This window comes from Roseivivax isoporae LMG 25204, from assembly GCF_000521865.1.
Lineage (GTDB): Bacteria > Pseudomonadota > Alphaproteobacteria > Rhodobacterales > Rhodobacteraceae > Roseivivax > Roseivivax isoporae.
The window spans coordinates 56,274-105,112 of record NZ_JAME01000015.1 but is presented as its reverse complement, the minus strand read 5'-3'; the positions used below and the strand labels follow the sequence as shown (position 1 = coordinate 105,112).

Sequence of the window (48,839 nt, the reverse complement as noted above, 5' to 3'; positions counted from 1 at the left end):
TCGGTGCCGTCCGTCGGGTCGGTCGGAAGGGGGGCTCCGTCGTCATCGTCTCCCCCGTCGTCACCGCCGCTCAGCGCGAGGCCGAGGCCCGCCGCGCCGAGACCGGCGAGGGCAATCTGTTCTTCTTGGCCGAAGGTGGAGTCCGCGTCGTCGAGCGTGCCGACGACGCCGGCTTCGGTCGAGTCACCGAGAATCAGGCTGTGCAGGGAATTGTTCTCGGCAGGCGTGTAGAAATCCCGCACGAGGATGCGATCGCCGTTCCTGAGATCGACGATCAGATCCTCCCCCGTGCGCGAGAACCGCGAGATGTCTTCCCGCATCGCATCGATGCGGATGCCGATCTCTGGCCCTGCCTGGATAACTTGTTCAGCCATTTACCGTCCCTCTCAAGTCTTTGGCCGGGACAACCGTCCGGACGGCCGCACGAATATCTTTCGTATGTATGCTTATCACTAAAGTATGTTTCGTCAATCTCAAGATGAACTGTTGCCGCAATTTTCGGACGGCAGCGTGCAGCAGCCCCTGCCCGCGGCAGCGCAGGATGCGTTCCACCCGTCCGAAACCGGAAAAGACGAGGCCCCGCCGAAGCGGGGCCCACAGGGAGAACACGTCCCGGAATGCCGACGCGCTACGCCTCAGACGGCGTCGAGCGGCTCGGATACCCCCGAAAGGAGGTCCGATCCACCAAGGAGCGTGTCCGCAAGGCCGTCGCCCCCGATCACCCCGCCGAGGAGGCCGTCGGCTTCGCCGTCCAGAAGTCCTCCCACGAGCCCCCCGTCCAGGACGCCCGAGAGCAGGCCGTCGTCAGATGCGGGCCCCTCGCCCAGAACACCGGCTCCAAGCACATCACCCACGAGTCCGTCGGAGCCGGTCACGTCGCCGAGGAGACCATCGTTGCCCACGAGATCGCCCAGCAGGCCGTCCGAGCCCGAGACCTCTCCGATCACGCCCTCGTTGCCAGTCACGTCGCCGAGGACTCCACCGTCAGCCAAGACCGCGTCAAGAAGGCCGTCATCCCCGGGGGCAACGAGACCGACGACCGGATCGGCCGCATCCATCACCGGCGTCAGGAGGTCGGACACGAGGCCGTCGTTCCCCTGCCCGTCGCCCAGAAGCCCGCTGCCGAGCAGGTCTCCCGTCAGCCCCTCGGCCCCCGTCACGTCGGCCAGCACGCCGTCGTCACCCACGACATCGCCAAGCAGACCCTCGGAACCGGTGACGTCGCCCAAAAGCCCCTCGTTGCCCGTCAGCTCGCCGAGGAGCCCTTCATCGGCGACCACCCCGTCGAGCAGGCCGTCGTCCTGACCGGCAAGATCGCCGAGGGGACCTTCGGAGCCGAGCAGCGGATCGAGGAGATCGGAAGCGAGACCGTCGTCGCCGGTACCGTCGCCGAGCAAGCCCGCCCCGACAAGGTCGCCCAGAACCCCGTCGGAGCCGGTGACCGGCCCCAGCAGACCGTCGTTTCCGACGAGGTCGCCGAGCAGCCCGTCCGATCCGGTGACGTCTCCCAGGAGGCCGTCATTGCCGGTGACGTCCCCGAGCAGGCCCTCGTCCGAAAGCGCGAAATCGAGGAGACCGGCATCCTCGCCGACAACTTCGGCGACGAGCCCGTCATCACCCAGGACCGGGTCGAGAAGCCCGTCGAGAAGCGGTTCCGAGCCATCGCTGTCGCCGAGCAGACCGTCACCGAGCAGGTCGCCCAGCAAACCGTCCGACCCCGTGACGGGCGCGAGGACGCCGTCCTCGCCCACGAGATCCCCAAGCAGCCCCTCGGAGCCGGTCACGGGCCCGAGGACGCCGTCATTGCCGGTGAGGTCACCGAGAAGGCCCTCGTCGGCGATCACGGGATCGAGCAGCCCGGCCTCAGGCTCCGTGGCGTCCGTCGGGTCGGTGCCGTCCGTAGGTTCGGTGCCGTCCGTGGGCTCCGTTCCGTCCGTGGGCTCCGTTCCGTCCGTGGGCTCCGTCCCGTCCGTGGGCTCCGTCCCGTCCGTGGGCTCCGTCCCGTCCGTGGGCTCCGTCCCGTCCGTGGGCTCCGTGCCGTCCGTGGGTTCGGTGCCATCTGTCGGATCCGTCCCGTCGGTCGGATCCGTTCCATTGGTCGGGTCGGTGCCGTCGGTCGGGTCCGTTCCGTCCGTCATGTCCGTCGGCGCGTTCGCATCATCGTCGGAGTCGTCCGAATCGTCTGCGCTGAGCGCAAGTCCGATGCCGGCCAGCGACGCACCGATGCCGGCGGCGACGTCTTGAGGAATGGCCAGACCGAGCCCGGCGATCTCTTCTTCCGAAAGCGTGCCGTCGACACCGGAATAGGTGCCATCCTGGAACAGGAGACGGTTCACGGGGGTATCCGTCGACGTGCTGTAGAAGTCGTTGATGCGGATCGTGTCGCCCGAGTTCAGCGCCACGATCAGGTCGGTGCCGGCGCGCGAGTATCCCTGGATGTCGGCTTGTGTCGCCGCGATCGTCACGGTGCCGGAGGTGCCGGCGTTCAATTCGGTCGTTGCCATGTTCGTGTCCTGTCTATGCGGGCGCCAGAAGCGGATTCCCAAGTTCGCAATAGCCACACTTTCGTATGTTTTATTTATAAACTAAAGTATGTTTTTGAGCGGGACGCAAATTCTGATGCGCATATCCCTCACCGGCGGATCGCCTTTTGTGTGTAAATGCGCTGCCCGTCTCGCTAAGGTCGCGGAACCTGACGGGCCGGATGAAGCGGCCGTGATCTCTCGAGGAGCGCCGGGCATCGATGGCGGACCATCCTTCCAGCACGCCCCCTGCGAAAGCCGACGAGGACCATCAATCCTTTCGGCTTGCCCTGCAGATCATCGCGCGGCTGATCGCGACCGACCGCCGGGCAGTCCTGTTCGCAAGCGAGAGCGGCGAGATCCTCCTGATCAACGCCCCGGCCAAGCGCCTCGGTCTGGACACGGCCACCCTGCACGACCAGCTGCGCTGGCCCCAGCTCTGTGCCCGGACGCGGCGTGCCGGCAGCGCGCCGGTATCGACGTCGATCGGCGACATGGCGGTCGAGGGCGAGCTCGTGCATCTGGCGCTGGGTCGCGCCTCGGGATATTTCCTCCGGCTTTCCGAGACGGACGCGGAATCTACCTGGCTGCGAAACCGCGCCCGCGCCGCGACGCTGCTGCGCGTTGCCCATGACCTGCGCACCCCGATCCAGTCCCTCGTCGCCACCGCCGAGGTTCTGGTCCGGGACAACGGAGACGGCAGCCAGGAAACGGCGGCACTCGCCCGGTTCCGCCGCGCGGCGGATCTGTCCCTCGAACACGTGAGCAACGTGCTCGCCGTGATCAAGGGAGAGCAGGCAGCGGGCGGGCTTCAGCCCGACGAGGCCTTCGCGCCTGCCGGAGAACTGGCATCGCTCATCGAGATCCTGCGCCCGCTCGCGGAGGCACGGGACGCGACGCTGCGGGTCAGTGCGCCCGACGGGCTTGAGCGGCTTGTGGGACCGGTACGCTTCGTGCGCGCGCTCTTTCAGAACATGATCGACAACTCGGTGAAGCACGGCGGCAGCGAGATCGACGTGACGCTGACACTCGCGCCGCTCAAGGACACGCTGGACGCCGACGGTGCGGAGGCACGCATGGGCGTCACGCTCGAAGTGGCCGATCTCGGCGGCGGCCTGCCCGACGCGCAGAAACGCCGGCTGAAAGTCGCACTGGGAGAGGCGCAGGCCCAGGCCGTGCCTTCGAGCACCGATACGAGCGCACGCCAGCGCCCCTCGGGCGGCCTCAATGTCCTGGCGCATGCGCTCCGGCAGCTCGGCGGGCGCCTCGAGATCGAGGACCGGCACGGGGGCCCCGGCGGCGACGGGACGGTGATCGGCACGAGGTTGCGGGCCACCTTCAGCCTGCCCCGCGCCGCCGAGGACGCCGTGACCCCCGATGTACCGGAGGCCGCGGTCCGGCACGCGCCCCCGCTCCTCGATGCGAACATGCTGGTGGTCGAAGACAGCGCGGCGAGCCAGGAATGGGTCGCGCACGTGCTGCGTCGGGCAGGGGCCACGGTGCATGTGGCGGGCAGCGGAGCGGAAGCCCTCGATTTTCTCGGCTCGGAGGACGCGCGCGCGGTCTCTCTCGTTCTGTCGGACGTGACGCTGCCGCGCATGACCGGGGTCGAACTCGCGCATCGGATCCGCGACGGCGTGCGCAGCGGCCGCTTCGCGGCGGGGCTCCGGGTGGTCGGGCTCACCGCCCACGTGGACGACCGCATCCGGGACGCCTGCCACAGGGCCGGAATGGTCAAGGTGCTCGAGAAACCGATCCGACCGCTGCAGCTCTGCGACGCCTTGCACCAGATCCTGAAACAGGCGCCCCTGCCCGCCCCGCAGCAACTGGAATCGCCGCCTGCGCTGCAGGACGCCGGTGACTCCTTCGATCCGCAAGTGGTGTCGGAACTCGGCTCGGAGCTCGGGCGGGAGGGCGCCGTTCGCTTCATGACACGAGCCCTGAACGAAGCGGAAGCCGCGCTGGACAGGCTGCGCGCCGAGGGCGTGACGGACCGGTCCGGCTGCATGCTGCACGCCGCCACGGGAGCCTGCGGACTTACCGGCCTGACGCGGGTGGAGCGACATCTGCGCGCGCTTGAGGACAGGGTGAAGGCGGGGGGCGATCCCGGGGCCGCCACACTTACCGACCTCGCTGCCGTCATCGAGGATACCCGTGCCGCCGTCGTGGCATGGGCGGGTTAGGTCCCGCCGCAAAACGACATCTGGCTCTCGGCGGCGCGCTTTGCCATACTGCCCGCCGGACAGCGGCAGGAAGATGCAGGGACTTCGGAACGACGGCTGCCCGCGGCACCAAGGCGCGCGGCGGCGGGATCCTGAGGACAAGAACAGGCGAAAGACCATGACAGCTCAGGACCAGGGACCGGTTCGGCTTCTCATTGCAGACGACCACGCGATGGTGCTCGAGATGTTCGCGCAGTTCATCTCGAACCTGCCGGACGTCACCGCGACGACCGCACCCGATCTCGACGCGGCGCTCGCCCTTATCGACAGCGAGGGACCGTTCGACCTCGTGCTGGTCGACCTCAACATGCCGGGAATGAACGGTCTCGAGGGACTCGGAAAGGCGATCGCGCGCAATGGCAGCAAGCCGGTTGCCCTGCTCACCAGCAATCCGCCCGCCCACCTGGTGCCGGAGGTGCTCGCCATGGGCGGAGCCGGCTTCGTCCTCAAGACCACGTCTCTCAGCGCGTTCTACAACGAGATCCGCTTCATGGCGAACGGCGGACGCTACATTCCTGTCGAGCTCATCGAGCATCGCCGGGTGCCCCCACGCGAGCAACGCGACGTGCCGCTCTCGGAGCGCGAGATGCAGGTCCTGGCGGAGCTCGCCGTGGGCAAGTCCAACAGTGCCATCGGCGCTGCCCTCGGGCTCAAGGAGGCGACGATCAAGATGCACGTCAAGTCGATCTGCACGAAGCTGGAGGCCAGCAACCGAACGCAGGCGGTCATCGTCGCCCGCGACCTCGAGCTGATCTGACTCTCCGCAGGGACAGGTCGGAAACCGCCGAAAGCATATATACCCTCCCCCTTCAGCTATCTATGGTATGGCCGAGTGCGCAGCCGGATGCTGCGCCTGCCAGAAGAACGGAGGGTACATTGGCCAAACCCGTCATCGTCTTTGTGGGTGCCGTCTATCCCGGCCAGTTCGGGGATCTCTGCGATTACCTGCGGCACACCGGCCAGGCCGAGACGTATTTCCTGACCACGCCCGGCCACCGCAGCCGCAACACCCACCGCGGCGCGCACATCCTGGGGTTCAAGCCCGACGGCGCGGTGACGGGACCGCAGAGCTACTATTATTCCGCAAAGGTCGAGCGGTCGGCACGCATCGGACGCGGGCTTCTGAAGGCGCTGCAGGCCTTCGAGGCGAAGAAGAAGATCGACGTCGTGGTGGCCCATTCTCTGTGGGGCGCTCCGCATTTCCTCTACGACGAGATCGACGCGGCGATCGTGAGCTACATCGAGTTTCCGAGCTACCGCGCTCATGGATGGGACCCGGCATATCCGCCCGACCAGGCGCAGCGCATGGCGGACAAGAACACCGAGATGCTGAACCTGCATCAGGCAGTGCGCAGCGACCTGGTGATCTGCCCAAGCCATCACGCCAAGCGCATGTTTCCCAAGACATTGCAGGGCAACATCGAGGTGCAGCTCGAAGGTTTCCGCTTCGAGGCCACGCCCCCGCCCGAGCAGGCGTCCGGCCCGGTCACCATCGGCTTCTCGGCCCGCGACCTGTCGAGCTCCAAGGGGTTCGAAACCTACGTCCGGCTCGTCGATCGGCTGGTCGAGCGTGGTCTCGAGGCGCGGTTCGTGGCGCTCGGCGGCGCCACCGGCGCGACCTACGGCTACGAGGACCAATGGGTGGAGCGGACTTATGGAGGCGAGGTCGAAAGTTTCCGGGACCACCTGCTCAGGATGTATCCGCGGGCGGCGGATGTCATCGAGTTTCCGGGCAAGCTTCCCTACGAGGATTTCGCGGCGCGGCTCTCCGCGATCGACCTTTTCCTCTATCCCCTGAAGTTCGGCGTGGCGAACTGGGGACTGGTCGAGATCCTCGGGCGCGGCGGCTGCGTTCTGGCGCCGGATCGCGGCTATGCCTCGGAACTCATCCAGGACGGCGTGTCGGGTGTGCTGCTGCCGGACGACGATGACGCCTGGCTTGCCGAAATCGAGGCCCTCGCGGGAGACCCTGCCCGGCGCCACCGGCTCGGGGCCGCGGCCCGCGCGCTCACGCGCGTCCAGTTCGGCCTCCAGGCGGTGGCGCCGCGCTACATGCGGCTCTTCCGGCAGGCCATGGACAACAGGGCGGCGCGGGCCGGCGTTTCCTAGAAGCGTGCCGCGAAGGAGATGCCGAACGCCTGCGTCTCGTCGCCCGGCCGTTGTGACACGGGCCCCGCGACATACAGCGACACCGGGGTCTCGGACACCTCGAAGGTGAGCGAGAGGCCCACGCTGCTGCGGTTCGACCAGCCGTCATCGATGCGTCCGCCCAGATCGTCGTCGAGATCCCAGCTCGCCCCGGTGTCGAGGAAGATCCCCGCGCGCATCGGCAGCCGCAGCACACGCCCGAGATCCCGCTGCGCCTCGAGCGACCCAACGACGTAGGTGTTGCCGCCGAGCGCGGTGCCCTCGTCGCGCGGACCGACCCCGCGCGGCGCAAATCCGCGGAACGTGTCCGCCCCTGGGAAGTACCGGTCGATTGCGCGCGTGTCGTTCCCATCGAGGCCGCGCACGGCACCGCCGCGCAGACCGGTCAGCAGCCGGATACGTTCGCCCAACGGCAGCTGCGTGGTCAGGTCGAACCGCGTATCCGACAGCGCCTCGCCGCTGCCGATGTTCCAGATGAACTGGTCCAGCCGCAGCATGTATCCGGCCTTCGCCCAGCCCGACGGGTTGTCCCCGAGGTCGACGTTTCGCCCGAAGCTCAATCCGAACCGCAGGTAGGGTGCCGAGATGCTGCCCGTCTCCTCGGCGATCAGGAGGGCGCTCGCCTCGCTGTCGACATCCGCCAGACGGTAGTCGCGCCAGCCGAGCCCCGCTTCGAGGCGCAGGTCTTCCGATGGCGTCCAGGCCACGAACGGCTCGATCCGCAGACCGCGTTCGGAATAGCCGGCATCCTCCGGCTTCGCCTCGCGCGCGATCACGTCCAGCCCGAGATCCCAGTCCTCGCCCCACTGATCGGCGCGATAGAGGTTGGCTTCGAGCGCGCGGACATCCGCGTTGGCGCTCAGTCGCAAGGCACCGTAGGTATCGGGGAAAAGGTTGTACTTCTCGGCCGATAGCTCGGCCAAGAAGCCGTCGTCCGAGACGTAGTTGACCGCGGCCTCGATCCGGCCCGGGCTGTCGTCGATCTCGGACACCGCGATCACCAGCGTCTCGCCCTCGCCGCTCACCGAAACGGCCTCGAAGACGCCCGTGCTCATCAGGCAGTCCTCGATGGCCTCGATCTCGTATACCGAATAATCCACGCCCGCCTGCGCTCCGCATGTCATCTGGATGTCGGCTTCGGGAATGAATTCGGCGCCGCGCACCTCCACCTGCCGGAACACGTCGGCCGCGGCGCTCGCGCCGCAGGTCGTCCCGGCGATCGCAACAAGTGCACCGGCGAAATGGCGGGACGCGCACCGGCGCACCCTGCGCAGAGTGGGGTCAGGCACGTGACCTCCTTGCTTCGTCATGGTCTGGAAAAGGGCGGCTCACCAGAGGCGGGCATTGAGCAGCGGGCGGGTCAGGTAGCTCAGCACGGAGCGCTTGCCGCTCTCGATGTCCACCTGGGCGACCATGCCCGGGCGAATGGAGTATTTCTGCCCAAAACGTTCAAGGAAATTGCGCTCGGTCCCCACCATCACGCGGTAGAAGTCCTGGGGTCCCTGCCGCGTCTCTTCCTCGACCGTGTCCTCGGAGATCTGCAGCACGGTGCCGCGCAGGTCGCCGTACGTGGAGAAGTCGTAGGCCGTGATCTTTACGCTCGCGGGCATGCCCGGGGCGATGAAGGCCACGTCGCGCGGCAGGACCTTCGTCTCGATCACGAGCTGGTCGTCGATCGGGGTGATCTCCATGATCGGCTCGCCCGGCTGGACGACGCCGCCGAGTGTCGTGATGGCGATGTTGTTGACCCGCCCCTCGACCGGGGAGCGCACGTCGGTCCGCTGCAGTTCGTCCTGCTTTTGCACGACCTCTTCCTGAAGCGTCGCGAGCTTGGCGCGCCGCTGCGCGAGATCCTTGTAGGCGTCCTGGACGTAGGCGTTGCGGGCATCGCCGATCTTGCCGTCAAGCTCGGCCTTCTTCTGCTGAAGCTGCAGCAGGTTGATGCGGCTGACCGACCCCGCTTCGGCCAGGGGAGCGGTGATCGCGATCTGCTCGGCCACCGTGGCGCGCTCGCTCTCGAGCGCCTGCAGCGAGGCTTCGAGCTTTGTCCGGCGCGCGTTGAAGAGCCGGAGTTCCGTGCGTTCGGCCTCGTTGGGCGTGGGACCGAAGTCGAGGTCAGGGTGTTCCAGCACCTCGGCCTCGAGCCGCGCCACTTCCGCGGTGAGCGCGACGATCTGCGACTGCGCGGCGAGGAAGGCCGATTGGGACCGCGTGGGATCGAGCCGTGCGACCACCTGGCCGGGGTCGACGATATCCCCCTCGCGCACCAGGAGCTCGGACAGGATGCCGCCTTCGAGGCTCTGGATGCTCTGCATCCGCCGGGCGGGGATCACCGTCCCGTCGCCGCGCGTCACCTCGTTCACCTGCGCCACTGCCGCCCAGCCGATGGCCGCGGCGACGGACAGCACGACGATCTGAATCACGAGGCGCGAACGGGCGAGCGTCTGCCGGCGATAGCTTCCGTCGACGTGGGTGGGGTCGAAGATGTCAGGACTGCTGCTCATGTCACCGCCTTCACCTGCGAGGTCTTGGCACGCGCCGCGTTGAGGATCTGCATGAGATCCCCGTCGCGCGCGATCTTGCCGTCCTTCAGCACCAGCGTCCTCTGCGTCAGCGCCAGCAGTTCGCGCCGATGGGTGGAGATGATCGTGGTCCGCCCCTCGAGCCACGTCTTGAGATGCGCGATGACGTTCGCCTCGGTGATGTGGTCGAACGCCGCCGTCGGCTCGTCGAGCAGCACGATCCTCGGATCCTGCAGCAGGATGCGCGCCAGGCCGATGGCCTGCCGCTGACCGCCCGACACGTTGCCGTTGCCATGGATCTGCAGGTCGAGCCCGCGCACGTGACGGCGCACGAAACTGCCGAGTCCCACCGCGTCGAGCGCCTGCAGAAGGTCCTCGTCGGAATGCAGACCATGGTCGCGCAGAAGGTTGTCGCGCAGCGTACCCTGGAACAGCGCCACGGATTGCGGCAGGTACCCGATCTGGCGACGCCGATCGAGCGGGTCGATCTGGCTGAGGGCGAGGTCATCGAGCAGGACCGACCCCTGCTGCGGATCCGTGAGCCCTGCCATCAGCCGCATGAAGCTCGACTTGCCCGCCCCGTTGCCCCCCAGCAGCGCGATCCGTTCGCCAGGCGCGATGCTCAGCTCGCGGATGTTGACCACCGGAGGCGCCGCCGGGTCATGTCGAAAGACGACGTCCTCGAGCCGGTATTCCCCCTGAAGGGAAGCCGCACGCACGAAGTGCCGGTCGGCGGGACGTTCGACCGGCAGCTCCATGATCCGGTCGAGGCCTTCCATCGCGGCGCGCACCTGCTGCCAGCGGGCCAGCAGGCCCGCCACCTGCCCCATGGGCGTCATGGTGCGGCTCGAGAGCATGGTGCAGGCAATGAGGCTGCCGACGGTGAGCTCGCCGGCGCTGATCAGGTAGACGCCCGTGATGATGACCCCCGCATAGGCGATCTTCTGGATGCCGCTCACAAGCTGGGTCATCACGTTCGTGAGGTTGCGCGTGGTCACCGCGGTCCCCGCCATGGTGGCGGACAGCTGGGCATAGGTGTGCTGCAGACGGGTCTCGGCCCGTGCCGCCTTGACCGTCTCGAGATTCGTGATGGTCTCGAGAAGCAGCCCGTTCAACGCCGCCGCCTCGCGGGCGTTCTCTCTGGAGGCGCGCGCGAGGCGCTTCTGCATCAGCAGACCCGGCACGACCGTCAGGACCACGCCCGCGAGCGTGACGAGCGCGATGGGCCCGCCGATGAACCAGATCACCGCGACGAACACCAGGACGAAAGGGATGTCGCACAGCGCGGTCACGGTGCCGGACGTGAAGAACTCGCGCACGGTGGCGAAGTCGCGTACCTGGTTTGCGAAGACGCCGGTCGACGCGGGCTGGTGCGCGAGCCGCATGTTCGCGACCCGGTCGAAGAGCTGCGACGAGAGCTTCAGGTCGAGATCGCGCCCCGATACGTCGATCAGCGAGGCGCGGCTCACCCGCAGCACCAGTTCGAGCAGGATGGCGAGGGCCACACCGCTCGCGAGAATCCAGAGCGTGTCGAAGGCGTTGCTCGGCACCACGCGGTCGTAGACCTGCATCGAGAAGAGCGCGGTCGCGACGGCCAGGACGTTGGCCGCGAGCGACGCGATGATGACATCCCGGTAGATCGACCAGTTGCGCAGCACCGGTCCGAGGATCCAATGCTGGCGGTTGGGGCTCGGCTCGTCGAGCCTGTCCGTCACGATGTCGATGGGTTTCGAGACAAGGACGCGGCCGTCGTGCTTTTCCGCCAGTTCCTGCTGGGTCCAGCGCACCCGCCCGCCCTCGGTCTCGGGCAGGATCACCGTCGCGCCGAGCTTGCTCTGCCGCTCCAGCACGGCGGTGCCGCCGTCCTTCAGGAACAGCAGCACGGGCAGGCTGTGGGAGGGGAAGCTGGAAAGCGGGTCGCGGCAGACCCGGCAGCTCATGTTGATGCGGCGCAGGGCCGCGGGGGCGAGTTCGACCTGCATCCCGGTCTCTCGCGACACCGGGAGCCCGTCCGTCAGCCGCACGGCCGAGGTGGACACGCCCTGCGCCCGGCAGAGCTCCACGAGGCCGAGAACCAAGGGATCTGAATGAGCTAAGGTGGACATTTGAAGACACTCCAACTCATTACAAGCTCCTCGCTTCGTCAGGTCGGCGACGACGAGAGGATCAGCGTGCCCAGAACGCCGAGATCTCGTGCGGCCTCGTATTCCGTGCGTTTTCGTTCGTCGTACGTATCCACCTGATCGATCTGCGCGTCGTAGAGATCGCGCCCCGTCGTCAGCACGTCGATCAGCTCGCGTTGACCCGCGATGAACTGCTGTTCGTAGTTCTCCAGCACCCTTTCGGCCTGGTCGAGTTGCACGCCGCGCGCGGCCTCGGTGGCGCGCAGCGCCGAAATGTGCTGCAGCGCGGTGCGGGCGGTATTGGACATCTGGCGTTCGACGGCGCGCAGCGAAGACTTCGCCGCCTCGAAATCCGCCTGTGCCACCTGGATGGCGCGTCCACCTATGCTCGACGCGTTGAGGTCCACGCCCGCCGAAACCCCGACCGCCGTGCGCGTGCGCCCGCCATTCAGATCGGTGCGTCCTTGCGCCTGCAACTTGATCGTGGGCAGCCGCGACGCGCGGGCCCGCGCGACCCCGGCCTCGGCCTCGGCGGCGCGCGCCCGTGCGGCGATGTAGTCGGGGGCGATGCGCACGGCAGATAGGATCGCGGCATCGGTGCCATACTGTTCCGGGAAATCGAGATTGGGCGGCGGCAGCACGCCCCCGGGCGCGCGCCCCGTGAGGAAAGAGATCTGTGTCAGCGCCATGTCGCGATCGGAACGCAGGCTGTTCAGCTGGTCCTGCGCACGGGCGATCTCGAGCCGGGCCCGCGCCACCTCGCCGTTGTCTCCGAGCCCTGCGCGGGCGCGGTCCTCTGCCTGCCGGGCGAGCCGTCCGGCATAGTCCATGTATTCTCGCGTGAGGGCGATCTTGCGCTCGAAGACCTCGACGTCGAGAAAGGCCTCCGAGACGCGCAGCGACAGGTCCTCCACGGCCATCTTGAGGTCCGACACCGCCTGCACCCGCACCTGCGAGGCAGCCCTGATCTTGCTGCGGATGAGCCCCCAATCGTACAGGACCTGCGACACCGTGAGCGTGAGGCCGGGGCCATTCGCGTCCGTGGTGTTGCTGTCCGCGGAAACGCTGACACTTGGGTAATACTCGTCCCGCGCCGCCTGAACGTCGAGAGAACGGCTGGCAACCTGCTGGCGCAGCGAGGTCACGTTCGGATCAAGCTCGGTGGCAAGCCGCGCCGCTTGCGGCAGGGCCATCTGGGCCAGCGCGGCGGAGCCAAGCATCATCCAGGCGCACGCGGCCATGACGAGAATGCTTCGGAACGCTGCTCTCATCCTTCACCCTCCGTGACAGTGGCGGGATCGATGTCGAAGACCGTGGGCGGCGCGTCGGAGTGCGCGAGGGCTGCATCCGCCGAACTGCGAAACGTCACGCCGGCCTCGTCCTGCGCGTGCGGCGCCCCGCCCGTAAGCGCGGCGATGTCCGCGGCGAACTGGGCGTCGCCCGCGCCATCCTCGATCAGGGTCAGCAGCGCATCGACGTCGTCGCCCAGGTCCGGAGCCGCCCCCGCGGCAACCGCGGTCGCGGCATCAGGCGCAGGTGTCGGTGCCCCGGTTTCGCCGCCATCCCCCCCGCCGCCGTCGGATGTCAGCAGGCTCGTCGATCCGAACCCCGACACGAGGCCCAGGCCGGCAAGCGTCGCAGTGCTCGACCAGCCTTGGGCGTCCCCGCCTCCCCCGGCGTCCTCCGCAACAAGGCCTCCGGCGTCGCCATCAGAAGCTGCAGCAGCCGCGGTCGGCACGGCGTCCCCGGACAGGTCCGCCGCCCCGGAGAGATCCGAAGCCGCAGGTTCCGGAGCGCTCAGTCCCGATACGGCCGTGCGGCCATCGGCGGTCTGGAGCGTGCTGAAATTGCCCTGCTCATCGATCGAGAAGAAGTTTTCGACATAGAGTTGCCGGCCATCCTCGAAGGACATCCTGAGATCGGCGCCCACCTTCAGCGTCTCGGAGATCGGCGGGGTCGTTTCGGGCAGCGTGAGAGTCGTCGCGGCATTGAGCATCAGGCGCGACCCGGACAGGCGGGACGGGACTTCGTCTCCCCCCGCGGGTTGCACGACGACCTCAATGCTCATTCGCCCGGCTCCTCATTACTTTCGGTGACGACGGCCTCTGCCGAACTCCGGGCAAACCACGCCCACACTCACCACCCCATTCGCCGGCGGGGCAACACGTGGACAGGCGCGAAAGGTGCGTGATGCCCACATCATTTCGGTCTATCGGCAAAGTCCTATCGGATCAATTGCAATCTTGACACGATCATCCGGTGATAAAATTTTGCTCAGAACCCTCCCGAAATGCATGTCGAACCATACTTTCTCCCTAGATTCTCCTCATTCTCTTCAGGCGTCCCGCATTCCGGATCCGCAAGTCTCGAAAGGCCGTCCCGAGCGCCGCGCAGCGGTCCTCCGCTCTTCGGCATTTCTGGCTGCATTTGAAAACATGTTTGCACATAAACTAAAAAATTTAACATTTTCAGATACATGTAGGTAATGTTTGAAGAGTATCCGAAATATGAATATGCACGGAACGCCTGTCAACCTGGATTTAGGTCGATACACGAATCCATAACCACAGAATTATCCGCTCGAATCCCGATCCATCACGCCTCGCCTCGACGTCTCGCACCAGGGCATGGGAATTCCGCGCCGCGGCGAATCGCTTCCCGCACATCGACGAAAGCGCGAGGTCACGCGCCCGAAAGTCGATCCCGCACCCGGCTGCCCTGCACCTTCACCGTCGCGTCTGGGATGTTTCCAAGCACATGGCCCGCATCGTGAATTGGCCGGACGCGCCATACGGAAAGTCCATACTGCCAACGGGTTGCTCCATTCCACGCATCAGCCGCCCTCTTCCTCTGTCGCCCCGCCGAAGAGGCCGCCGATCAGTCCGCCGCCGTCGCCGCTGTCGCCCCAGAGCGCATCCACGGCGTCGTCGATGGCCGCCTCGCCCAGCAGGCTGTCGTCGCCCTCGGCGACCAGCGTGTCATCGCCCCCGAGCAGCGCGTCGAGCGCGGTCTGGCCGCCAGCAAAGAGATCGCCGTCAACGGTGCTGCCAAGGATCCGCGACAGCAGCATGTCCACCTCGTCAGCGCCTGCATCGCCGTCACCGCCGATGATGCCGTCATCCACCAACGTGCCGGAAAGTTGCCCATCGATCCCGAGCGCGCCGAGCAGGTCGTCGGCGCTGTCGCCCACCGAGTGCACGACGTCGAGGCCGAAGGTGTCGGTCTCGCCGAGCAGTCCGTCGAGCAGGCCATCGCCGTCTCCCGAGGCGAACAGGCTTTCGAGGAACCCGTCGTCCTCGTCATCCGGCGCCTCTCCGGCGTCTGCAGCCAGTGGTTCGCCGGAACCCGCGTCGGGAGCAACGCCATCGGTGGCGGCAGGGTCGGTGGCGTCGGCGTCCGACGGCTCCGGCTCGGGACCCGCGGACGGTGCAGTCGCCTCCGGCATGTCGCCGGCGACCGGTTCGCCGGCGGGTTCGCCCGCATCGTCCGGGTCGCCTTCCGAAGTCGCGCCCGCGTCGACGGCGGTCTCCTCGACCAGGGCCGCGCTCGCGTCTCGGCCCGCCAGAGCCTCTCCCTCCGCCTCCTCGGCAGAACTTGCGGCCGTCGTTTCCGCGGACGCTTCCTCGCTCTCGACCTCGTCGCTGACGGCCTGCGCCGGGTCGCGTGCCCCGCGCGACAGCAATCCGCCGACCAGCCCCCCGATCAGCCCATCCCCGTCCGACACGGCGTCCACGGCACCATGAAGAACACCGTCTTCACCGACGACGGTATCGAGGGTGTTCTCGATGACGCCCGCGTCGCCTGTGACCGCATCCAGCGTATCGTCAAGCACACCGTCGTCGCCCGTGACCGCGTCCAACAGGCCGTCATCGCCGGCCACGGCTTCGACGACATCATCGGTGACCGAGCCCTCTCCGAGGAGCGGATCCCCCACGCCGTCCCCAGCACCAACCGCGTCGAGTGCGCTTTCGACCACACCGCCGTCGCCGAGGACGGCGTCGACCGCACCTTCATCGCCAAGGACGGTTCCGAGGGTGCGATCATTGGCGACGCCCTCGTCCACCATGTCTGCGATGACGTCGGCCGTATCCCCGACCTCCCCCGACACGTCGGCCGCGTCACCGGCATCGACAGCGGACCCGGCCTCTTCCGATCCGCCGCCAAGCAGGCCACCGAGAAGACCGCCAACCAAGCCGTCCTCGCCCAGCACGCCGTCGACCAGGCCATCCTCTCCGACGACCGTGTCGAGCGTGCTGTCGAGCAGGCCGTCCTCGCCGACCACGCCGTCGAGAAGCCCGTCCTCGCCCACGACCGTGTCGAGGACGTCGTCCACCACGCCGTCCTCGCCCAGCGCGCCATCGACGAGGCCTTCCTCTCCGACGACCGTGTCGAGCGTGCTGTCGAGCAGGCCGTCCTCGCCGACCACGCCGTCGAGAAGCCCGTCCTCGCCCACAACCGTGTCGAGGACGTCGTCCACCACGCCGTCCTCGCCCAGAACGCCGTCGACCAGGCCATCCTCGCCCACGACCGTGTCGAGAGTGCTGTCGAGCAAGCCGTCCTCGCCGACCACGCCGTCGAGAAGCCCGTCCTCGCCCACAACCGTGTCGAGGACGTCGTCCACCACGCCGTCCTCGCCCAGCACGCCATCGAGCAGGCCCTCTTCGCCCACGACCGTGTCGAGAGTGCTGTCGAGCAAGCCGTCCTCGCCGACCACGCCGTCGAGAAGCCCGTCCTCGCCCACAACCGTGTCGAGGACGTCGTCCACCACGCCGTCCTCGCCCAGCACGCCATCGAGCAGGCCCTCTTCGCCGGCAACGCCGTCCAGGAGGCCGCCTTCACCCAAAACGGTATCGAGGACCTCGTCGACGACACCGCCATCCCCGAGCACGCCATCGACCAAGCCGTCCCCCCCCACGACCGTGTCGAGCGTGCTGTCGAGCAGGCCTTCGTCGGCGACGACAGGATCGAGGACGTCGCCCAGCACGCCGTCCTCGCTGGCCGTGTCGTCGACCGGGCGATCCGCCACACCCGTGTCGAGCGCGTCCTCCGGGGCGGTTTCCTCGAAGCCCGGATCGGACGCGAGCGGCGGGGCACCGGCGTCCTGCGCGGACACGTTCACGGAGGGTGAGGGCGCGGCCTGGATTGCGGCAGTCGTTCCCGCGCGGGCGACCTCGACAGGATCGGGGGCCTCCTCGGCCGCGCGGGAGGGAAACGGGAAGGTGCCGTCAGCGACGTCGATCTCGACGGGAGGCGGGCCGGCATCGCCCCCCGCCGCTGCGGGATCGGCCACGGGCACGGGACCCACGGCAGCCGCTGCATCGGCCTCCGGCGGCGCCGCATCGGCCGCCTCGCCGGTTCGCGCAGGTCCCGCAACCAGCGTTTCGCCCGGACCTGCAGCCTCGGTCGCCTCGCGCTCGCCGGCGTTCGCCTTTGCCGCGTCGGCGACGTCCCGCAGCGCCTGCTGTCCGTCCGCGGTCGCGCTCTGCGCGGCGAGGCCCATGCCGATGGCACTTGCCGCGGCCGTGGCGATGCCGGACGGCGCGGCGTCAGCGCGCCCATTCGGGCCGTCCCGCAGCCTGAGGTCGAGGTCCGGGGCGCGCACCGTCTCCTGCGCGGCATGGCGCGTAGAGGTTTCCCTTTTTTCCCCGCTGGACACCACCTTGGCGCGCTCCTTGCCCGCGCCAGAGGGACCGCATTCAGCAGACGTGGCGCGAGTCGTGATACATTCTCGTCGCCATTACATACCATCCTTCTCGCAGAGGTCTACATTCTTAAGTATGTAACTCGGGAAAAGTCGCATCTTTAGATGATACCAGGGCACTCCCTCCACAAGGCTTGACCGCCGTCCGGCCGGGCACTGCGGGACGATCGCGCGCCCGCATCACGCCATGACGACACGGGTGCCGGCGACGTCGTGAACCGCGATGTCGGTCTCGTAGAGCGCGCTCAGGGTATCGGCCGTCAGCACGTCTTCGGGCGGCCCGGACGCGAAGAGGCGGCCGGCCTTGAGGGCCACGAGGTCGTCGGCGAAGCGCGCGGCGACCGTCAGGTCGTGCAGGACGACGACCACGGCGGTGCCGGCCCGGGCGCGGGCGGCGAGCACGTCCATCGTCCGGCGCACGTGCCCGAGGTCGAGATTGTTGAGCGGCTCGTCGAGCAGCAGGACCCCGGGCGTCTGCGCCAGCGTCATCGCGATCAGCGCCCGCTGGCGCTGGCCGCCCGACACGGAGTCGAGATGGCGGTCGGCGAAGGGGGCGAGATCGAGCTCGGCGAGGCAGGTCTCGACGATGGCACGGTCGGCGTCGCCGAGCCGCCCGCCGGAATGCGGATAGCGGCCGAAGCCCACGAGGTCGCGCAGCGTGAGCCGCGGCGCGATCTGTGTCGCCTGCCTCAGGATCGCCAGACGCCGGGCCAGATCCGGCGAGGGGATCGCCGAGATCTCGCGGCCGTCGAGGCGCACGGTGCCGCTCGAGGGCTTCAGCAGGCGCCCAATAACCGCCAGGAGCGTCGACTTGCCGGCGCCGTTCGGCCCGACAAGCGCCGTGACGCGCCCCGGCGCGATGCGGGCGCTCACCCGGTCGAGCACCCGCGTGCCGCCCAGCGTGGCGCTGACCTCGTCGATCTCGATCATCGCGCGGACCTCCGGAAGATCAGGAACAGGAAGACGAGCCCGCCCAGCCCCTCGATCACCACCGAGACCGAGGTCTCGAAGGCCAGCACGCGCTCGAACAGCGTCTGTCCGCCCACGAGGATGGTCGCCGACACGAGGCCCGAGAGCGGCAGCACCGTCGCATGCCGCCAGGTACCGGCGATGCCGTGGGTGATCGCCGAGACGAGCAGGCCGAAGAACACGACCGGCCCCACCAGCGCGGTGGAGACCGACACCAGCACCGCGACCAGTGCTAGGAGGCGCCGCGCCTCGCGGTCATGGTCGATCCCGAGCCCGATCGCGGTCTCGCGCCCGAGCGCCACCACGTCGAGCCTGTCGCGCCGGCGCCAGAGCAGCGCGGCCGCAAGCGCCGTCGCCGCCGTGCCGATCCACAGCAGGCGGTCGTCCACCGTGGTGAACCGGGCGAAGGCCGCGCCCTGCACGATCGCGAATTCGGACGGGTCGATCAGGCGGTTCACGAGCCCCGCGAGCGAGCGGAACAGGATGCCGAAGACGATGCCGGTCAGCACGAGAAGGGTGAGGTCGGCGCCGCGGCGCAGCAGGACGGCGAAGAGCACGAGCGCCGCGCCGATCATCAGGCCGGTCTCGATCCCGAAGCGTGGCAGGGCGCCGAGCGTCGCGGCCCCGAGCCCGCCCAGCGCGGCGACAAGCATGGTCTGGATCAGCAGGTAGAGCGCGTCGAACCCCATGATCGACGGCGTCAGGATGCGGTTGCCGGTCACCGTCTGGAACGCGATCGTCGACCAGGCGACGGCGGTGCCGACGACCGCGAGCGCGAGGAGCCGCTCGGCACGGAACATGAGCGCGAAGCTCCAGTTGCCGCGCGCGCCGAGCGTCAGGAACAGCACCGACGCCAGCGTGAAGGCCGCCGCCGCGAGGACGAGGCGCCTATGTTCCACGGGCGGGCCGCGTGTGCAGGAGCCACAGGAAGATGCCGGCGCCCACGACGCCCAGGACGGTGCCGACGGGGATCTCGAACGGGTAGCGGAGGAGCCGTCCGAGGATGTCGCAGGCCAGCACGAGCGCCCCGCCCGAGAGCGCCACGAGCGGCAGCGTGGCGCGCAGGTTGTCGCCGCGCAGGCGGCTGACGATGTTCGGCACGACAAGGCCGACGAAGGGCACGAGCCCGACGGTCACCACCGTCACCGCGGTGATGCCCGCGACGGCGGCAAGCCCCAGGGCCATCACCTGCCCGTAGCCGAGCCCGAGCGCGGTGCTCATGTCCGCGCCGAGCCCCGCGATGGTGAACTGGTTGGCATAGGCGAAAGCGAGGACGGTCAGCGCCCCGGCGATCCAGAGGAACTCGTAGCGGCCCAGCATGACGCCCGAGAACTCGCCGCTCATCCAGATGTCGACGAGCTGCAGCAGGTCGCGCTCGTAGGCGAGAAAGGTCGCGGCCGCGCCGAGGATTCCGCCGTAGACGATGCCGGTCAGCGGGACGAGAAGCGGCTCGCGCGGCGGCAGCCGGCGCACCAGCACGAGGAACCCGGCGGTCCCGATCAGCGCCGCGGCGAGGGCGGCCAGCATCTTGACCCAGAGCGCGGCGCCGGGCGCGGCGAGGGTGACCGCGACGAGCCCCAACGCCGCCGCCTGCCCCGTGCCGGCGGTCGAGGGATCGACGAAGCGGTTGCGCGCCAGCATCTGCATGATCACGCCGGCGACCGCCAGACCCGCGCCGGCCAGAAGCGCGGCGGCGGTGCGAGGCGCACGGCTGACGGCGACGAGCCAGAGCCCCTCTGCATCCGCACGCAGCGTGCCGACCCCGATCGCGAGGCTCGCCGCGACAAGCAGCAGCAACAGCGCGCCGAGCGGTACCGTGCCACGCCTCAAGGCCGCCCCGCGTCCTCGAGGGCGCGGGTCACGGTCTCGAGCGTGTTCAGCGTGGCGCGCGCGCCGCCGCTCGCGATGTAGGTCTCGGCGGCGTCGAGATAGATCACCTGCCCCTCGCGCCACGCTTTCGTCTCGCGCACGAGCGGGTTGTCGAGCGTGGCGCGCGCGCTCTGCCCTTCCGCGCCGATGGCCGCACCGCGGTCGATGACGAGGAGCCAGTCGGGATCGGCGTCACGCACGAACTCGAACGACACGGCCTCGCCATGGGTCGCGCCGTCGATGCCGTCCGCCGCCTCGGGCAGGCCGGTCGCCGCGTGGATCCAGCCGAACCGGGACGCGGCACCGTAGGCCGAAACCTTCGGTCCGTTCGTGAGCAGGATCAGCGCGTCGCCGCGCGCCTCGGCCGCGGCGCGGGCGCGGTCCACTGCCGCATCGATCTCGGCCACGAGCGCACGCGCGGCGTCGGACCTGTCATAGAGCGCGCCGTAGGCCGCGATCCGCGCCCTGGCCTGCCCCAGGACGTCGTCGCCCCAGATCGTCATGTCGATGGCCGGGGCGATCTCCGCCACCGCATCCCGCTGTTCGGACGACCGGCCCCCGACGACCACGAGGTCCGGCTGCATCGCATAGAGCGCCTCGATGTCGGGTTCGAAGAGTGTTCCGGCATCCCCCGCATAGGGCGCAAGCCGCTCGAGGTAGACGGTGCCGATCGTGTGCAGTCCCGCGACGCCCAGCGCGTCGAGCGTGTCGAGCGCCGCCATGTCGTAGACCACGGTCGTGGCCGGCGCCGCCGGCACGTCGACGCGGCCCAGGGCGGTTTCGATCTCCACGGTATCGGCGCGGAGCGGCGCTGCCGCGAGGATCGCCGCGACAAGGGCGGGAAGCAGGTGACGCATGGGGCGATCTCTCCTTTTCGGGGCGGCAGGTCTATTCCTGACCATTCCGATAAGATATCAGCATGGCGAGGTCCAGTGGCGGGTGCGCCACCCCGGCTTGACGCGGGTCAAGTATCCGATAAAAACACTCGGATATGCGTCCGGCGGCCTTTTCCGTCGGGCTCCGATGCCTCGGGAGACCGCCATGCCACAGTCCACCGCCCGCTTCGCCACCGAGGCCGCAGACCGATATCTCGTCCAGTTGACGAGGCATTTCGCGCACAGGATCCCGACGGCGCAGCAGGGCCGCAGCGGGACCTGCACCTTCGACATGGGAACGGCGACGCTCCGGGCCGACGATACCGGTCTCGACATCCGCATCGACAGCGACGCGGCCGAGGGCCTGGCGCAGGTCCGGCAGACGGTCGAGAGCCACCTCCTGCGCTTCGCCTTCCGCGAGGACCCGCAGCCGCTCCACTGGTCGTGACGGCGGGCCGCGCATCATTAGATGCGCTTGCATGATAAACGGCATCCGCCTAGAAGCAGGGCCCAGCAGCCAGGGCGATCCCCAGCCAGACCTCAAGCCGACAGGGATCGTCCATGCCGCACAACCGTGCCCTCCGCCTCTCGTCCGTCAGCCTGGCCGCGCTTGTCGCCGCAGGCTCCGCCCAGGCCCAGGACCTCGTCTACGAACTCGACCCGATCATCGTCGAATCCCGCGACGATTTCTTCGGAGCCGCCGACCGCGCGACGTCGATGTATGTCTCGGATTTCGAACTGGAGCGCGCCCGGACCGGCGACCTCAAGGACGTCTTCGCCGGCATCGCGTCGGTGTCGGTGGGCGGGGGCATCCCGCTGGCGCAGAAGATCTTCGTCAACGGCGTCGACATGCTGAACCTCGGGGTGACCATCGATGGCGCCGCGCAGAACAACCGCGCCTTCCACCACGTGTCTGCCAACGCCATCGACCCCGGGCTGCTCAAGGAGGTGCGCGCCGATGCCACGGTGTCCCCGGCCGATGCAGGCCCCTACGCGCTTGCAGGATCGGTGGTGTTCGAGACGCTCGATGCCGAGGACCTGCTTGCCGACGGCGACCGCTTCGGCGGCAACGTCCGGCTGAGCTACGGCGACAACGGCGAGACGTTCCAGCGCGCGCTGACCGCGGCGGGGCGGACCGGCGGCTTTTCCTGGCTCGGTTACGCCAAGCGCGCCACCGGCGAGGATTACGAGACGGGCGACGGCGACGTGATCGGCGGCACCGCGGCCGATCTCGATTCCCTCCTCGGCAAGGTCGCCTACGAAACGGACGCCGGCCACCGGGTCGAATTCTCGGGCCTCAGGCTCCGGGACGACGCGCTGCGCCAGTATCGCGCGAATTTCGGCGGGCCGGTCGGGCCGACCGACGAGCTGCGCGTCTACGACACGACCCGCACGAGCTACGCGCTGAGCTACGAGACCACGCAGGCCACGGGTCTGTGGGACCCGCTGGTGAAGCTCGGCTACTCCGAAAGCGACATCGTCGTCTCCGAGCCCTTCGACAGCAACGGCCTGTCCTGGACCAAGTCCGCGACGTTCCAGAACACCTTCAATCTCGGCGGGGACGACACCGTCGTCGCGGGGATCGATTTCCAGAACCGTTTCGGCGAATACGACAGCCCGCTCTTCTCTGACTACTTCACCGAGGAAAGCCGCAACACCGGCATCTTCGTGCAGGCCCGCCTGTCGCCCACCGAACGGCTCAAGCTGTCCTTCGGCGCCCGCTACGACTGGCAGGAGTTCGAGGGCGTCTCGGGGCAGGACGTGTCCCATTCCGGCGCCTCGGGCAACCTGTCGGCAAGCTACGCGCTGACCGATACCTTCACCCTGCGCGGCGGCATCTCGTCGGTCTTCGGCGGCATCGATATCGAGGACAATTTCCTCTATGACCGCTTCGCGTTCGACTACGACGACCTCGATCCGAGCCGCGCCCGCAATGCCACGCTCGGCTTCGACTACCGGCTCGGCGGCCTGACGCTCGGCGGCGAACTCTTCGCCACGCGGATCGACGATGCCCGCGATTCCGGCGACAATTTCGACTTCGAGAGCCGCGGCTTCAACATCGGCGCCACCTATGGCTGGGCCTCGGGCTTCTTGCGCGCCACCCTGTCGAAAAGCGACGTGACCATCGACGGCGACCGCACGACCGGCTTCGAGACCCAGGATTTCGGCGCGCCCCTCGGCACCGTCCTCGCCTTCGAGGTGGAGCAGGACACGGGGCTCGGGGGCCTGCGCGTGGGCGGAGGCATCGACGCGGCGCTCGACTACGACATTCCCGACGACGACCCGGCCGAACCGACGACGGATCTCGACGGCTACGGCGTGGTGAACGTGTTCGCGGAATACGCGCCGCCACGGTTCGGCAACCTGACGCTGCGCGCGGAGGTCAGCAACCTCTTCGACGCGGACTATGCCGATCGCGCGACCTATGGCGGCGAGTTTCCGAGCCTGACCACGCTCGGCGAACCCGGGCGGACGATCTCGCTGACCGCCGTCGCGCGGTTCTGACCGGCCAGGCATGGCGCGGTCAGGGATAGAGCCGGATCAGGAAGCGGGCCATGGCGTAGGCCTCGTCGGTGCCGAGCCTCCGGCCGAGGCTCTCGCGGATCGCCGCCTCGTATGTGGGCCAGATCCGCGCCTCTACCCCCTGCCCGTCCGCCGTCAGCCGCAGGAGCAGGCCGCGCCCGCGGCCCGCCCGCGGCGTCCGCTCGATCCAGCCCTTCTCGGCCAGACGCTTCACATGCCGCGACAGCGCGTATTGCGGCGTGAAGAGCCGCTCCTCGAGGTCCTGCATGGCGATCCCCTGGGGCCCGGCACGCTCGACCTCGAGCAGGATCTCGTACCACACCGGGTCCTCAAGGCCCTCCGCCCGCAACACCCGCGCGATCCTCGGGCCGAGGCTCCGTTGAACCCGCAGAAGGTTGAACCACACCCGGTTGTAGCCGAGCTCGGGATCGTCGTCTCCGGCGAAGGGATCGTCGTGAAAGTCGGCCTCGGTCACTCTGCGCCCCCGTCCCCGTCGCACCCGCACGCACGGCCGCGCGCGGACGGCGACGCGCGTCGCGGGGGCCTCGGGTGCGGATGCCGCCCTAGCACGACGCCCGCCCCGGCGCCATCGCCGAGACCTTGGCGGCGGCCCCGGACCTGTCGGCCCGCCCGGTCGACCGCGAGCTCCCGTGACGAGCGCTGGTCGCTTGACGGGTACGACGCAGGTCCCGACATCCTCCGGCGGGACCAGAGCACGGGACACGACGCATGACGGAGGCCTCTTTCCTCGAAACGGCACCGGTCTTCCGCATCTTCGACGAGGCGAAGGCGCGCGCCTTCTACATCGACTGGCTGCGCTTCGAGGTCACCTTCGAGCACCGGTTCTCGCCGGACGCGCCGCTCTACATGGGCCTCGCGCGCACAGGTCTCGCGCTCCACCTCACCGAACATCACGGGGACGCCACGCCCGGCAGTACCGCATTCATCAGAATGACGGGCATCCGGGCATTCCACCGGGAAATCCTCGCCCGCCCCTACGCCGCCAACCGCCCCGCGCTCGAACGCCTGCCGTGGGGCCTTCAGGTCGAGGTCGTCGATCCCTTCGGCAACCGGATCAGGTTCTGCGAGACGGCATGAGCGAGCGTTTCCCGGCGCCGCGACGACCGCCCGAAGACGATCGACGCGCACCCCTGCCGGCTCATTCCGGGGCGTGTTTCAGTGCGATCAGCAGAGCGGGAATGCCAATGAGCGCCGAGATCGGCATGACCGACCAGGGTCCGGAATGATCGACGATCACGCCCCCAATCAGGGCTCCGGCCGCGATTGCGCCGTTATAGGCGGAGACGAAGGGCTAAACAACTTCTGGCCTAAGAGCCTATAAATAGACAAACTTTTCTTCTTACTTCAATATTCAGCCAACATTTTGCCCCACATTTCTTCCGTGCCCTCGGTCGGTCAAGTTCAAGCAACAAGACGGACGTTTCGGACGGACGGACACCCCGCCCCTTAAGGGGCGGTGGGGGTGTCCGTCCGTCCGAAACTTTTCTGTTGATTTTGTTTTTGTCCGGTCAGCTTCGGAACAATGTCCTGTGAAGAAGGGAGAGGCGCGGTGCCGATCCTGACTTACCACAACCGAAGGACACGCTATGACTACCACGCCCCTCCACCATCAATATAACTCCGCACCTACCATTACCAAAGCCGGTGAGTTTCGGCCAATGATCAACGCCCCGTTCGTTGTAAAGAACCTCTTCAAGCCGGGTGAAGTCGGGATGATCGCCGGTGCGCCGGGCCTCGGCAAATCGACGATCACCGCCGCAATAGCAGCTCACGCTGCTCAAGGGCGCAACTTCGGTGGGCTCCCCGTCAGGAACGCGGTGGTGATCTATTACGCAGCAGAAGATGCCTACGGGGTCTTGTGCCGGGCGCATCCCTATATGCGCGATCCTGCCTGCGCCCACGCCCCCTTCTACGTCGTCCACGGTGCGCCCAATCTTCTGAACCCCGAGACCCCAGAAAAGGTCGCTCGGTTCGTGTCGATGAAGCAGGCCGAACACGGATGCGATCAGGCGCTCGTGATCTTCGACACGCTGAACCGGTGTATCGGCGAGGCCGATGAGAACTCGTCAAGCGCGATGGGCGCTGTCGTTGGATGTGCAACATCCATTGCACAGACAACCAACTCCGCTGTCGTGTTCGTTCATCACGTTGGAAACGGGAATCCGGATCGCCCCCGCGGTTCCTCCGCTTTCCACGGCAACGTCGATTGCCTCTGTTTGCTCAACAAGGCATCGGTCGCCGGGTCTGGCAAGGTTGTCCTGCTCAACGCTGTGAAACAGAAAAACGCCCAAGAACTCGGCGCGTTGCCATTCAAACTATCGGGGTTGACGATTGGCACCGACAACGACGGTTGTGCAGTTACTGTTCCAATGGCGACACCAATCGTAATCACCAGGTCTGGCTCTATTGGGCGCGTCTCATTCATTACTAAGAAGTATGACGGAGCGATTGTGAGCGATGACCTTATTAGAGTTAGGGTTCCGGATGAGGATCTGAGGTATTACATCTTTGGCTTCTTGCAGACGGAGTTTGCGCAAAATCAGATGGCGCGAAACGAGTATGGCGCTATTCAGCAACATTTGGAGCCACAGCATATCCGGGATATGCTTATACCAATGCCCTCGGACATTTCTACTTTCAACGCCCTGGTGAACAAAATGAAATCAACGATCGAAGCCAGAGAGCGGCTGGAGGATTTGAATGAGCAAGGTCTTGGCGCGATGCATTCGGTAATTTTGAAGGGCGTCGAGGATACTAAGTCGGAAAGGTAAATTGGAAGTGTGTATGCCGACGCATCTTATTCGTCGGCATACATCTTTATTGCGCGGCGACCCGCTTCCCGATCCAAGTCCGCTAAATCATTGTATTTGTAGGCTTCGCCCATTACCCACATTCCCCATTTTTCCAGAAGCTTTCTGCGTTCGTGAACGAGCTTCGCTCGGTTGTATGCTTGAACCGTCTTGGAGCCGATTGCGTGCGCCAGGACCATCTCAGCCACATCGTCCGGTGCCATAGCGTCTTCCCGCGCCCAGGTCCGAAACGCCGCCCGCATTCCGTGCACTGTGACCCCCTGCACGTGGCTTTGGAGCAGCTTGCGCATCGTATTTTCCGAGATCGCTTTTCTCGGGTTGCTCGGCGATGGGAATACGAGTGGACTGGACTTCGTCCGGTGCTCACGCACGACCATCAGGATGTCGCGTGCGTGTGTCGTTATCGGCACCACAAACTCTTCGCCGGATTTCATCAAACTGCCAGGGATCGTCCATTCTGTAAGTGTATCATCGAAATGTTCCCACTCCGCGAAACGGACCGACCCAGACCGCAGTGCCGTGAGGATTGTGAAGCGAAGAGCGAGCGCGCCGACCACGTTCGACCCATTCAGTTTCTCCATCAAGTCGGGAAGGTCGTGATAGTCCAGCGCCGCGAAATGCTCTGGCTTCTGCCGTTGAGGACGCATAGAGCCGAGCATCCCCGACGCCGGATTGCCTGTTGCGCGATACCCTCTGCCGCAGGCGAAGTCGAATACCGCCGAGATGCGTTGCAGCACCCGGCGGGCGGTTTCCGGCTTGGATGTCCAGATGGGGTCAAGAACCGTTTCTATATCGTCTTGGTGTATCTCGGAGACGGCCAGGTTGCCCAGCGTCGGGAAGGCGTATGTTTCGAGCGTCCGAAGCCACTGCGCGATATGCTTGCCGTTGTTGGCGTTGTCCTTGAACTTCCTTTCGTGAACTTGCCGGGCAAGCTCCTCAAATGTCGTTGCCTTGCCCTCATCCTCGCGCGTCCGCACTTTCGGATTGCCACCGCTGCGAGCGATCCGGCGAAGCTCGAATGCTTTCTCGCGCGCTTCCGCGAGCGACACCAGATTTGCCGACCCAAGTCCGAAGTCCCGGCGGCGTCCGCGAACGACCGTCCGGAGTATCCATCGCCGGGCCCCAGACGGATCAACTTTCAAGTATAGGCCGCCCCCATCGGCGTGCCGACCGGGACCGGCCTTGCGGACAAACGCTGCGTTCAGCTTCTTCTCGACGTGCGGTCCGGACTTCACGCGCCGCTCTGATTCAGGAAAGGATGACCCGTCCATATCTCGACCCTCATTCCGTCCCACATTTTCTGCGGGAGGATTGGGGCCAGATGTTGATGAAAACCTGTCAAAATCCAGTAAATGTGGGCTATTTTGGCGCCCGCCCGGCACAAAACCGGGAAAACTGGCGGAGACGAAGGGATTCGAACCCTCGAGACGGTTTCCCGCCTACTCCCTTAGCAGGGGAGCGCCTTCGACCACTCGGCCACGTCTCCGTTGACCCGTATAACGGTGCAAGCTCAGGATATACAAGGCGAAATTCCACGCCGGGGCGGCGCGGGGAGCGGGTCGGGCCAAACCCTTGAAATGGAAACGAAACGAACCGGCATCGCGGCGCGGCGGTGACGGCACGGCGGGGCACGGCGGCCCGCGCGAGCGCCCTGCCCCCACGATTCGACGGACGGCCCGCGCGCGACGGATGCGGGCCCTCCGTCCGGCGACCGGGGCGGCGGGCGGCGCGTGACCATTGGTCAAAAAAACCGGCGCCGGCGGCGGGAAGCAAGCTATAGTGCCCTCCGGCCGGGCGCGCCCACAGCGGGCCCGGGAGCGAGCGCGACAGGGGAGGACGCAGATGCTCAGCAAGATCCTGGTGCCCGTGCGGGGCGACGGCATGACCGGAACCGTGCTGGGGCATGCAGCCGAGGTGGCGCGGCGCCACGGGGCCCACGTGGTGGTGGCGCATTGCCGCGCCCAGGCCGCGGACCTCATGCCCTTCGGCGTTCCGCTGCCCGCCTTCGCGCGCGAGACCATCCTCAAGCAGGCGCACGAGCTCGCCGACCGGCAGGAGGAGCACCTGCGCCGCATCCTGCACCAGCTCGCCCGCGATTTCGGGCTCGAGGAGGGACCCGCCCGTCCCGGCGCGGCCGCGACCTGCGAGTTCATCGAGGAGCCGGGGCGCATGGCCGACGTCATCAAGCACCACGGCCGCCTGTCGGACCTCGTGGTCGTGGCCAAGCCCGACCGCGACCGGAGCCTCGGCTACAACTCGCTGAAGGCCGCGCTCTACGGCACCGGCCGGCCCGTGCTCATGTGCCCGGGCCACGGCGCACCGCCCGCTACGCTCGGGCGGCACGTCACCATCGGCTGGAACGGGTCGCTCGAGGCGGCACGCGCGGTCGCCTCGACGCTCGACATCGTCGCCGCGGCAGAGACGGTCAGCATCCTCGCCGGCGGCAAGGGCGAGCCCCACGGCGCCACCACCGAGGAGCTCGTCGCCTATTACGCGCTCCGCGGGATCACCGCCGGAATCGTCCACTTCGAGGCGCGGAACCCGGGCGCGGCGCTGCTCGGCAAGACCGGCGAGATCGGTGGCGACCTCCTGATCATGGGGGCCTACAGCCACAGCGAGGAACGCGAGAGCCTGTTCGGGGGGAACACCAGGACGGTCGTGGATGACGCGGAAATTCCCGTGGTGCTTGTTCACTGATCCCTTCGGATTAAAATAACAAAACAACTCTTGCAAGTTTCGCTGCGCAATATAATTACGTGGCGGGTCGGAGCATGGATCCGGCGACACCGGGAGGGGAGGCCCGGTGCTCCGGACCTCGAGGGGCCGGCTAACAGAGGAGGAAAGAGACATGCACTTCACCAAGAGGGGTTTCCTCGGTGCTGCCGCGGCCGCCACGCTCGCGCTCGCACCCCTGCCGGCGCTGGCCCAGGAGTGGGAACCGTCGCGGCCCATCGACTTCGTGATCATGGCCGGTCCGGGCGGCGGCGCCGACCAGATCGCGCGGTTCATCCAGTCGGTGGTCGAGAAGAACGACATGACGTCCCGCCCGCTCGTGCCCAACAACAAGGGCGGCGGATCGGGCGCCGAGGCGCTGCTGCACATGTCGCAGGTCCGCGACACCGATCACACGCTGCTGGTGACGCTCAACTCGTTCTTCACCACGCCGCTGCGGCAGGAGGGCCTCGGGATCGACGTAGAGACCTTCACGCCGATCGCCATGATGGGCGTCGATCCCTTCGTGCTCTGGGTGCACAAGGACCAGGGCATCACCAGTTTCGACCAGTTCGTCGAGGAGGTGAAGGCCGCGGACGGCGAATGGGTGATGGGCGGCACCGGCAAGGGCCAGGAGGATTCCATCGTCATCGCCTACATGGCGGGCGCCTACGGGCTGAAGATCAAGTACATCCCCTATGACGGCGGCGGCGCCGTCGCCAAGGACCTCGCCGGCCGGCAGGTGATGGCGACCGTCAACAACCCGGCCGAGGCCAAGGGCTTCTACGATTCGGGCGACTTCGTGCCGCTGCTCGCCTTCTCCGACGAGCGGATGGAGAGCTATCCGGACGTGCCGACCCTGAAGGAGATGGGGCACGACTTCTCGTACTACAACCAGCGCGCCATCGTCGGCCCGCCGGGCATGTCCGAGGAGGCGGCCAGCTATTACCGCGACCTCTTCACCCGGGTCTACGAGAGCGAGGAATGGCAGAGCTACCTCGTCTCCGAGAGCCTGTCGCCGCTCTGGATGGATGCGGACGGACAGCGCGCCTACTGGCAGAAGCAGGTCGAGAACCACCGCGCGCTGCTGGCGCAGATCGACAGCTGACACCGGCCGGACAGGGCCCACGGGACGAAGGGGACGCGCATGCGCAAGGGCGAACTGACGACGGCAGGCCTTCTCGCCCTGTTCTCGCTCTACCTCATGTGGAAGAGCATGGAACTGCCCGTGGGCTACATCCGCGGCGAAGGGCCCGGCGGCGGCGCCTGGCCCTTCTGGCTCTCGCTGATCATGCTGCTGTCCTGCGGCATGATCGCGCTCAACTGGTGGCGCGGGAAGAGCCCCGCCTCGCGGTCGGACGAGCCGCTGCTCGACGGCTACGGCTGGCGGACGCTGTTCCTCGTGGGCGGCGGGATCATCGGCTTCGTGGCCCTCGTGAACGTGGTGTCGATGTACGGCGCGGTCGCGGTGTTCCTGCTCTACTACCTGCGGTTCCTCGGCCGACACGGCTGGCCGCTGACACTGGCGATCTCGCTCCTGACACCGCTCGGCATGTTCTTCTTCTTCGAGGGCGCGATGCAGATCACCATGCCGCAGGGCATGGCCTTCACCGCCCCGGTCTTCGACGTGCTTTACGAGATCATCTACTAGCCCCCGCGCGGGCACCGAGGGACAGCAATGGAAGTTCTGGGATTTCTCGCCGACGGCATCCTGATGGCGCTCGAGCCGCTGAATCTGATGCTGATCCTGATCGGCGTCTCGGTCGGTCTGTTCATCGGGGCCATGCCCGGGCTCGGCTCGGTCAACGGGGTGGCGATCCTGCTGCCGGTCACCTTCCTGGTGCCGCCCGGCTCGGCCATCATCTTTCTGGCGGCGATCTATTACGGCGCAATGTACGGCGGCGCGATCTCGTCGGTGACCCTCGGGATCCCCGGGGCCTCGACCGCGGTCGCCACCACCTTCGACGGCAGGCCCCTGGCCCTGCAGGGCCGCGCGAGCCTCGCGCTCGTGACCGCGGCCATCGCGTCCTTCATCGGCGGCAGCGTCGCGAACGTGCTCTTCACGCTCTTCGCCCCGGTCCTCGCCACGCTCGCCCTGTCCTTCGGGCCGCCCGAGATCTTCGCGCTCATGCTCCTGGCCTTCGCGACCTTCGTGGGGCTCGGCGGCGACGACATCGCCAAGACCGTCTTCTCCATCTGCTTCGGGCTCGTTCTGGCCTCGGTCGGCTACGACCAGATCTCGGGCGCGCCGCGCCTCGTGCTCCTCGACATCTCGGGCTTCCTGCACGGCATCGGCTTCCTCGTGCTGGCGATCGGGGTCTACGGGATCGGCGAGATGCTCTGGACCATCGAGCAGACCCGCGGCGAGGTGACCACCACCACGCCGCGCATGACGGTGTCCGGCATGCTCGCGGACACCAAGGAGGCGCTCGCGCGCGGCTGGAAGGGCACGACCATCGGGTCCTTCCTCGGCTTCTTCGTGGGCGTGCTGCCGGCGGCAGGCGCGACGCCCGGGTCGCTCATGTCCTACGGTGTGGCCAAGATGGTGTCGCGCGCCCCCGAGACCTACGGCCGCGGCAATCCCGACGGCGTCGCGGCGCCCGAGGCCGCGAACAACTCCGCCTCGACGGGCGCGATGCTGCCCATGCTGACGCTCGGCATCCCGGGGTCACCCACGACGGCGATCCTGCTCGGCGGCATGGTGATCTGGGGCCTCGTGCCGGGCCCGCGGCTCTTCACGACCGAGACGGAATTCGTCTGGGGCCTGATCGGGTCGTTCTACGTGTCGAACCTCGCGGCGCTGATCATCAACCTCGCCTTCATCCCGCTCTTCGTGTGGATGCTGCGCATGCCGTTCACGATCCTCGCGCCGATGATCTTCGTGCTGTCGATCACCGGCGGCTACGCCGCGACGCGCGACATGCACGACATCTGGCTGATCGTGATCTTCGGGCTCGGCGCGTTCTTCCTGCGCAAGTTCGACTACCCGCTGGCCCCCGCGGTCCTTGCCATCGTGCTCGGCCCGATCGCCGAGCCGACGCTGCGGCAGTCGCTGCTCCTGTCCTCGGGGGATCCCTCGATCTTCTTCACCCGGCCCATCGCCGGGCCGATCACGGTGATCGCGCTGATCCTGATCTTCCTGCCCGCGCTGAAATACCTGCGCCGCCGGAAACCCGCCGCCGCGGAATGAGAAACGGCCCGCCCCGATCAATCAGGGCGGACCGCTTCGCCACCGGTCAGGCGGTGTCAGGAATAGAGGCCCGCCACCCGCGCGCGCAGCTTCACCAGCGCCAGCACCGTGTCGATGGTGGGCGTGGGCGTGCCGGTGACCCGCCCCAGTTCCTGCACCGATCCCACCAGCGCGTCGATCTCCATGGGCCGGCCCTGGTCGAGGTCCTGCAGCATGGAGGTGCGGTGGGCGCCCACGTCTGCCCCGCCCTGGATACGGCGGTCGACATCGATGGGAAACTTCACGCCCAGCTTCTCGGCGATCTCCTGCGCCTCGAGCATCATGCCGCGCGCCACCTGGCGCGTGCCCTCGTCGGTGCAGAGCACGTCGAGCGTGGCATGGGTCAGCGCCGAGATCGGATTGAACGACAGGTTGCCCCAGAGCTTCACCCAGATCTCGTCACGCAGCTTCGGCCGCACCGGCGCCTTGAGCCCCGCCGCGGTCAGCGCCTTGGACAGGGCCTGCGCGCGCTCGGATTTCGACCCGTCGGGCTCGCCCAGCGAGAAGCGGTTGCCCTCCACGTGCTTGACGACGCCCGGCTCGATCACCTCTGCGGCGGGGTAGACCACGCAGCCCAGCACCCGGTCCGGACCGAACCCGTCCCATTGCTTGTTGCCGGGATCGACGGATTCGAGCCGCGTACCCTCGTGCGCGCCGCCGATCTTGTGGAAATACCACCACGGCACCCCGTTCACGCCCGACACGATGGTGGTCTCGGGCCCGATCAGCGGCTGCATCCTGTCGACCACGCCCGGCACCGAATGCGCCTTGAGCGTGACGATCACGTAATCCTGCGGGCCGAGCTCGGCGGGGTCCTCCGACGCGGTGACCTCGACCGTGGTCTCCTCCCCCTCCTCGATCAGGCGCAGGCCGTTCTCGCGCATGGCCTCGAGGTGCGGGCCGCGCGCCACGAGGCTCACATTCGCGCCCGCCTGGGCGAGCTTCGCCCCCATGTAGCCGCCGATCGCGCCGGCGCCGAACACGCAAATCTTCATGTCGTCCCCCTGTCGTTCCGTGCGGGGCCCGCATCCCGGGCCCCGTCCTGCGCCGTGCGCCTCACGCCTTCTCGGCGAGGCCCAGCTTCTCCGCGAGCCCGATGCGCTGCAGCTTGCCCGTCGCGCCTTTCGGGATCTCGTCAAGGATCAGCACCTTTCGCGGCACCTTGAAATCGGCGAGCCGCTCGGCGGCGAAGTCGCGGATCTCGCGCTCGGTCGCCTCCTGGCCCTCCTTCAGCACGATGGCCGCCGCCACCTCCTCGCCGAGCTTGTCGTGCGGCAGCGCGAAGGTCACCACCTGGTCGACCGCCGGGTGGTCCGAGATCACGCCGTCGACCTCGAGCGGGCTGATCTTCTCGCCACCGCGGTTGATGATCTCCTTCAGCCGGCCCGTGAGGCTCAGGTAACCCTCGTCGTCGAACGCGCCCTGGTCGCCGGTGCGGAACCAGCGCTTGCCCTCCGCCTCGAAGAAACTCTTGCGGTTGGCGTCCGGATTGCCCTCGTAGCCCGGCGTCACGTTGGGGCCCGAGATCACCACCTCGCCCGTGCCCTCCACGAGCCGGTCCTCGGTCTCGTGCGCGATGCGCACCTCGGGACCCGCGGCGAGGCCCACCGCGCCCGGCTTCTGCCGGCCCGGCGCGATCGGGTTCGAACACATCTGGTGCGCGGCCTCGGTCATTCCGTAGGCCTCCACCACCGGCGCGCCGAAGGTCTCGGCGAGCCGCGTCATCAATGGCCCCGGCAGCGAGGACGAGGACGAGCGCAGGAAGCGCAGGCGCGCGTTCCGGATGATCTCCTCGTTGCGGCCGGCACGGCTCAGGATCGCCTGGTGCATGGTCGGCACCGCGGTGTACCAGGTCGGGTCGACCTCCTTGAGCCAGCCGAAGAACTTGAGCGCGTCGAAGCCCGGCGCACAGGCGATGGAGGCCCCAGCCGCCAGCGACGAGGATACCGCCGCCACGAGCCCGTGGATGTGGAAGAGCGGCATCACGTTGAGGCAGCGGTCCCCGGCCGTGAGCGCGAGCGAGGCGCGGATGTTCTCCGCCGACGCGGCGACGTTCGACTGCAGGAGCGGCACGATCTTCGGCCGCGACGTCGTGCCGGAGGTGTGCAGGATCAGCGCGACGTCGTCGGGCCCGGGCATCGCGTCGTCCGCCGCAGCGCTCCCGCCCTCGGCCGCGAGCGTGAAGGTGCCCGCGGGCGCCGCCGGGTCGGAGGTCAGCCGGATGACGACGAGCCCGAACCGGCTGGCCGCGGCCAGCGCCGGGCCGTCATAGCCGGCCTCGACCACGATCGCCCGCGCCTTGAGGTCCTCGAGGTAGAAGGCGAATTCCTCTTCCCGGTAGGCCGGGTTCAGGGGCGCCGTCGTCGCGCATTGCGCCAGGGTCACGAAGGCCACCGCCATGTCGGGCCCGTTCGGCAGCACGATGGCCACGCGGTCCGACACACCGACTCCCGCGCCGCGCAGAACCTTGCGCACCTCCGCGCCCTGCGCGCGCAATGCGCCGTAGCTCATCCACTCCCGGCCCGGCGCACCGATGGCCGGTGCGTCGTCGGGATGGGCCCCGACCAGGTCTGCGATCGTGGTCGCCATGCGATTTCCTCCCTCTTTCCCTGATGCCTGCACTCGGTCGACGCGGACATTAGCCCGCGCGCGGCAGGTCTGAAAGTCGGTAAGATGGAGCGGTCGCGCCCCGTGACGACCCCGCCGAAGGGCTCGGGTGCACCCCGCCCCGCGGCTTGGCCGGACCGGCATGGCAGAGTCCCGCACGCGTTCACCCATCAAGGGAACGGTCGACCATCATGCTGGGTGGGGGGAGAAGTGGCAGCCCGTAGGGGAATCGAACCCCTCTTTCCAGGTTGAAAACCTGGCGTCCTAACCGATAGACGAACGGGCCACTCTTGGTGTGAGGCGCTTCCTAAAAGAAGCTGCAGACGGCTGCAAGAGGGGTTTTCACGTTTTTTTCGAATGCCTCAGGATGACGCAACGGCGGCGTCCTCGAGGCGCAGTTGCACCGACCGCCGGCCCTGCCATTCGTTCAGCTCGAGCCGCCCGGCGAGGTGGAAGCGCCGCCCGCGATGGTCGAGAAGCGCCGGTCCGAGCGGCCCGTCGAAGGCGCCGAAGGCGATCGCGCCAAGCGCCGGCCCCGTTCCGTCGCCGAAGCCGATCCGCAGGTGGCTCTCGCCCACGCGCTTGGCGAAGGTGATGCCCATGTCGCCGAAGGCAAAGCGTGGCGCGGCGGCGCCCTGCCCGAAGGGCCCCGCACGGTCGAGGGCGAGAATCATCTCCACGTCCGCCGCCCCCGGCATGAGCAGACCGTCGAGCCGGAGATCCGCCGCGCCGCCCTGCCCCGCGCCCTGCCGCGCCAGCAGTTCGGCGAGCCGCTCCATGGCGGGCTCGACCGCCGCGCGCGCGACCGTCAGCCCCGCCGCCATGCGGTGGCCGCCGCCCTTGAGCAGCAGCCCCTCGCCCGCGAGCCGCTGGATGCTCGCCCCGAGATCGACGCCCGCCACCGACCGCCCCGACCCCTTGCCGGTGTCGCCGTCGAGCCCGATCACGATCGCCGGGCGGTTGGTCAGCTCCTTGAGCCGCGAGGCGACGATGCCCACGACGCCGGGATGCCAGCCCTCGCCCGCCGCCCAGACGAGCGGTGCGTCGAGCCCGCGCGCCTCGGCCTGCGCGACGGCCGCCGCGCGCACTGCCGCCTCGACCTCGCGCCGCTCGGTGTTGAGCGCGTCGAGCTTCTCGGCCATGGCGCGCGCGGTGGTCGGGTCGGTCTCGGCCAGGAGCCGCGCACCGAGGTCGGCCTGCCCGATCCGCCCGCCCGCGTTGACCCGCGGACCCAGCACGTAGCCCAGGTGGTACGAGGTGGGCGCAGTGTCGAGCCGGGCGACGTCCGACAGCGCCACGAGCCCCGGCCGTTCCCGCCGCGCCATGACCTTGAGGCCCTGCCGCACGAAGGCGCGGTTCACTCCGCGCAGGGGCGCCACGTCGGCCACGGTCGCGAGCGCCACGAGGTCGAGGAGATCCATGAGCTCGGGCCCCCGCGCGCCCGCCGCGCGCAGTTGCCGCCCCGCCTCGACCAGCATCAGGAACACGACCGCGGCGGCGCAGAGATGGCCGAGCGCGCCGTCCTCGTCCTGCCGGTTGGGGTTCACCACGGCCAGCGCGTCGGGCAGCGTCTCGCCGCCCAGGTGATGGTCGAGCACGACCACGTCCGCGCCCGCCGCCGCGGCGACGGGCCCGTGCGAAAGCGTGCCGCAATCCACGCAGACGATCAGGTCGTGGCCCGCCGCGAGCTCGGCCATGGCGGGCTCGTTCGGGCCGTAGCCCTCGTCGATGCGGTCGGGGATGTAGAGCGTGGCGGTGCGGCCCATCTGCCGCAGCCAGTCGATGAGCAACGCCGCCGAGGCGCCGCCGTCCACGTCGTAATCGGCGAAGATCGCGATGCGCTCGCCGCCGCGCGCGGCCCGCAGGACCCGCGCCGCCGCCGCCTGCATGTCGCGCAGCGACCGCGGGTCGGGCAGGAGCTCGCGCAGCGTGGGTTCCAGGTAACCCGCGCATTCCTCGGCCGGCACGCCCAGCCGCGCGAGCGTGGCGCAGAGCGCGGGCCCGAGCCCGGTGGCCTGCGCGAGCGCCTCGGCCGCGCGGGTGCGGCCCACGTCCGGCCCCACCCAGCGCCGCCCCGTCAGCGACGCCGCGACCCCAAGATACGGCCCGTCCTGCACCTCTTCCCCTCTGTCCACCCTGCTTCTTCTTGGCGGAAATATCCGCGGGGAGCGCGAGGGGCGGCACGCCCCTCGCTCCCGCACGGCACGTATGCCCCCGGCCGGTCCGTCAGTGCGTCGGGTTGCGGTAGATCATGCGCCGGACCGACCCGGTCTTCGAGCGCATGAGCAGCGTCTCCGTGGTCAGGTAGCCGACCTCGCGCTTGATCCCCGGCAGGAGCGAGCCGCTCGTCACGCCGGTCGCGGCGAAGATCACGTGGTCGGTCACCATCTCGTCGCGCGAATAGATCTTGTCGAGGTCGCTGATCCCCGCCTTGGCGGCACGTCCCTTCTCGTCGTCGTTGCGGAACAGGAGCCGGCCGTAAATCTGCCCGCCCATGCATTTCAGCGCCGAGGCCGCGAGCACGCCCTCGGGCGCCCCGCCCGACCCCATGTACATGTCGATGCCGGTGGTGCCGGGCTCGGCGGTGTGCATGGCGCCGGCCACGTCGCCGTCGGTGATGAGCCGGATCGCGGCGCCCGTGCGGCGCACCTCCTCGATCATCGCCTCGTGGCGCGGCCGCTCGAGGATGCAGACGGTGATGTCCTGCGGCCCGCAGCCCTTGGCCCTGGCCAGAGCCTCTACGCGGTCCTTCGGCGACATGTCGAGCGTCACGACCCCCGGCGCGTAGCCCGGGCCGATGGCGAGCTTGTCCATGTAGACGTCGGGAGCGTGCAGCATCGAGCCGCGCGGCCCCATGGCGATGACCGTCAGCGCGTTCGGCATGTCCTTCGCCGTGAGCGTCGTGCCCTCGAGCGGGTCGAGCGCGATGTCGACGCCCGGGCCGTTCCCGCTGCCCACTTCCTCGCCGATGTAGAGCATCGGCGCCTCGTCGCGCTCGCCCTCGCCGATCACAACCACGCCCTTGATGTCGAGCTTGTTCAACTGCTCGCGCATGGCGTTGACCGCGGCCTGGTCGGCGGCCTTCTCGTCGCCGCGCCCGATGAGCTTCGCAGAGGCGATGGCCGCCTGCTCGGCGACCCGGGCGAGCCCGAGCGAAAGCATGCGGTCGTTGAAATCCGTGGGTGCGGCCATGTCGGGGCTCCGGTTCCGTTGGCGGGACGTGTCGCCAGCACTCCTACAGGCTGCGCTTGGCGGGGCGCAAGGTCGCGCCGCCCGGGCGTCCCCAGGGGGCCTCCCCCGCGAGCCGCGCCGCGGCGCGCAGCGCCAGCCGGTCGACGTCGCGGCTCGCGATGAGCCGCCCGGCGATCACGTCCGCGACGGGGAACCAGGCGGCCTCCTCGGCATCGTCGCCGGCGCGGATCGTGCCTGTCGCGTCGCGGCAGAGGATGGCGGTCAGCACGTAGCTCGGCCCGGGCGTCACCACGCGCAGCGTCCCGATCCGGCACCCCGCGCGGGCGTGCAGCGCCGTCTCCTCGCGCAACTCGCGAATCGCGGCCTCCTCGGCGGTCTCGCCCGGCTCCAGCTTGCCGCCCGGAAACCCCCAGCGGCCGGCATCGGGACGGTTGCGGCGGCGCACCAGCGGGACACGGCCCTCCAGGACCACGACCGCCAGCGCCGCCGCGATGTCGGGCACGGGCGGCTCAGACGTTCTCGATCCGCAGCGCCACCGGCTCGCCCGCGACGACGCCCGTCGCGCGCATGGCGGCGATGGCGCTGTCGAGCGCCGCGCGCGTGGTGCGGTGCGTCACGATCAGGACCGGCGCCGCGTCGTCGGTATGGGCGTATTGGCGCATCCGGTTGATTGATATGCCGGCCTCGCCCAGCGCCGTCGCCACCTTGGCGAGCGCGCCCGGCTTGTCCATCAGCGCCATGCGCAGGTAGTAGGGCGCGGGTGTCGCGGAGCGCGCGGGCGTCGCGGGGCGCAGGGACGCCGCCGCCTGTCCGAAGGTCGACATGCGGAACCCGCGGGCAAGGTCCATGACGTCGCCCATGACCGCGCTCGCGGTCGGCCCCTCGCCCGCGCCGGCGCCGCGCATGACGATCTGGCCGACCTGGTCGCCCTCGATCACCACCATGTTGGTGCCGCCGTCGAGCTGCCCCAGCGGCGAGGTCGCAGGCACGAGGCAGGGCGCCATGCGCTGCTCGAGCCCGCGGCCCGTCATGCGGCTGACGCCCAGCAGCTTGATCTTGTAGCCCATGTCGGCGGCCTGCCGGATGTCGTCGATCGACACCTTGCCGATCCCCTCGAGCTCGACCGCGTCGAAGGCGACCTGCGTGCCGTAGGCGATGGCCGCCAGGAGCGACAGCTTGTGTCCCGCGTCGATGCCGCCCACGTCGAGCTCGGGATCGGCCTCGAGGTAGCCCAGGCCGTCAGCCTCGTCGAAGGCCTCCCGGTAGGTCAGGCCGCCGGTCTCCATCCGCGTCAGGATGTAGTTGCAGGTGCCGTTCATCACGCCCATGACGCGGGTGATCTCGTTGCCGGCGAGGCCCTCGGTCAGCGCCTTGATGACCGGGATGCCGCCCGCGACCGCCGCCTCGAAGCGCAGCACCGCACCCCGGGCCTCGGCGCGCTCGGCGAGCGCCTGGCCATGATGGGCGAGCATCGCCTTGTTCGCCGTCACCACGTCCTTGCCGGCGTCGAGCGCCGCCTCGGTCGCGGCCTTGGCCGGGCCGTCCGATCCGCCCATGAGTTCGACGAACACGTCCACGTCGTCGCGGGTGGCGAGCGCCACCGGGTCGTCCTCCCACGCGTAGTCGGTCAGCGGCACGCCGCGGTCGCGCTCGCGGTGGCGCGCGCAGACCGCGACGACGGTGATCTCGCGCCCCGTGCGTTCGGTCAGCAGCGCCGCCTTCTGGCGCACGATCTTGACGACGCCCGCCCCGACCGTTCCGAGACCCGCGATTCCGAGGCGCAGTGGGGTCGTCATGGGAGGAGCTCCTTTCCGAGGGGTGCATGGGTCGCGCCGTTGCCTAGCCGGTCCGCCGCCCCGCTGCAACGGCGAAGGCCCGGGCTCAGCCGCCGCCGCCCGCCGGAACGCCGGCGTCCATCCGCGTGCGCGTCGGCGCGTCGACCACCGGGCCCGAAAGCCGTCCCGCCCGCGCCTCGAGCGCGCGGGCCCGCGCCTCGAGATCGTCGCGCATCGCGGGCGTCGCCTGCGGCGCGTCCGCGGCCAGCAGATCCTCGAGCGGCAGGAGGTCCGGGTAGTCCGCCGACGCGATGTCGGGGCTCGCCGTGGCGTCGACCTCGGGGAACTGCGTGCAGCCCGCGAGCGCGGCTGCGGCGATCAGGCTCTGGATTGCGGCGCGCATGGCGGCCCTCCGCGAGGGATGTTGCCGAAGGGTGTGCCCGAGCGCGCCCCGCGACACAAGCTTTGCGCTTGCGCCCCCCGCCCCGGCGCTGGAAACAGGTCACATGGCGCGCACGCAGGGATCGCATTCCGACATCACCGGGCCAAAGGTCCGCGAGGCGGCGCTGCGGCTGTTCGCGGAACACGGCTACGCGGCGGTGTCGATGCGCCAGATCGCGGCCGAGGTGGGGGTGCAGGCCGGCGCGCTCTACAATTACACGCCGGACAAGCAGCACCTGCTCTTCTCGCTCCTGCACGAACACATGGAGGGGCTCCTGGCCGCGCAGGCGGCGCAGCCCGTGCCCGAGGACCCGGTCGCGCGGCTCGAGGCGTTCTGCCGCTTCCACATCCGGCAGAACCGGGCGCGACCGCAGGCGGTCTTCATCTCCTACATGGAGCTGCGCAGCCTCACGCCCGAGCATTTCGCCGAGATCGGCCGGCTGCGCGACCGCTACGAGGCCGGGCTCGAGGCGGTGCTGAAGGCGGGCCAGGCCACGGGCGCCTTCTCGGTCGAGGACACGCGCATCGCGACCTTCGCGGTCATCGGGCTTCTGAACGCGGTCAACGTCTGGTTCCGCGAGGACGGGCGGCTGACCCTCGAGGAGGTCGAGCGCCTGCACTGGGACATGGTCCGCCGCGCGGTATCCGCCTGAGGGCGCCTCAGCGGGTCTGCTGGATCGTGCGCAGGTACTCGACGATGGCCACCATCCGGCGCGGCGTGGGCGTCGCGATCCCGTCACCCGAATCGTAGGGCACGAGGTCGCCGGCCAAAAGCTCGCCGAATTCGGGCATGCCGGGGCCGTCGAGGTCTGACCGGGCGTAGCCGTCGACCATGTTGAGCACGCGGGCCGTCGGGAAGGTGTCGCCGTGGCGCAGCGCCAGCAGCGTCAGGTCCTTCGGCGGCTTCGACATGGCGCGGGCGAGCGGCCCGTCACCGCGCCCGCCGGCCCCGTGGCACGCCGCGCAGTACTCGGCGTAGAGGCCGGCACCGTCCGAGGCCGCGGGCATCGCCGCGGGGTCCCCGCCGGCCGCGCCGCGTCCCGTCTCGTCGCAGGCGGCAAGTGCCGCAAGGCACCCGGCCACCATCACGGCTGTCCGCAAGGGTCTCATTCTGCGCTGCTCCCTCTGTCCGGCCGTTCCGGCCCGTTCTCCCTCCTTGTGTCGCGCGGCGGGGGCGTTCTGGCAAGGGGCGGCTGCGGGTCAGTCGACCCTGAGGTCCGAAATCCGCGCGTCGATGCGGCTGTCGGTGTCGTCGCTGTCGGCCGAGACGGCGATGCCCACCAGCGCCTCCGGAGCGCCGCCGAAGGCGCGCGCGTAGTCTCCCGCGAGGTCCACCTCTGCCGCCGCGCTGCCTGTGCCCGCGGGCTGCAGCACCACCGTGCGCCCGCGGGCGTTCAGGTAGGGGCTCTCCAGCATCTCGCCCGGCGCATGGTCGCCGCCCCAGACGTAGACGAGGATGCGCGCCGCCTCCTCGTTCAGAAGCGCCGTGGCGTTGGCGCCGCGCAGTTCGCGCGCCCGGTCCTCGGGCAGGAACATGAAGTAGAGCGAGAGATCCCGGTCGTCGCCGCCCTTGCGCGTGAGATCCGTCGGCGGCACGCCCGCATCGACGGCCCAGGACCACGCAGCGCGGCGCGCGCCCCAGAGCGACGGGTCGAGCTCGCGGTAGGCGAGCGACACTGCGTCCTGCGAGGTGACGCGCAGCGTGTCGCCGCCGAAGCCGTAATCGTTCTGCGGGCCGAACAGCGTCAGCCGCTGCGTCTTCCACGCGCCGTCGAAGGGCACGGGATCGGTCGCGGCGCCACCGGCGGACAGGAGCAGGCAGGACAGGATCGCGCAGGCGTTGGCTGGCGCACGGGACATCGGGAAACCTCCGTTCGGATCGTGACCGTCCGAGGGTAGCGCGGTGTGCGCCCCGCGCCGGCCACCTTGTCGTGAGGCGGCGTGCGCTCAGCCCTCCCGCAGGTTTCCCTGGTCGAGGTGGAGCTGCCGGTCCATGCGTGCGGCCAGCTCGAGGTTGTGGGTCGCGATCAGGGCCGAGAGCCCGGTCTCGCGCACCAGCGTCATGAGCGCGTCGAACACCCGCCCCGAGGTCTCGGGGTCGAGGTTGCCGGTCGGCTCGTCGGCGAGAAGGAGCCGCGGCGCGTTCGCCATGGCGCGGCAGAACGCCACGCGCTGCTGCTCGCCACCCGACAGCGCCGCGGGACGGTGCGTGGCGCGGGGCGCGAGCCCGACGCTGTCGAGGAGCGCGCGCGCCCGGTCCTCGGCCTCGGCGCGGGTGGCGCCGTTCGCGAGCTGCGGCAGAACGATGTTCTCGACCGCGGTGAATTCCGGGAGAAGGTGGTGGAACTGGTAGACGAAGCCCACCGCCTCGCGCCGCACCGCGGTGCGGCGGCGGTCGGGGCGGCCGGTCATGTCCTCGCCCGCGATCTCGACGATGCCCGCATCGGGCGTGTCGAGAAGCCCCGCAATGTGCAGGAGCGTCGACTTGCCCGCCCCCGAAGGTGCGACGAGCGCCGTCACCTCGCCCGGAGCCAGCGTCAGGTCGACCCCGCGCAGGACATGAATTTCGCCCGGCAAGCCCTTGTTGTAGCTCTTGGATACCCCAGAGAGCCGAAGGACGGCGGAACCCGCGTCATTCATAGCGCAGCGCCTCCACGGGGTTCATGCGCGCGGCACGGCGCGCAGGGAATATGGTCACGATGAACGACAGCCCGAGCGACAGCGCCACCGCGGACAGGACGTCCGCCGCCTGCAGCTTGGCGGGCAGCGCGTAGATGCCGCGCACCGCCGGGTCCCAGACCCCGCCGCCCGAGAGGTAGTTCACGAGGCTGAAGATCGGGTCGATGTAGATCGCGAACAGGCAGCCGAGGATCACCCCCGCCACGGTGCCGATGAGCCCGGTGAACGCCCCGCAGATGAAGAAGACGCGCAGCACCGAGCCCTCGGTGAGGCCCATCGTGCGCAGGATGCCGATGTCGCGCCCCTTGTTCTTGACCAGCATGATGAGCCCCGACACGATGTTCATGGCGGCGATCAGCACGAGGACCGAGAGGATCACGAACATCACGTTGTCCTCGATCTCGAGCGCGCGCAGGAAACTGCCGCTCGCGTCCATCCACGTCCAGGCATACGTGTTCTCGCCCGACGCCTGCAGGATGCGCGGCACGATCGTGTCGACGGCCTCGGGATCGTCGACCATGACCTCGAGCTCGTCCGCCGCCGCGTCGCGGTTGAAGTAGAGCTGCGCCTCACCGAAGGGCATGTAGACCCGCGTCCGGTCGATGTCGTAGCGCCCGGCGGTGAAGATGTAGACGATGTCGTAGGCCTTGACCCTCGGCGAGGTGCCGAAGGCCGTCTTGACCCCGTCGGGCGAAATGAGCCGCAACTGGTCGCCGAGTTCCAGCTGCAGCTCGCGCGCGATGCCCGACCCGATGGCGATGCCGTCCGCGGTGCCGAAATCCTCGAGTGCGCCCTGCGCGGTCTCGGGATCCGCGATGCGCGGGATGCCGGCCAGATCCTCTGGCGCGATCCCGTGCACCTCGACGCCCGCATTGCGCTGGTTCGCGGTGGCCATGACCTGGCCCTTGACCAGGGGCGCCACGCGCTCGACGCCCTCGACCGCGCGCACCCTCTCGGCCATCTCGGCATATTCGGGGATCGAACGGTCGACGATTCCGGTGCCCGCGTCGCGCACCCCGGCGGTGTACACCGTGACATGGGCGTTTGCGCCAAGGATCGTGTCGACGAATTCCGCCCGGAAGCCCGAGCGCACCGCGAGCGTCGCGATCAGCGCGAAGACCGCGAGCGTGATGCCCACGAGGCTGATCCAGGTCATCACGCTGACCCCTCCCTCGGCGCGCTTCGCGCGCAGGTAGCGCCACGCGATCATCCACTCGAAGGGCGCGAAGGGCGCGGTGCGCCGGGTCGTCGGTCGGGTCATGGCCTGCCTCTGGACAAGGGGGCCGGACGTGGCCGCCGGCCCGGGCGCATAAGTGACCCGGCCCGGCCCGGGATGCAAGCAGGGCCCGCGACGTCCTGCCGGTGTTGAACGCCGGTCCGCCGCGCTTACGTGAAGGCGCACGAAAGGATACCCGCCATGGCTCATTTCCTCGTGATCGGCGCAAGCAAGGGCATCGGCCTGCAGACCGTGAAGCGCGGGCTGGCGCTCGGCCACCGCATCCGGGGCTTCGCGCGCTCGGCCGCGTCGATGGACATCGCCGACCCAAGTTTCGCGCCCTTCCCCGGGGACGCCACCAACCCCGAGGACCTGAAGCGCGCGCTCGACGGGATCGATGCGGTGATCCTGACGCTCGGGATCAAGGAAAGCGTCGCCATGCTCTGGAAGGAGGTCACGCTCTTTTCGGATGCGACCCGTGCGCTGATCCCGGCGATGGAGGCGGCGGGCGTCGACCGGCTGGTCTGCCTCACGGGGATCGGCACCGGCGAGAGCGTCAGCGCCTTCAGCCGGATCGAGCGGCTCGGCCATTCCGTCGTGCTGGGCAAGCCCTATCAGGACAAGACCCGGCAGGAGGAGATGATCCGCGCCTCGTCGCTGCGCTGGACCTTCGCGCGGCCGGTGATCCTGACGAACGGGGGCTTCACCGGACGCTACCGCGTGCTGACGAACCCGGACGAGTGGCGGCTCGGCCTCATCAGCCGGGCGGACGTGGCTGATTTCCTGATCCGCGCGGCCGAGGACGACAGTCTCGTCGGCGCGGCGCCGGTCCTGACCCGCTGAGGCGGACACGGCCTTGGCGCTCTTTCCCCTCCTCACCGAGCAGCGCATCCAGGAGGCGCAGGAGGATGGCGTCTTCGACAACCTGCCCGGTTCGGGCAAGCCGCTGAACCTCCCCGAGGCGGGACAGGAGGACGCGGTGACGGCCTTCGGCTACCGGGTCATGGCCGAGGCGGGAGCGGTGCCCGAGGAGGTGCGTCTCGCGCGCGCCCTGCAGGAGGCCCGCGCGGCCTGGCAGCGCGCCGAGGACTCCGAGGAAAAGGCCCGGCTCATGACGCGGATCGCGGAACTCGGCATGCGCCACGCGATGGCGGTGGAACAGCGCCGGCGCCGGCGCGGCTGACGCATCCCGGCGCCGCGGCGCGGCGGTCGCGCCCCTTGCGGCGACGGCCGGCTTGCGCATAGTCACGGGGCATGACCGGACCGCGCTATACCGACATCGTCGCCGCCCTGCCCGCAGACGTGCCCTTCGTGGGCCCCGAGGGCATGGAGCGCGACCAGGGCTTTCCCTTCGCGGCGCGGATCGGCGCCAACGAGAACAATTTCGGCCCCTCGCCCCGCGCCGCCGAGGCGATGGCGCGCGCGGCCTCCGATGTCTGGAAATACGCCGACGCGACGAACCTCGAGCTCCGCGTCGCGCTCGCCGCACGGATGGGGTGCGGCCCGGACCAGGTGATCGTGGGCAGCGGGATCGACGGGCTTCTCGGCAATCTCGTGCGCATGGTGGTGGCGCCCGGCGACGCGGTGGTGACCACCGATGGCGCCTACCCGACCTTCAACTACCACGTGAACGGGTTCGGCGGGGTGCTGCACAAGGTGCCGTTCCGGGCGGACGACCGCGAGGATCCGGACGTGCTCCTGGCCCGCGCGGCCGAGACGGGGGCAAAGCTCGTCTACCTCTCGAACCCCGACAACCCGATGGGCAGCCACCACCCGGCCGCCGCGGTGCGGGACATGGTCGACCGGATGCCCGAGGGCACGCTGATGATCCTCGACGAGGCCTATGTCGAGTTCGCGCCCGAGGGCACCGCGCCCGAGATCGACCCCGAGGATCCGCGGGTGATCCGCTTCCGCACCTTCTCCAAGGCCTACGGCATGGCAGGTGCGCGGGTGGGATACGGCGTGGGCGCCCGGGACCTGATCCGGACCTTCGACAAGGTGCGCGACCATTTCGGCATGAACCGTCCCGCGCAGGCCGGCGCGGTTGCCGCACTCGGTGACGATGCCTGGCTCGACCGCGTGCGCGCCGAGGTGGCGGCCGCGCGTGCGCGCATCGGCACCATCGCCCGCGCGAACGGTCTTGCGCCGCTGCCCTCCGCCACGAATTTCGTCACTGTCGATTGCGGGCGCGACGGCACCTTCGCGCGCGCGGTACTGAAGGCGCTGCTCGCCCGCGGCATCTTCGTGCGGATGCCGTTCAGCGCGCCGCAGGACCGCTGCATCCGCCTGAGCTGCGGCACGTCGCCCGAGCTCGATGCGCTCGAGGCGGCGCTGCCCGAGGCGCTGGCGGAAGCGCGCGGCGCGGAGACCGTCTGAGCCCCCTTTGCACGCGCCGATTCGGCATTATTCTTCCGCGCGGACCTGCCGTCAGCGGAACCCCAGCGATGCAGACAGACCCGCGCCGTCCCGCGCCCGACTACACCAACGCCACGCTCGCGATGGCGCTTGTGAACCTCGTGTGGATCTTCGGCCTGATCTGGGCGCTTTTCGGCCTTCCCGTCGTGGTGCTCGTGGCGCTCGCGCTCAACCGCGGCATCGACGCGCTCGCGGCGCGGCGCGCCTGAGCCTCAGCCGCCCGCGATCACCTCGGCCGCGGCCATGACGCCGCCGCGCCCGTGCGGGATCTGCAGCGCCGCGAGCCCCGCCTCGACGGTGCCGAGAAGCCCCATCACCATGTGGGCGTTCACGTGTCCCATGTGACCGAAGCGGAAATAGCCGCGTCCCTGCGGATCGCCCTCCTCGGACATGCCAAGCCCGATGCCGAGCGTCACGCCGGCCTCGCGTTCGGTCCATTCGCGCAGGCGCGCGCCGTGCGGCGTGCCGAGCCGCATGGCCGTCACGGCGTGGCTGCGGTGGCGCGGATCGGCGACGTTGAGCGTGAGTGGCCCGCCCTCGCCCCAGACCTCGGCCGCGGCCCAGATCGCGCGGGCGAGCGTCGCGTGTCGCGCCCAGACCGCCTCGATGCCTTCGGCGTGGATGATGTCGAGCGCGGTGCGCAGCCCGAACAGGTGGTGGGTGGGCGCGGTGCCGCCGAAATACTGGTAGAACGCCTCGGGGTCGGCGCGCGGCGCCCAGTCCCAGTAGCGCGAGACCCGCGGCAGGCGGCGGCGCACCTCGGCCGCGCGGTCGTTGAAGAAGACGAAGCCGAGCCCCGGCGGCACCATCAGCCCCTTCTGCGAGCCCGTGACCGTGACGTCGGCGCCCCACAGGTCCATCTCGTAGACGTCGCAGCCGAGCGACGCGATGCAGTCGACCATGAGGAGCGCGGGATGCCCGGCCTCGTCGAGCACGCGGCGCATCTCGGCGATGTCGCTGCGGAGCGACGTCGAGGTGTCGGTGTGGACCGCCAGCACCGCGGCGATCTCCTGTCCGGCATCGCGCGCCACGGCCTCGGCAAGCCGTGCGGGCTCGAAGGGGGTCTTGCGGCCGAAATCGACGATCTCGGTCGCGATCCCCATGGCCTCCGCCATCTCGGCCCAGCCATGGCCGAAGCGGCCCGTCGCGCAGACGAGCACCCGCCCGCCCGGCGCCACGGTGTTGGCCAGCGCCGCCTCCCACGCGCCGTGGCCGTTCGCGATGTAGATCGCCACGTGGCCCTCGGTCCGCGCCACCCGCTTGAGGTCCGGCACCAGCCCCGCGGCCATGTCGACGAGGTCGCCCTCGTAGATGTTGGGCGAGGCCCGGTGCATCGCGGCCAGCACCGCGTCGGGGATCACCGACGGGCCGGGAATGGCGAGGTACGGACGGCCGTGGGCAAGCGACATGCGGGAACTCCGGGATGGCCGCGCCCCTTGAACCGGCGGGCGCGGCGCCCAACCTATCCGGCTCCGATGCGGCGTCAACGCGATCCGGCGCGCGGCGGCATGTGGCCGGCCGGGGCCTGAAAACGGTTTCCACCGGGCGCCAACCGCTCTAGACCACCCCAAGCCGGGACATGTCCCGGCGCAGCACATGACGACCACGAGAGACCCGGACCCCGACCCCATGCTCGCGACCCTCTGGACCCGGATCGAGAAAGCCGAGCGGCGCTTCCGCCGCTCCTTCGGTCGTGACATCGCGACGCCGATCGGCCGCGCGCTGGCCTGGGTGCACTACCACGTGTTCGACCACGCATTCCTGCGGACGTTCTGGACCAACTTCTACGAGGTCGCGCCCGAGGTCTACCGCTCGAACCAGCCGACGCGGTTCCGCTTCGCGCGGATGGCGGCGAAACGCGGCATCCGCACGGTCATCAACCTGCGCGGCGAGGACAAGTATTCCTACTACCTCTTCGAGAAGGAGGCCTGCGAGGCGTACGGGCTCGAACTCGTGGATGCCAAGCTCATGGCGCGCAAGGCCGCCAGTCGCGACCGCATCACCGACGTGATCGACGCGCTGCGCGCCGCCGAACGGCCGCTTGTCTTCCACTGCAAGTCGGGCGCGGACCGCACCGGGTTCGTGGGCGCACTCTACCTGCTGATCTTCGAGAACGCGCCCATCTCGGTCGCGCGACGCCAGCTCGGGCTCAAGTACCTCCATTCGCGCCACACCGCGACCGGCGTCCAGGACTACATCATCGACGTGTTCGAGGCGCGCCAGGCCTTGGGTGAGATCGGCTTCGAGCAGTGGATCCGCACCGAATAC

The 48,839-nt window shown here is 68.9% G+C and carries 43 protein-coding genes and 2 tRNA genes (1 of these 45 only partly in view); 17 read left to right on the top strand and 28 right to left on the bottom strand.

All coding sequences use genetic code 11. The features are described 5' to 3' along the window. A partial coding sequence (locus RISW2_RS11415; RefSeq protein WP_043770885.1) for a BapA/Bap/LapF family prefix-like domain-containing protein occupies positions 1–374 on the bottom strand: 374 nt, incomplete at its 3' end. Positions 375–635: 261 nt separating this feature from the next. After that, complete coding sequence (locus tag RISW2_RS25815) at positions 636–2,504, bottom strand: BapA/Bap/LapF family prefix-like domain-containing protein (RefSeq protein ID WP_051491961.1); 1,869 nt, start codon at positions 2,502–2,504, stop codon at positions 636–638. A gap of 239 nt (positions 2,505–2,743) precedes the next feature. Here RISW2_RS25815 and RISW2_RS11405 point away from each other — a divergent pair, with 239 nt between their 5' ends. The 3 genes from RISW2_RS11405 to RISW2_RS11395 all read left to right on the top strand — a co-directional run bounded on the left by RISW2_RS11405 (position 2,744) and on the right by RISW2_RS11395 (position 6,853). Next, positions 2,744–4,705: a hybrid sensor histidine kinase/response regulator gene (locus RISW2_RS11405; RefSeq protein ID WP_043770882.1), complete on the top strand. Its 1,962-nt coding sequence runs from the start codon at positions 2,744–2,746 to the stop codon at positions 4,703–4,705. Positions 4,706–4,862: 157 nt separating this feature from the next. Beyond that, complete coding sequence (locus tag RISW2_RS11400) at positions 4,863–5,501, top strand: response regulator transcription factor (protein ID WP_043770879.1); 639 nt, start codon at positions 4,863–4,865, stop codon at positions 5,499–5,501. A 119-nt stretch (positions 5,502–5,620) separates the two neighbouring features. After that, entirely contained in the window at positions 5,621–6,853 is a 1,233-nt protein-coding gene (locus tag RISW2_RS11395) for a glycosyltransferase (protein ID WP_043770876.1), read from the top strand. Here the strand turns inward: RISW2_RS11395 and RISW2_RS11390 are convergent. The 10 genes from RISW2_RS11390 to RISW2_RS11345 all read right to left on the bottom strand — a co-directional run bounded on the left by RISW2_RS11390 (position 6,850) and on the right by RISW2_RS11345 (position 20,933). Beyond that, positions 6,850–8,181 (bottom strand): BamA/TamA family outer membrane protein, encoded by a 1,332-nt coding sequence (locus RISW2_RS11390; protein ID WP_244437550.1) that lies wholly within the window; start codon positions 8,179–8,181, stop codon positions 6,850–6,852. The two genes, RISW2_RS11395 and RISW2_RS11390, sit on opposite strands and share 4 nt — an antisense overlap. Positions 8,182–8,220: 39 nt before the next feature. Further along, positions 8,221–9,396: a beta-barrel domain-containing protein gene (locus RISW2_RS11385; RefSeq protein WP_084615354.1), complete on the bottom strand. Its 1,176-nt coding sequence runs from the start codon at positions 9,394–9,396 to the stop codon at positions 8,221–8,223. Then, the gene (locus RISW2_RS11380; protein WP_244437549.1) at positions 9,393–11,492 is read right to left on the bottom strand and encodes a type I secretion system permease/ATPase; all 2,100 of its coding nucleotides are present in this window, start codon (positions 11,490–11,492) and stop codon (positions 9,393–9,395) included. Before RISW2_RS11380 ends, RISW2_RS11385 begins: the two co-directional genes overlap by 4 nt. A gap of 65 nt (positions 11,493–11,557) precedes the next feature. Beyond that, the gene (locus RISW2_RS11375) at positions 11,558–12,808 is read right to left on the bottom strand and encodes a TolC family protein (RefSeq protein WP_084615353.1); all 1,251 of its coding nucleotides are present in this window, start codon (positions 12,806–12,808) and stop codon (positions 11,558–11,560) included. Beyond that, positions 12,805–13,605: a hypothetical protein gene (locus RISW2_RS11370; protein WP_043770867.1), complete on the bottom strand. Its 801-nt coding sequence runs from the start codon at positions 13,603–13,605 to the stop codon at positions 12,805–12,807. Before RISW2_RS11370 ends, RISW2_RS11375 begins: the two co-directional genes overlap by 4 nt. A 765-nt stretch (positions 13,606–14,370) precedes the next feature. Further along, on the bottom strand, positions 14,371–17,196 hold the full coding sequence (locus RISW2_RS23510) for a hypothetical protein (protein WP_156943832.1): 2,826 nt from the start codon (positions 17,194–17,196) through the stop codon (positions 14,371–14,373). Between the two features lie 222 nt (positions 17,197–17,418). Continuing rightward, on the bottom strand, positions 17,419–18,168 hold the full coding sequence (locus RISW2_RS11360; RefSeq protein WP_043770864.1) for an ATP-binding cassette domain-containing protein: 750 nt from the start codon (positions 18,166–18,168) through the stop codon (positions 17,419–17,421). Next, positions 18,165–19,106, bottom strand: coding sequence for an iron chelate uptake ABC transporter family permease subunit (locus tag RISW2_RS11355; RefSeq protein ID WP_051491957.1), 942 nt, complete (start codon positions 19,104–19,106; stop codon positions 18,165–18,167). The genes RISW2_RS11360 and RISW2_RS11355 overlap by 4 nt, the downstream gene beginning before the upstream one ends. Continuing rightward, positions 19,096–20,037: an ABC transporter permease gene (locus RISW2_RS11350; protein ID WP_043770861.1), complete on the bottom strand. Its 942-nt coding sequence runs from the start codon at positions 20,035–20,037 to the stop codon at positions 19,096–19,098. The genes RISW2_RS11355 and RISW2_RS11350 overlap by 11 nt, the downstream gene beginning before the upstream one ends. Continuing rightward, positions 20,034–20,933, bottom strand: a complete 900-nt coding sequence (locus tag RISW2_RS11345) for a siderophore ABC transporter substrate-binding protein (protein WP_043770856.1) — start codon at positions 20,931–20,933, stop codon at positions 20,034–20,036. The genes RISW2_RS11350 and RISW2_RS11345 overlap by 4 nt, the downstream gene beginning before the upstream one ends. 184 nt (positions 20,934–21,117) lie before the next feature. On the opposite strand from RISW2_RS11345, the gene RISW2_RS24560 reads away from it, so the two are divergent. Then, positions 21,118–21,399, top strand: a complete 282-nt coding sequence (locus RISW2_RS24560; RefSeq protein WP_043770852.1) for a DUF2218 domain-containing protein — start codon at positions 21,118–21,120, stop codon at positions 21,397–21,399. 113 nt (positions 21,400–21,512) lie between these two features. Further along, on the top strand, positions 21,513–23,456 hold the full coding sequence (locus RISW2_RS11335) for a TonB-dependent receptor plug domain-containing protein (RefSeq protein WP_043770848.1): 1,944 nt from the start codon (positions 21,513–21,515) through the stop codon (positions 23,454–23,456). A gap of 19 nt (positions 23,457–23,475) precedes the next feature. Here RISW2_RS11335 and RISW2_RS11330 read toward each other — a convergent pair whose 3' ends face one another. Continuing rightward, the gene (locus RISW2_RS11330; RefSeq protein WP_043770845.1) at positions 23,476–23,949 is read right to left on the bottom strand and encodes a MarR family winged helix-turn-helix transcriptional regulator; all 474 of its coding nucleotides are present in this window, start codon (positions 23,947–23,949) and stop codon (positions 23,476–23,478) included. A 254-nt stretch (positions 23,950–24,203) separates the two neighbouring features. Here RISW2_RS11330 and RISW2_RS11325 point away from each other — a divergent pair, with 254 nt between their 5' ends. Next, a complete protein-coding gene (locus RISW2_RS11325; protein ID WP_043770840.1) occupies positions 24,204–24,572 on the top strand; it encodes a glyoxalase superfamily protein in 369 nt (122 codons plus the stop codon). 509 nt (positions 24,573–25,081) lie between these two features. Beyond that, on the top strand, positions 25,082–26,266 hold the full coding sequence (locus tag RISW2_RS23970) for an AAA family ATPase (protein ID WP_084615351.1): 1,185 nt from the start codon (positions 25,082–25,084) through the stop codon (positions 26,264–26,266). Positions 26,267–26,292: 26 nt separating this feature from the next. Here RISW2_RS23970 and RISW2_RS11315 read toward each other — a convergent pair whose 3' ends face one another. Both RISW2_RS11315 and RISW2_RS11310 read right to left on the bottom strand, forming a co-directional pair. Continuing rightward, positions 26,293–27,576: a tyrosine-type recombinase/integrase gene (locus RISW2_RS11315; RefSeq protein WP_084615350.1), complete on the bottom strand. Its 1,284-nt coding sequence runs from the start codon at positions 27,574–27,576 to the stop codon at positions 26,293–26,295. A 125-nt stretch (positions 27,577–27,701) separates the two neighbouring features. Continuing rightward, positions 27,702–27,791: transfer RNA gene (locus RISW2_RS11310), tRNA-Ser, on the bottom strand. A 356-nt stretch (positions 27,792–28,147) separates the two neighbouring features. Here RISW2_RS11310 and RISW2_RS11305 point away from each other — a divergent pair. The 4 genes from RISW2_RS11305 (at position 28,148) to RISW2_RS11290 (ending at position 32,207) form a co-directional block, all read left to right on the top strand. Then, on the top strand, positions 28,148–29,002 hold the full coding sequence (locus tag RISW2_RS11305) for a universal stress protein (RefSeq protein WP_043770835.1): 855 nt from the start codon (positions 28,148–28,150) through the stop codon (positions 29,000–29,002). A 151-nt stretch (positions 29,003–29,153) separates the two neighbouring features. Beyond that, positions 29,154–30,125, top strand: a complete 972-nt coding sequence (locus RISW2_RS11300; protein ID WP_043770832.1) for a Bug family tripartite tricarboxylate transporter substrate binding protein — start codon at positions 29,154–29,156, stop codon at positions 30,123–30,125. Positions 30,126–30,164: 39 nt separating this feature from the next. Continuing rightward, complete coding sequence (locus RISW2_RS11295; RefSeq protein ID WP_043770829.1) at positions 30,165–30,668, top strand: tripartite tricarboxylate transporter TctB family protein; 504 nt, start codon at positions 30,165–30,167, stop codon at positions 30,666–30,668. A gap of 27 nt (positions 30,669–30,695) precedes the next feature. Beyond that, the gene (locus tag RISW2_RS11290) at positions 30,696–32,207 is read left to right on the top strand and encodes a tripartite tricarboxylate transporter permease (RefSeq protein ID WP_043770810.1); all 1,512 of its coding nucleotides are present in this window, start codon (positions 30,696–30,698) and stop codon (positions 32,205–32,207) included. Between the two features lie 56 nt (positions 32,208–32,263). On the opposite strand, the gene RISW2_RS11285 is transcribed toward RISW2_RS11290, so the two are convergent. The 8 genes from RISW2_RS11285 to RISW2_RS11250 form a co-directional block, all read right to left on the bottom strand. Beyond that, on the bottom strand, positions 32,264–33,241 hold the full coding sequence (locus RISW2_RS11285; RefSeq protein ID WP_043770807.1) for a 2-dehydropantoate 2-reductase: 978 nt from the start codon (positions 33,239–33,241) through the stop codon (positions 32,264–32,266). A gap of 61 nt (positions 33,242–33,302) precedes the next feature. Beyond that, positions 33,303–34,835 (bottom strand): acyl--CoA ligase, encoded by a 1,533-nt coding sequence (locus tag RISW2_RS11280; protein ID WP_043770804.1) that lies wholly within the window; start codon positions 34,833–34,835, stop codon positions 33,303–33,305. Between the two features lie 229 nt (positions 34,836–35,064). Next, positions 35,065–35,139 (bottom strand) — tRNA-Glu (locus tag RISW2_RS11275). 76 nt (positions 35,140–35,215) lie between these two features. Further along, positions 35,216–36,988 carry a single-stranded-DNA-specific exonuclease RecJ gene (recJ, locus tag RISW2_RS11270; protein WP_244437548.1) on the bottom strand — a complete coding sequence of 591 codons (1,773 nt, stop codon included), beginning with the start codon at positions 36,986–36,988 and terminating at the stop codon, positions 35,216–35,218. Between the two features lie 91 nt (positions 36,989–37,079). After that, on the bottom strand, positions 37,080–38,045 hold the full coding sequence (glpX, locus tag RISW2_RS11265) for a class II fructose-bisphosphatase (RefSeq protein WP_043770798.1): 966 nt from the start codon (positions 38,043–38,045) through the stop codon (positions 37,080–37,082). A 43-nt stretch (positions 38,046–38,088) separates the two neighbouring features. Next, complete coding sequence (locus tag RISW2_RS11260) at positions 38,089–38,547, bottom strand: NUDIX hydrolase (RefSeq protein ID WP_084615349.1); 459 nt, start codon at positions 38,545–38,547, stop codon at positions 38,089–38,091. A 7-nt stretch (positions 38,548–38,554) separates the two neighbouring features. Next, positions 38,555–39,841: a homoserine dehydrogenase gene (locus tag RISW2_RS11255; RefSeq protein WP_043770795.1), complete on the bottom strand. Its 1,287-nt coding sequence runs from the start codon at positions 39,839–39,841 to the stop codon at positions 38,555–38,557. 85 nt (positions 39,842–39,926) lie between these two features. Beyond that, positions 39,927–40,223 carry a hypothetical protein gene (locus RISW2_RS11250; protein WP_043770792.1) on the bottom strand — a complete coding sequence of 99 codons (297 nt, stop codon included), beginning with the start codon at positions 40,221–40,223 and terminating at the stop codon, positions 39,927–39,929. A 103-nt stretch (positions 40,224–40,326) separates the two neighbouring features. On the opposite strand from RISW2_RS11250, the gene RISW2_RS11245 reads away from it, so the two are divergent. After that, positions 40,327–40,914, top strand: a complete 588-nt coding sequence (locus tag RISW2_RS11245) for a TetR/AcrR family transcriptional regulator (RefSeq protein ID WP_043770789.1) — start codon at positions 40,327–40,329, stop codon at positions 40,912–40,914. Between the two features lie 7 nt (positions 40,915–40,921). Here the strand turns inward: RISW2_RS11245 and RISW2_RS11240 are convergent, their stop codons facing one another. The 4 genes from RISW2_RS11240 to RISW2_RS11225 form a co-directional block, all read right to left on the bottom strand. Continuing rightward, complete coding sequence (locus RISW2_RS11240) at positions 40,922–41,371, bottom strand: c-type cytochrome (protein WP_043770786.1); 450 nt, start codon at positions 41,369–41,371, stop codon at positions 40,922–40,924. Positions 41,372–41,461: 90 nt separating this feature from the next. Then, positions 41,462–42,121, bottom strand: coding sequence for a DUF3047 domain-containing protein (locus RISW2_RS11235; RefSeq protein WP_043770783.1), 660 nt, complete (start codon positions 42,119–42,121; stop codon positions 41,462–41,464). 87 nt (positions 42,122–42,208) lie between these two features. Further along, positions 42,209–42,901 (bottom strand): ABC transporter ATP-binding protein, encoded by a 693-nt coding sequence (locus tag RISW2_RS11230; protein WP_043770780.1) that lies wholly within the window; start codon positions 42,899–42,901, stop codon positions 42,209–42,211. Then, complete coding sequence (locus RISW2_RS11225; protein ID WP_043770776.1) at positions 42,894–44,201, bottom strand: lipoprotein-releasing ABC transporter permease subunit; 1,308 nt, start codon at positions 44,199–44,201, stop codon at positions 42,894–42,896. The genes RISW2_RS11230 and RISW2_RS11225 overlap by 8 nt, the downstream gene beginning before the upstream one ends. Before the next feature lie 156 nt (positions 44,202–44,357). Between RISW2_RS11225 and RISW2_RS11220 the strand changes: the two genes are divergently transcribed. From RISW2_RS11220 to RISW2_RS11205, 4 genes are all read left to right on the top strand, one after another. Further along, positions 44,358–44,999, top strand: coding sequence for an NAD(P)-dependent oxidoreductase (locus RISW2_RS11220; RefSeq protein WP_043770771.1), 642 nt, complete (start codon positions 44,358–44,360; stop codon positions 44,997–44,999). Between the two features lie 13 nt (positions 45,000–45,012). Continuing rightward, positions 45,013–45,339 carry a DnaJ family domain-containing protein gene (locus RISW2_RS11215; protein ID WP_043770766.1) on the top strand — a complete coding sequence of 109 codons (327 nt, stop codon included), beginning with the start codon at positions 45,013–45,015 and terminating at the stop codon, positions 45,337–45,339. Positions 45,340–45,410: 71 nt separating this feature from the next. After that, positions 45,411–46,532, top strand: a complete 1,122-nt coding sequence (locus RISW2_RS11210) for a pyridoxal phosphate-dependent aminotransferase (RefSeq protein WP_043770763.1) — start codon at positions 45,411–45,413, stop codon at positions 46,530–46,532. A 68-nt stretch (positions 46,533–46,600) separates the two neighbouring features. Continuing rightward, entirely contained in the window at positions 46,601–46,780 is a 180-nt protein-coding gene (locus RISW2_RS11205) for a hypothetical protein (RefSeq protein WP_043770759.1), read from the top strand. Positions 46,781–46,783: 3 nt separating this feature from the next. On the opposite strand, the gene RISW2_RS11200 is transcribed toward RISW2_RS11205, so the two are convergent. Next, positions 46,784–47,980: a pyridoxal-phosphate-dependent aminotransferase family protein gene (locus RISW2_RS11200; RefSeq protein WP_043770755.1), complete on the bottom strand. Its 1,197-nt coding sequence runs from the start codon at positions 47,978–47,980 to the stop codon at positions 46,784–46,786. Between the two features lie 187 nt (positions 47,981–48,167). Here RISW2_RS11200 and RISW2_RS11195 point away from each other — a divergent pair, with 187 nt between their 5' ends. Continuing rightward, positions 48,168–48,839 carry the 5' portion of a tyrosine-protein phosphatase gene (locus RISW2_RS11195; protein WP_244437547.1) on the top strand. The gene runs 132 nt beyond the window's last position, so 672 of the gene's 804 nt are visible here — the first part of the coding sequence; it begins with the start codon at positions 48,168–48,170; the stop codon falls past the right edge of the window.

What these genes read in the sequence shown, in the direction of transcription:
- RISW2_RS25815 (WP_051491961.1), bottom strand. Translation starts at nt 2,504, where the DNA reads ATGGCAACGACCGAATTGAACGCCGGCACCTCCGGCACCGTGACGATC.
- RISW2_RS11405 (WP_043770882.1), top strand. Translation starts at nt 2,744, where the DNA reads ATGGCGGACCATCCTTCCAGCACGCCCCCTGCGAAAGCCGACGAGGAC.
- RISW2_RS11400 (WP_043770879.1), top strand. Translation starts at nt 4,863, where the DNA reads ATGACAGCTCAGGACCAGGGACCGGTTCGGCTTCTCATTGCAGACGAC.
- RISW2_RS11385 (WP_084615354.1), bottom strand. Translation starts at nt 9,396, where the DNA reads ATGAGCAGCAGTCCTGACATCTTCGACCCCACCCACGTCGACGGAAGC.
- RISW2_RS11375 (WP_084615353.1), bottom strand. Translation starts at nt 12,808, where the DNA reads ATGAGAGCAGCGTTCCGAAGCATTCTCGTCATGGCCGCGTGCGCCTGG.
- RISW2_RS11370 (WP_043770867.1), bottom strand. Translation starts at nt 13,605, where the DNA reads ATGAGCATTGAGGTCGTCGTGCAACCCGCGGGGGGAGACGAAGTCCCG.
- RISW2_RS11360 (WP_043770864.1), bottom strand. Translation starts at nt 18,168, where the DNA reads ATGATCGAGATCGACGAGGTCAGCGCCACGCTGGGCGGCACGCGGGTG.
- RISW2_RS11345 (WP_043770856.1), bottom strand. Translation starts at nt 20,933, where the DNA reads ATGCGTCACCTGCTTCCCGCCCTTGTCGCGGCGATCCTCGCGGCAGCG.
- RISW2_RS24560 (WP_043770852.1), top strand. Translation starts at nt 21,118, where the DNA reads ATGCCACAGTCCACCGCCCGCTTCGCCACCGAGGCCGCAGACCGATAT.
- RISW2_RS11335 (WP_043770848.1), top strand. Translation starts at nt 21,513, where the DNA reads ATGCCGCACAACCGTGCCCTCCGCCTCTCGTCCGTCAGCCTGGCCGCG.
- RISW2_RS11325 (WP_043770840.1), top strand. Translation starts at nt 24,204, where the DNA reads ATGACGGAGGCCTCTTTCCTCGAAACGGCACCGGTCTTCCGCATCTTC.
- RISW2_RS23970 (WP_084615351.1), top strand. Translation starts at nt 25,082, where the DNA reads ATGACTACCACGCCCCTCCACCATCAATATAACTCCGCACCTACCATT.
- RISW2_RS11315 (WP_084615350.1), bottom strand. Translation starts at nt 27,576, where the DNA reads ATGGACGGGTCATCCTTTCCTGAATCAGAGCGGCGCGTGAAGTCCGGA.
- RISW2_RS11305 (WP_043770835.1), top strand. Translation starts at nt 28,148, where the DNA reads ATGCTCAGCAAGATCCTGGTGCCCGTGCGGGGCGACGGCATGACCGGA.
- RISW2_RS11300 (WP_043770832.1), top strand. Translation starts at nt 29,154, where the DNA reads ATGCACTTCACCAAGAGGGGTTTCCTCGGTGCTGCCGCGGCCGCCACG.
- RISW2_RS11295 (WP_043770829.1), top strand. Translation starts at nt 30,165, where the DNA reads ATGCGCAAGGGCGAACTGACGACGGCAGGCCTTCTCGCCCTGTTCTCG.
- RISW2_RS11290 (WP_043770810.1), top strand. Translation starts at nt 30,696, where the DNA reads ATGGAAGTTCTGGGATTTCTCGCCGACGGCATCCTGATGGCGCTCGAG.
- RISW2_RS11285 (WP_043770807.1), bottom strand. Translation starts at nt 33,241, where the DNA reads ATGAAGATTTGCGTGTTCGGCGCCGGCGCGATCGGCGGCTACATGGGG.
- RISW2_RS11280 (WP_043770804.1), bottom strand. Translation starts at nt 34,835, where the DNA reads ATGGCGACCACGATCGCAGACCTGGTCGGGGCCCATCCCGACGACGCA.
- glpX (WP_043770798.1), bottom strand. Translation starts at nt 38,045, where the DNA reads ATGGCCGCACCCACGGATTTCAACGACCGCATGCTTTCGCTCGGGCTC.
- RISW2_RS11255 (WP_043770795.1), bottom strand. Translation starts at nt 39,841, where the DNA reads ATGACGACCCCACTGCGCCTCGGAATCGCGGGTCTCGGAACGGTCGGG.
- RISW2_RS11250 (WP_043770792.1), bottom strand. Translation starts at nt 40,223, where the DNA reads ATGCGCGCCGCAATCCAGAGCCTGATCGCCGCAGCCGCGCTCGCGGGC.
- RISW2_RS11245 (WP_043770789.1), top strand. Translation starts at nt 40,327, where the DNA reads ATGGCGCGCACGCAGGGATCGCATTCCGACATCACCGGGCCAAAGGTC.
- RISW2_RS11240 (WP_043770786.1), bottom strand. Translation starts at nt 41,371, where the DNA reads ATGAGACCCTTGCGGACAGCCGTGATGGTGGCCGGGTGCCTTGCGGCA.
- RISW2_RS11235 (WP_043770783.1), bottom strand. Translation starts at nt 42,121, where the DNA reads ATGTCCCGTGCGCCAGCCAACGCCTGCGCGATCCTGTCCTGCCTGCTC.
- RISW2_RS11230 (WP_043770780.1), bottom strand. Translation starts at nt 42,901, where the DNA reads ATGAATGACGCGGGTTCCGCCGTCCTTCGGCTCTCTGGGGTATCCAAG.
- RISW2_RS11225 (WP_043770776.1), bottom strand. Translation starts at nt 44,201, where the DNA reads ATGACCCGACCGACGACCCGGCGCACCGCGCCCTTCGCGCCCTTCGAG.
- RISW2_RS11220 (WP_043770771.1), top strand. Translation starts at nt 44,358, where the DNA reads ATGGCTCATTTCCTCGTGATCGGCGCAAGCAAGGGCATCGGCCTGCAG.
- RISW2_RS11210 (WP_043770763.1), top strand. Translation starts at nt 45,411, where the DNA reads ATGACCGGACCGCGCTATACCGACATCGTCGCCGCCCTGCCCGCAGAC.
- RISW2_RS11205 (WP_043770759.1), top strand. Translation starts at nt 46,601, where the DNA reads ATGCAGACAGACCCGCGCCGTCCCGCGCCCGACTACACCAACGCCACG.
- RISW2_RS11200 (WP_043770755.1), bottom strand. Translation starts at nt 47,980, where the DNA reads ATGTCGCTTGCCCACGGCCGTCCGTACCTCGCCATTCCCGGCCCGTCG.